Annotated in this window: 44 protein-coding genes and 1 pseudogene (1 of these 45 only partly in view); 15 read left to right on the forward strand and 30 right to left on the reverse strand. The window is 62.3% G+C overall.

What is annotated here, in order from left to right:
* A protein-coding gene (locus tag GHK62_RS08100; RefSeq protein ID WP_153437929.1) for an NAD(P)/FAD-dependent oxidoreductase crosses the window boundary here: on the forward strand, nucleotides 1-269 show its 3' portion. 1,006 nt of this gene lie to the left of the window's left edge; 269 of the gene's 1,275 nt are visible here — the last part of the coding sequence; its start codon lies beyond the left edge, outside the window; the stop codon is at nucleotides 267-269.
* A 272-nt stretch (nucleotides 270-541) separates the two neighbouring features.
* Here the strand turns inward: GHK62_RS08100 and GHK62_RS08105 are convergent, their stop codons facing one another.
* From GHK62_RS08105 to GHK62_RS08115, 3 genes are read right to left on the reverse strand one after another with little or no spacing between them, the layout of a single operon-like run.
* Nucleotides 542-1,993 (reverse strand): NAD-dependent succinate-semialdehyde dehydrogenase, encoded by a 1,452-nt coding sequence (locus GHK62_RS08105; protein WP_153437931.1) that lies wholly within the window; start codon nucleotides 1,991-1,993, stop codon nucleotides 542-544.
* A gap of 13 nt (nucleotides 1,994-2,006) precedes the next feature.
* A complete protein-coding gene (locus GHK62_RS08110; RefSeq protein ID WP_153437933.1) occupies nucleotides 2,007-3,050 on the reverse strand; it encodes a tartrate dehydrogenase in 1,044 nt (347 codons plus the stop codon).
* Between the two features lie 9 nt (nucleotides 3,051-3,059).
* The gene (locus tag GHK62_RS08115; protein WP_153437935.1) at nucleotides 3,060-4,523 is read right to left on the reverse strand and encodes an aldehyde dehydrogenase family protein; all 1,464 of its coding nucleotides are present in this window, start codon (nucleotides 4,521-4,523) and stop codon (nucleotides 3,060-3,062) included.
* A 342-nt stretch (nucleotides 4,524-4,865) separates the two neighbouring features.
* Between GHK62_RS08115 and GHK62_RS08120 the strand changes: the two genes are divergently transcribed.
* Complete coding sequence (locus tag GHK62_RS08120) at nucleotides 4,866-5,456, forward strand: Vgb family protein (RefSeq protein WP_420377794.1); 591 nt, start codon at nucleotides 4,866-4,868, stop codon at nucleotides 5,454-5,456.
* A gap of 86 nt (nucleotides 5,457-5,542) precedes the next feature.
* On the opposite strand, the gene GHK62_RS08125 is transcribed toward GHK62_RS08120, so the two are convergent.
* From GHK62_RS08125 to GHK62_RS08145, 5 genes are all read right to left on the reverse strand, one after another.
* A complete protein-coding gene (locus tag GHK62_RS08125) occupies nucleotides 5,543-6,412 on the reverse strand; it encodes a glycerophosphodiester phosphodiesterase (protein WP_327791046.1) in 870 nt (289 codons plus the stop codon).
* 40 nt (nucleotides 6,413-6,452) lie between these two features.
* A complete protein-coding gene (locus GHK62_RS08130) occupies nucleotides 6,453-7,517 on the reverse strand; it encodes an ABC transporter ATP-binding protein (RefSeq protein ID WP_153437940.1) in 1,065 nt (354 codons plus the stop codon).
* Nucleotides 7,518-7,522: 5 nt separating this feature from the next.
* A complete protein-coding gene (locus GHK62_RS08135; protein WP_153437942.1) occupies nucleotides 7,523-8,590 on the reverse strand; it encodes a carbohydrate ABC transporter permease in 1,068 nt (355 codons plus the stop codon).
* Nucleotide 8,591: 1 nt separating this feature from the next.
* A complete protein-coding gene (locus tag GHK62_RS08140) occupies nucleotides 8,592-9,545 on the reverse strand; it encodes a carbohydrate ABC transporter permease (protein ID WP_153437944.1) in 954 nt (317 codons plus the stop codon).
* Between the two features lie 69 nt (nucleotides 9,546-9,614).
* A complete protein-coding gene (locus GHK62_RS08145) occupies nucleotides 9,615-10,988 on the reverse strand; it encodes an ABC transporter substrate-binding protein (RefSeq protein ID WP_153437946.1) in 1,374 nt (457 codons plus the stop codon).
* A gap of 110 nt (nucleotides 10,989-11,098) precedes the next feature.
* Between GHK62_RS08145 and GHK62_RS08150 the strand changes: the two genes are divergently transcribed.
* From GHK62_RS08150 to GHK62_RS08160, 3 genes are all read left to right on the forward strand, one after another.
* Nucleotides 11,099-12,136, forward strand: a complete 1,038-nt coding sequence (locus tag GHK62_RS08150; RefSeq protein ID WP_184108696.1) for a LacI family DNA-binding transcriptional regulator — start codon at nucleotides 11,099-11,101, stop codon at nucleotides 12,134-12,136.
* Nucleotides 12,137-12,154: 18 nt separating this feature from the next.
* A complete protein-coding gene (locus GHK62_RS08155) occupies nucleotides 12,155-12,964 on the forward strand; it encodes a glycerophosphodiester phosphodiesterase (protein WP_153437950.1) in 810 nt (269 codons plus the stop codon).
* A 289-nt stretch (nucleotides 12,965-13,253) separates the two neighbouring features.
* Nucleotides 13,254-14,771 (forward strand): sulfatase family protein, encoded by a 1,518-nt coding sequence (locus GHK62_RS08160; protein WP_153438034.1) that lies wholly within the window; start codon nucleotides 13,254-13,256, stop codon nucleotides 14,769-14,771.
* A 172-nt stretch (nucleotides 14,772-14,943) separates the two neighbouring features.
* On the opposite strand, the pseudogene GHK62_RS34180 reads toward GHK62_RS08160, so the two are convergent.
* The 17 genes and pseudogenes from GHK62_RS34180 to GHK62_RS08250 form a co-directional block, all read right to left on the reverse strand.
* A pseudogene (locus GHK62_RS34180) lies at nucleotides 14,944-15,570 on the reverse strand (hypothetical protein); the annotation flags it as partial.
* 253 nt (nucleotides 15,571-15,823) lie between these two features.
* Complete coding sequence (locus tag GHK62_RS08175; RefSeq protein ID WP_153437952.1) at nucleotides 15,824-16,903, reverse strand: ABC transporter ATP-binding protein; 1,080 nt, start codon at nucleotides 16,901-16,903, stop codon at nucleotides 15,824-15,826.
* 1 nt (nucleotide 16,904) lies between these two features.
* Nucleotides 16,905-18,101 (reverse strand): glycoside hydrolase family 172 protein, encoded by a 1,197-nt coding sequence (locus GHK62_RS08180; protein ID WP_153437955.1) that lies wholly within the window; start codon nucleotides 18,099-18,101, stop codon nucleotides 16,905-16,907.
* Nucleotides 18,102-18,135: 34 nt separating this feature from the next.
* Nucleotides 18,136-18,984, reverse strand: coding sequence for a carbohydrate ABC transporter permease (locus GHK62_RS08185; RefSeq protein ID WP_153437957.1), 849 nt, complete (start codon nucleotides 18,982-18,984; stop codon nucleotides 18,136-18,138).
* A complete protein-coding gene (locus GHK62_RS08190; protein WP_153437959.1) occupies nucleotides 18,974-19,918 on the reverse strand; it encodes a carbohydrate ABC transporter permease in 945 nt (314 codons plus the stop codon). Before GHK62_RS08190 ends, GHK62_RS08185 begins: the two co-directional genes overlap by 11 nt.
* Nucleotides 19,919-19,975: 57 nt before the next feature.
* Nucleotides 19,976-21,331 (reverse strand): ABC transporter substrate-binding protein, encoded by a 1,356-nt coding sequence (locus GHK62_RS08195; protein WP_153437961.1) that lies wholly within the window; start codon nucleotides 21,329-21,331, stop codon nucleotides 19,976-19,978.
* 63 nt (nucleotides 21,332-21,394) lie between these two features.
* Complete coding sequence (locus GHK62_RS08200; RefSeq protein WP_153437963.1) at nucleotides 21,395-22,399, reverse strand: LacI family DNA-binding transcriptional regulator; 1,005 nt, start codon at nucleotides 22,397-22,399, stop codon at nucleotides 21,395-21,397.
* Nucleotides 22,400-22,737: 338 nt separating this feature from the next.
* Complete coding sequence (locus tag GHK62_RS08205) at nucleotides 22,738-23,781, reverse strand: L-idonate 5-dehydrogenase (protein WP_167528189.1); 1,044 nt, start codon at nucleotides 23,779-23,781, stop codon at nucleotides 22,738-22,740.
* A gap of 14 nt (nucleotides 23,782-23,795) precedes the next feature.
* Nucleotides 23,796-25,202, reverse strand: a complete 1,407-nt coding sequence (locus GHK62_RS08210; RefSeq protein WP_153437967.1) for a TRAP transporter large permease — start codon at nucleotides 25,200-25,202, stop codon at nucleotides 23,796-23,798.
* A gap of 3 nt (nucleotides 25,203-25,205) precedes the next feature.
* The gene (locus tag GHK62_RS08215) at nucleotides 25,206-25,781 is read right to left on the reverse strand and encodes a TRAP transporter small permease (protein ID WP_153437969.1); all 576 of its coding nucleotides are present in this window, start codon (nucleotides 25,779-25,781) and stop codon (nucleotides 25,206-25,208) included.
* 121 nt (nucleotides 25,782-25,902) lie between these two features.
* Nucleotides 25,903-26,877, reverse strand: a complete 975-nt coding sequence (locus GHK62_RS08220; protein WP_153437971.1) for a sialic acid TRAP transporter substrate-binding protein SiaP — start codon at nucleotides 26,875-26,877, stop codon at nucleotides 25,903-25,905.
* Nucleotides 26,878-26,917: 40 nt separating this feature from the next.
* On the reverse strand, nucleotides 26,918-27,661 hold the full coding sequence (locus GHK62_RS08225; protein ID WP_153437973.1) for a FadR/GntR family transcriptional regulator: 744 nt from the start codon (nucleotides 27,659-27,661) through the stop codon (nucleotides 26,918-26,920).
* Between the two features lie 291 nt (nucleotides 27,662-27,952).
* On the reverse strand, nucleotides 27,953-29,227 hold the full coding sequence (locus tag GHK62_RS08230) for a tlde1 domain-containing protein (RefSeq protein WP_234886824.1): 1,275 nt from the start codon (nucleotides 29,225-29,227) through the stop codon (nucleotides 27,953-27,955).
* Between the two features lie 449 nt (nucleotides 29,228-29,676).
* A complete protein-coding gene (locus GHK62_RS08235; protein ID WP_153437976.1) occupies nucleotides 29,677-30,348 on the reverse strand; it encodes a protein-L-isoaspartate(D-aspartate) O-methyltransferase in 672 nt (223 codons plus the stop codon).
* Nucleotides 30,349-30,469: 121 nt separating this feature from the next.
* Nucleotides 30,470-31,180, reverse strand: coding sequence for a metallophosphoesterase family protein (locus GHK62_RS08240; protein WP_153437977.1), 711 nt, complete (start codon nucleotides 31,178-31,180; stop codon nucleotides 30,470-30,472).
* Complete coding sequence (locus GHK62_RS08245) at nucleotides 31,177-31,998, reverse strand: nucleotidyltransferase family protein (protein WP_153437979.1); 822 nt, start codon at nucleotides 31,996-31,998, stop codon at nucleotides 31,177-31,179. Before GHK62_RS08245 ends, GHK62_RS08240 begins: the two co-directional genes overlap by 4 nt.
* A 140-nt stretch (nucleotides 31,999-32,138) precedes the next feature.
* Complete coding sequence (locus GHK62_RS08250; RefSeq protein WP_153437981.1) at nucleotides 32,139-34,124, reverse strand: protein-L-isoaspartate(D-aspartate) O-methyltransferase; 1,986 nt, start codon at nucleotides 34,122-34,124, stop codon at nucleotides 32,139-32,141.
* Between the two features lie 273 nt (nucleotides 34,125-34,397).
* Between GHK62_RS08250 and GHK62_RS08255 the strand changes: the two genes are divergently transcribed.
* The gene (locus GHK62_RS08255) at nucleotides 34,398-35,390 is read left to right on the forward strand and encodes a YihY/virulence factor BrkB family protein (RefSeq protein WP_153437983.1); all 993 of its coding nucleotides are present in this window, start codon (nucleotides 34,398-34,400) and stop codon (nucleotides 35,388-35,390) included.
* Between the two features lie 88 nt (nucleotides 35,391-35,478).
* Here the strand turns inward: GHK62_RS08255 and GHK62_RS08260 are convergent, their stop codons facing one another.
* Nucleotides 35,479-35,907 carry an FKBP-type peptidyl-prolyl cis-trans isomerase gene (locus GHK62_RS08260; RefSeq protein ID WP_153437984.1) on the reverse strand — a complete coding sequence of 143 codons (429 nt, stop codon included), beginning with the start codon at nucleotides 35,905-35,907 and terminating at the stop codon, nucleotides 35,479-35,481.
* A 288-nt stretch (nucleotides 35,908-36,195) separates the two neighbouring features.
* Between GHK62_RS08260 and GHK62_RS08265 the strand changes: the two genes are divergently transcribed.
* From GHK62_RS08265 to GHK62_RS08275, 3 genes are read left to right on the forward strand one after another with little or no spacing between them, the layout of a single operon-like run.
* A complete protein-coding gene (locus GHK62_RS08265) occupies nucleotides 36,196-36,807 on the forward strand; it encodes a nutrient deprivation-induced protein (protein WP_153437986.1) in 612 nt (203 codons plus the stop codon).
* Complete coding sequence (locus GHK62_RS08270; RefSeq protein ID WP_153437988.1) at nucleotides 36,800-37,219, forward strand: phage holin family protein; 420 nt, start codon at nucleotides 36,800-36,802, stop codon at nucleotides 37,217-37,219. The genes GHK62_RS08265 and GHK62_RS08270 overlap by 8 nt, the downstream gene beginning before the upstream one ends.
* Nucleotides 37,216-38,184, forward strand: coding sequence for a DUF3618 domain-containing protein (locus GHK62_RS08275; protein ID WP_153437990.1), 969 nt, complete (start codon nucleotides 37,216-37,218; stop codon nucleotides 38,182-38,184). Before GHK62_RS08270 ends, GHK62_RS08275 begins: the two co-directional genes overlap by 4 nt.
* A 115-nt stretch (nucleotides 38,185-38,299) precedes the next feature.
* On the opposite strand, the gene paoC is transcribed toward GHK62_RS08275, so the two are convergent.
* Genes paoC through paoA form a run of 3 tightly spaced genes read right to left on the reverse strand, consistent with a single transcriptional unit; the run spans nucleotide 38,300 to nucleotide 42,088 of the window.
* On the reverse strand, nucleotides 38,300-40,501 hold the full coding sequence (gene paoC / locus GHK62_RS08280) for an aldehyde oxidoreductase molybdenum-binding subunit PaoC (protein ID WP_153437992.1): 2,202 nt from the start codon (nucleotides 40,499-40,501) through the stop codon (nucleotides 38,300-38,302).
* Nucleotides 40,502-40,505: 4 nt separating this feature from the next.
* On the reverse strand, nucleotides 40,506-41,456 hold the full coding sequence (locus GHK62_RS08285) for an FAD binding domain-containing protein (RefSeq protein ID WP_153437994.1): 951 nt from the start codon (nucleotides 41,454-41,456) through the stop codon (nucleotides 40,506-40,508).
* Complete coding sequence (gene paoA, locus GHK62_RS08290; protein WP_167528191.1) at nucleotides 41,453-42,088, reverse strand: aldehyde dehydrogenase iron-sulfur subunit PaoA; 636 nt, start codon at nucleotides 42,086-42,088, stop codon at nucleotides 41,453-41,455. Before paoA ends, GHK62_RS08285 begins: the two co-directional genes overlap by 4 nt.
* A gap of 453 nt (nucleotides 42,089-42,541) precedes the next feature.
* Here paoA and GHK62_RS08295 point away from each other — a divergent pair, with 453 nt between their 5' ends.
* The 5 genes from GHK62_RS08295 (at nucleotide 42,542) to GHK62_RS08315 (ending at nucleotide 47,882) form a co-directional block, all read left to right on the forward strand.
* Nucleotides 42,542-43,231, forward strand: a complete 690-nt coding sequence (locus GHK62_RS08295; RefSeq protein ID WP_153437997.1) for a response regulator — start codon at nucleotides 42,542-42,544, stop codon at nucleotides 43,229-43,231.
* Between the two features lie 44 nt (nucleotides 43,232-43,275).
* On the forward strand, nucleotides 43,276-44,445 hold the full coding sequence (locus GHK62_RS08300) for an FIST signal transduction protein (protein ID WP_153437999.1): 1,170 nt from the start codon (nucleotides 43,276-43,278) through the stop codon (nucleotides 44,443-44,445).
* On the forward strand, nucleotides 44,442-46,685 hold the full coding sequence (locus tag GHK62_RS08305) for a hybrid sensor histidine kinase/response regulator (protein ID WP_184108694.1): 2,244 nt from the start codon (nucleotides 44,442-44,444) through the stop codon (nucleotides 46,683-46,685). The genes GHK62_RS08300 and GHK62_RS08305 overlap by 4 nt, the downstream gene beginning before the upstream one ends.
* A gap of 169 nt (nucleotides 46,686-46,854) precedes the next feature.
* Nucleotides 46,855-47,532: a hypothetical protein gene (locus tag GHK62_RS08310; protein ID WP_153438001.1), complete on the forward strand. Its 678-nt coding sequence runs from the start codon at nucleotides 46,855-46,857 to the stop codon at nucleotides 47,530-47,532.
* Nucleotides 47,529-47,882 (forward strand): hypothetical protein, encoded by a 354-nt coding sequence (locus GHK62_RS08315; RefSeq protein ID WP_153438003.1) that lies wholly within the window; start codon nucleotides 47,529-47,531, stop codon nucleotides 47,880-47,882. The genes GHK62_RS08310 and GHK62_RS08315 overlap by 4 nt, the downstream gene beginning before the upstream one ends.
* Nucleotides 47,883-47,949: 67 nt before the next feature.
* On the opposite strand, the gene GHK62_RS08320 is transcribed toward GHK62_RS08315, so the two are convergent.
* Complete coding sequence (locus GHK62_RS08320; protein WP_153438005.1) at nucleotides 47,950-48,555, reverse strand: hypothetical protein; 606 nt, start codon at nucleotides 48,553-48,555, stop codon at nucleotides 47,950-47,952.
* A 170-nt stretch (nucleotides 48,556-48,725) separates the two neighbouring features.
* On the opposite strand from GHK62_RS08320, the gene GHK62_RS08325 reads away from it, so the two are divergent.
* The coding region (locus GHK62_RS08325) for an alcohol dehydrogenase catalytic domain-containing protein (protein ID WP_153438007.1) at nucleotides 48,726-49,159 on the forward strand (434 nt) is incomplete at its 3' end.

Genomic DNA, 49,159 nt, shown 5'->3' on the forward strand with positions numbered 1-49,159 from the left:
ATTGCTGGGGCGGTCTCGTCGACATGACCAAGGACCGCTTCCCCCGCGCCGGCTATCACGATGGCGTCTGGTACGCCATGGGCTATTCCGGCCACGGCGCGCAGCTTTCGACGCATCTCGGGATGATCATTGCGGACGCGATCCTCGACCGGCCGGACCGCAATCCGCTAAGAGGTCTCGAATGGCCGGCTGTGCCAGGGCATTTCGGCAAGCCCTGGTTCCTGCCGCTCGTCGGCATCTATTACAAGATGCTGGACAGGATCCAGTAGCTACCGCGAGGGGCATATCCGCATGCGCTTTCCCGGCACATGTTCACGCCTTCTGGATTACCCCTGAAGATGCCTATGCCAGATCACGAAGACTCCTCAGTGAGTTTAAACCATCACCCTTGCTTTACCTACCCGCACAGGCGCTACAACCAGTCTAGAGACGCCCGGCCGACAAACGAATGCCGGGCAGTGTTCGACCGCCCGGCAGGATCATCATGCTGACACTTGTAGATGTCGGCAGACGGGTGAGGCGATGCGCCGAGAACCGACGGCTATCCCAGCCCGCCGATATGAAAGCTCTTCATCTCGAGATATTCCTCAATACCGACCTGGGCGCCCTCGCGGCCGAGGCCGGATTGCTTGACGCCGCCGAAGGGGGCGACTTCGGTGGAGATGGCGCCGGTGTTGAGTCCGATCATGCCGAACTCCAGCGCTTCCCCGACGCGCCAGGCGCGCTTCAGGCTTTCCGTGTAGAAATAGGCAGCTAGGCCGAAGGGCGTGTCGTTGGCGATTGCGATCGCCTCCTCTTCCGCCTCGAAACGGAAGAGCGGAGCAACAGGGCCGAAGGTCTCTTCGCTGGCGAGCAGCATGTCGGTAGTGGCACCCGTCAGCACGATCGGGGCGGCGTATTGCCGACCCTCCGGTGACCTGCCTTTCGCCGCAACCTTAGCCCCCTTGGCAAGCGCGTCCTCGACATGGCGGTTTATCTTTTCGATCGCCGCTTCGTTGATCATCGGGCCGATCGCCATGCCGGGCTCGGTGCCTGGACCGACCTTCATGGCGTTGACGCGGACGCCAAGCTTCTCTGCGAAGGCGTCGTAGACTCCGGCCTGCACCAGGATACGGTTGGCGCAGACGCAGGTCTGGCCGCCATTGCGGAACTTCGAGGCGATCGCGCCTTCAACAGCGAGATCGAGATCGGCGTCATCGAAGACGATAAAGGGGGCATTGCCGCCGAGTTCGAGGGAGAGCCGCTTGACGCTGTCTGCGGCACCACGCATCAGCAGCGAGCCAACGCGCGTCGAGCCGGTAAACGAGATCTTGCGCACCGTCTCGTTCGCCATGAACTCGTTACCAATCGCCGTTGGCATACCGGTGACGATGTTGATGACGCCGGCCGGAATACCGGCACGCTCGGCGAGCACGCCGAGGGCGACCGCAGAAAAGGGTGTGAATTCCGAAGGCTTGATGACAACCGTACAGCCTGCGGCCAATGCGGGTGCCACCTTGCGGGTGATCATCGCGTTCGGGAAATTCCAAGGCGTGACGATGGCGCAGACGCCGACCGCTTCTTTGAGCACGACGATGCGGCGGTCCGGCGTCGGCGAGGGGATGGTGTGTCCGCCGATGCGGCGCGCTTCCTCGGCGAACCATTTGACGAAGGCAGCCCCGTAGCGGATCTCGCTGCGTGCCTCGTCGAGCGGCTTACCCTGCTCCAAGGTCAGCAGCAGCGCCAGGTCCTCGAGTTTTTCGATCATCAGCGCGTACCAGCGCTCCAGTAGCGCGGCGCGCTCGGCATGCGTCTTCTTCTTCCAGGGCCCGAAAGCGGCACTGGCAACGTCGATCGCCGCCCGGGTCTCGGCCGTTCCCATGTCCGGCACGGTACCGAGGACGGCCTGGCTGGCCGGATCTATGACCTCGACGACGTCGCCTGATGCCGCGCCGATCCACTCACCGCCGATCAGGCCCGATTGCCGGAAAAGTTCCTTATCCTTCAACTTCATCTGCTGTTCCTCCTCAGTCGAGCGCGGCAAGTACCGCCGCCGCGATGGTTTCGGTTCTGTCTCTCCCCGGCACCGTGCCGATGCCGCGGGCCGTCGTTCTTTCGAGCGCGGCCATGACCCTTCGCGAGGCATCTTGTTGTCCGAGATGGTCGATCATCATGGCGCCGGACCAAATGGCAGCGATGGGGTTTGCGATGCCAAGATGGGCGATGTCCGGAGCGGAGCCGTGCACCGGCTCGAACATCGAAGGGGCACTCCTGTCGGGATTGATGTTTGCGGAGGCGGCAAAACCCAAGCCGCCCTGAATGGCAGCGCCAAGATCGGTCAGGATGTCGCCGAAGAGGTTCGAGGCGACTACGACATCGAGTGTCTCGGGCGCCATCACCATGCGCGCGGCCATGGCGTCGATGTGATAGCTCGTCACCTCGACATCCGCGTATTCGGCAGCGAGCTCTCGCGTAATCTCATCCCAGAACACCATGGAGAATTTCTGGGCGTTGGATTTGGTCACCGAAGCGAGCTTGCCGCGACGTTGACGCGCCTGCTCGAAGCCGAAGCGCAGGATCCGCTCGACGCCCGCACGGGTGAAGATCGAGGTCTCAACCGCGACCTCGTCGGCCGTTCCCTGATGCACGCGGCCGCCGGCTCCGGAATATTCGCCCTCGGTATTCTCGCGAATGCAGAGTATGTCGAAGGCTTCGGCCTTCAGCGGCCCCTGCACACCCGGCAGAAGCCGGTGCGGGCGAATATTGGCATATTGCACGAAGGCCTTGCGGATCGGCAGCAGCAGCCCGTGCAGCGAAACGGAATCCGGCACTTCGGCGGGCCAGCCCACGGCTCCGAGCAGAATCGCGTCAAAGCGGCGAAGCGTCTCGAGGCCGTCCTCCGGCATCATCGCGCCGGTCTCCTTGTAGAAGGCGCAGGACCACGGAAAGGGCGTACTGGTGAGCGTGAACCCGGAGTGCGTGGCGACGGTGGACAGAACCTGCCAGGCCGCATCGGTCACGTCCTGGCCGATTCCGTCGCCGGGGATGAGTGCGATCGAATAGGATTTCATTGAAGCTCCCTAGAGGCTGATGAGCACGCTCTTGCTCTTGCGGTTGGCATGGTACGCCTCGCGGCCGAGATCCTTACCGATGCCGGAGCGCTTGTAGCCGCCGGTCGGCAGGATGTGGTCGCGCGAGCGGCTGTAGCGGTTGACCCAGACGGTGCCGGCCTCAAGCCGCTGCGTCAGCCGCAGGGCGCGCGACAGGTTGCGGGTGAAGAGGCCGGCGGCAAGACCGTAGGTCGGGTGATCGGCGAGAGCGAGCGCCTCATCCTCGTCGGCGAAAGTCTGCAGGGTGAGGACCGGCCCGAAGATTTCCTCGGTAATCGCTGGCGAGGAGCTGTCGCCCACGGCGATCAGCGTCGGTTGATAGAAATAGCCTGGCGCATCCATTGGGGCGCCTCCGAACAGGCATTCGCCGCCCGCTGCGACGGCCGCCTCGACGATGCCGTGGATGCGGTTTAACTGGCGCTTCGAGATGATCGGCGAGTATTCGCTCGCCTCGTCCCAGGTCGGCCCTGGCCTCGCAGCGTTCATGCGCGTGACGATCGCCTCGGCGAGTGGGGCGGCGATGCTTTCCTCCACGATCAGGCGGGAGCCGGCGACGCAGGCCTGGCCAGCATTCGAAAGCATGCTCTGGGCGATCGCCGCCGCCGCCTTTTCGAGATCCGCATCGGCGAAGACCAGTTGTGGGCTCTTGCCGCCGAGCTCCAGCGTCATCGGCTTGATGCCGGTGCGCGCAATGTTGGCCATGATGACAGAGCCTGCGCCGGTCGAGCCGGTGAAGCTCACCTTGGCGATATCCGGGTGACCGGTGATGGCATTGCCGGTGACTGCTCCGTCGCCGAGCACGATATTTATGAGGCCGGCTGGCAGGCCGGCGCGGTTCGCGAGTTCGGCGAGATAGATGGTCGAAAACGGCGTCATTTCCGAGGGTTTCAGCACCACCGCATTGCCGGCCGCGAGCGCGGGACCGAGCTTCCAGGCGGCCATGGAAACGGGAAAGTTCCAGGGCGTGATGGCACCGACGACGCCATAGGGCTCGGTCATGATCATGCCGAGGCTGGCGTCGTCGGTCGGCACGAGATTGCTTCCTTCTTTGTCGGCGAATTCCGCGAAGAAGCGGATCTGCTCGGCGCTGACAGCAATGTCGCCGGCGACGAGATGACCAACGGGCCGGGTTGAGGAAAGCGCCTCGAGCCTGGCGAGGGTTTCCGCCTCGCTTTCGATCAGGTCTGCCCAGCGCTGCAGCACGACTGTGCGCTCGCGCGGCCGTACGCCGCCCCAGTTGCTCGCCTTGAGCGCCTTCTTGGCAGTTGCGACGGCGCGGTCGACGAGCACCTCATCTGCAAGCGGGCAGCCTGCGTAAGGCTTGCCATCGGAGGGGCGTTGCATGTCGATGACACCTTCGGCCGGCACCAGTCGACCGCCGATGAAGTGCCCGATGGGCAAGGAGAGACTGTCCGGATCAAAGCTGAGTGTCATCGCGCGTCCTCGGCATGGGCTTGAACCCAACGCTAGTGGAGGAACGCGAGCAGCATGCATCGAGTGTTGATGCCGAGGCGGCGGAAAATTATGTTTTTGGCGGCATGACAGCCAAATCTTCGGTGGTCACTCGGACGCCAGCCGTGCGACGGGTCGGCAAAGGTGGAGGCGATCCGAGGAGGGCGCGAGGAAGAGAAAGCTCCGCCGCGCTGGCCGGCAGCAGAGAGACGTCAGATAATCCAGCGGAGACGGCGCGGCCGGCGATGACACGCCCGCAGACCAGAGAGCGTGCCATCTTCATCATAATGTACTGAGAATAGCTCGTGCGCGACCTGGAAGACGATCGGTCGCGGGGCATCGGCGTTCTGGTTCACGGGACAGAACGGAATATACGGGAGGCTCGATCCCGCGACGGGCGACATGAAACTCTTCGAGGCTCCGGAGGGACGCGGTCCGTACGGCATTGCTGCGACCCCGGACGGAGAAGTCTATTTCGTGTCGCTGGCCGGCAGTTATTTGGCAAGGATCGACCGCGATGGCGGCGAAGCCGAAGTGATCGAGCCCCCGACCAAGAACCAGGGCGCGCGCCGCGTCTGGTCAGACAGCCAGGGGCGGCTCTGGATCTCCGAATGGAACTCGGGGCAGGTGTCAATGTGTGATCCGCGCGACAGGAGCTGGAACGCCTGGCGGGTGCCGGGAGACAATCCGCGCGTCTACGCGGTCTATGTGGACGAGCGCGATGTTGTCTGGCTCTCGGATTTTGGCGGGAATGCGATCCACGCCTTCGATCCACGTACAGAGAAATTCACCACCTTTCCCAAGTCTCAGGAAGGCGCCGATGTCCGCCAGATAAACGGCCGGAAGGGAGAGGTCTGGCTACCCGAGTCCGGCGCCGACCGATTGGTCGTGATCCGCACCGATCGGACCGAGTGACGTTTGCGACCACAACTGCAGCACTTCTTGTCTCGGCAGTCGATCGCGACCCCGCGTAAGAGGCACCCAGGCGCGCGGCATCCGCGTCAACACGATCGAATTAGGCGGAAGATTTCGCTCGGAGCATCCGTCGTGATCTGACGCACTTTCGCTTCCACGAGCGTACGCAGCGTGGCGTCGCTGATGGCCGGACCGGGGTTGACCGTCCAGGCATCTGTCTCGATCCCGAGGTCCAACAGGCGCTGAACGAGCGGGAAGCCTTGGGTTTCCGCGGCAACAATGGCGTCGAACCGGAGATAGGCGAGGCTCACGCCGGTCCTGTGCCGTTCCATGTGGCGCAGGAGCCGCTCCGGGTCGCGGAGAGCCGGTTGGCGGGACACCGCCAGCATCGGGTCGTAGCCGAGCCGGGCGCCGGGAATGGCGGCGACGAGGCGACGTGCCTCATCGAGATGATGCGACCCGACGACGATGGCATCCGCCAGCCCGGCGACGGCGGCTGCCGCATCCGCGACCGCCGAATCCGGAACCGCGTGCCGTTCGAGCAGCTTGAGGTCGAGCTGAAGGTTTGCCGACGGCGCTCTCGGCAGCCGTCGCAGCGGAGCCACCAGTTCGGCGAGCGATAGCACCGGCGCATCGGGGTCGGGGTCGCCGTCGGCATCCCGGTGGAAAAGCCCGCTCATCGATGCGATCGGCGTGCGCGAAACATGTCCGCGGCCGGTCGTCGAAGGGCCGAGTGTCGGATCGTGAAGGACGGCGAAGCGGTCATCGGCGGTGGCGAGCATGTCGATCTCGAGGCTCGCGCCGAGCTGCCAGCCGAGGGCGAGATTGGACCGTATGAAGGGCGCTTGGGTGGGCTGCCTGCGCAGCTTGTGCCACTTGAGCCGGATAGGGCCGTGAGGGCCCTCGACCGCCACCGGCGTGGTCGGTGTCCGATTGTTTATATCAAAGGCTGTCACCGTGCGTCCTTCTCCTTCGAGCGGCTGCCGCTCGATTCTGTCAAATGGGTGCACGGACATGCGCGCCGGCGATGAGTTTTTGTCCCTTCGTCTCGAAGACGAGCGAATTCTCGGGCTGAAAACCGATCCGTACCTCTTCGCCTGTCGAGTGCCCGGCCGCGGAACCCTGTTCGAGCACGCGAACGGCGCCCATGCCGGTCTCGACGACATAAAGGATCTCGCGGCCCATCGGCTCGATCTGGGCGATACGGCCGGCAAAACCGGTGTTGCCAAATCTGAGGTGTTCCGGCCGCAGCCCGACAGTCACCGACCCTGATGCGCCCTCGACCGGAAATCTGACGTCATTCACGGTGACCGTTCCGCCATCGGCTTCGCCGGCAATGAGGTTGATGGGCGGGGAGCCGATGAAGCTGGCGACGAACAGGCTCGATGGCTTGAGATAGAGGTCGTCCGGCGTCCCGACTTGCTCGATCCGGCCGGCGCGCATGCAGATGATGCGATCGGCCATCGTCGTCGCCTCGATCTGATCATGCGTAACGAGGACGGTCGTGACGCCGAGCTGCGCATGCAGCGATTTGATCTCGGTCCGCATCGAAAGGCGGAGCGAAGCGTCGAGATTGGAGAGCGGCTCGTCGAGGAGCAGAAGCTTAGGCTCCTTCACCAGGGCGCGCGCAAGGGCGACGCGCTGCTGCTGACCGCCGGAAAGCTCGCTGGGGCGACGGTCCAACAGTTCCTCGACCCGGACAAGGTCCGCGGCGGCCTTCACCCGGGCAAGCGCTTCGTCGCGCGGCGTTTTCTTGAAGCGCAGCGGAAACAGGATGTTGTCGCGTACGCTCATGTGCGGGTAGAGTGCGTAGGATTGAAAGACGATACCGACATTGCGGTCGCGTGCCTCTACCTCGTTAACCACATGCCCGTCGAAGAGGAGCTCGCCGCCGCTTGGACGATAGATGCCCGCGAGCATGAACAGGCTCGTTGACTTGCCGCAGCCGGAGGGGCCGAGAAGCGCGACGAATTCGCCGTCCTCTATGACGAGGTTCATATCGGGGATCACCTCGACCGCGCCGAAGCGCTTCACCACGTTGCGGAACTCAATCTTCGCCATCGTCGTCAGCCCTTCACGCCGCCGATCGACATCTGCATGAGATAGCGCTGCGCGGCCATATAAAGGATTAGACTCGGGACAAGGTAGAAGACGCCGACCGCAGAGACGACGCCATAGTCGACGCCCATGACATCATCGCGCACCCAGTACATGTAAAGGCTCATCGTCCAATTGCTGTTCCTGATCAGGAACGTGAACACGAAGATGTACTCTTCCCACCCGCGGATGAAGGTGAAGACTGCGATAGCAAGGATACCGTTCCTCACCTGCGGCAGCACCACGCTCACAAATGCCTGCCGCCGTGACGCGCCGTCGGTCAGCGCGCTCATCTCGATGTCCCACGGCACGGCGTCGAAGAAGCCCTTCATGATGAAAATCGCAAATGGCAGCTCGAATGCGACAAGCACAATTATGACGCCGGAAAGCGTGTCGAGGAGCCCGATCCAGTAAAGCATCAGGAACATCGGTACGATCAGCGTTAGCACGGGGAATGCGTGGAGCACCAGGAGCGAGCGCAGCATCGAGGAGCGGCCGGGGAACTGAAAGCGCGACAAGTAGTAGGCTGCCAACGAGGCGACAGTAACGACGATTGTCGTCTGCGCGCCGGCGATCAGGATCGAGTTGCCGAAGGCATGCCAGACGTTGGGAAACTGGACCGCTCCTTTGACTTCCCCGATCCGCGACCGCACGACCGAAGCGAAGTCCGGTTCCCACAGGAAGATGAAATTCCCGAGGTGGAGGTCGGGGCCGACCAGCAGGGCGAAGGCGACGATAGCGATTGCCGCGACTGCGGCAAGGCCGACCCACAACTGGCGCCGGCTTTGCGCGAGCGCGGTCGTGAGCCAGAAGGCGACGACGGCGGGAATGACCACGGCCATCGAGCGCCACAGAACCGCCGTGTCGGCGACGCCGGTTTTGGCCGAGAAGGCGATGGTGACGAGCCAGAAATAGGGGAGGATGATCGGCAGGGACACGGCGATCAGGAAGGCATAGAGGACGACCGCCTTGGTGCGTCGGGCGGTCCGCGCCCGCGCGGCCAATGCGTCCCAGTCGACCATTGCCCGCGCGGCCATCTCAATGCACCTCGATGCGCGGGCGCTGCAGCAGGCGCTCCATATCGAAGAAGCGCCAGCCGATGAGCGCGACGACGACGCCAATCACGATGAGGAAAAGTGCCAGCGCGGCTCCATAGCCGTATTGGCCGCTCTCGAAGGCACGACGGTACACGTAGAGCGCATAGACGGTGGTGTCGTAAAATGGACCGCCCTTGGTGAGCAGCAGGATGTATTCGAAGCTGACCAGCAGCGAGAGTGTCTGGTAGATTGTCACGAAGCTGATCGGCCAACGCAGTGCCGGTAGGGTGATGAAGCGGACCTTCGCCAAGGTTCCGGCTCCGTCCACCGCTGCGGCGTGGAACAGGTGCTCGGGAATCCCGCGGATCGCGGCGGTGAAGATGATCATGCCCATCGAAGCGCCGATGAAGCCGTTCGAGATGATGATGAGCGCAATCGGCGCCGAGGTCAGGAGGTCGAGCGGCGCGTCGAGGCCGAACGCCTGCATGAGCACCTGGTTTACGAGGCCGGCTTCGGTGGGGCTCACCGCCCACAGCCAGAGTAGGATGTAGAGGACCGACGGGCTCATCCGCGGCAGCAGCCACACACCTCGGAAGAAACTGCCGGAAACATTCCTGATCGCGGTGGTGGTAATGGCGAGGATCAGGCCAAAGGTCACGTTGAAGATCGCCAGCGTGCCGAAGACATAGACGAACGTTAGTCCGATGACCTGCGACAAGCGGCGATCGGTTCTAAAAACCTTCTCGTACTGCTCCATGGTGAACTCGCTGATTCGGAGCGAGCGGCTGAGGTCGGTGAACGACACAGTGATGTCGATGATCACCGGGACGAGGAAGAAAAGGACTGTGAGGACGATCGCGGGACCGAGAAAGAGCACGAAGTTCGTGCGCCTGCGGACCGCCGATCCCGCACGGCCGCGTCGCTCGATCGTGAGTTCATCTCTTATCGTCGTCATCGTTTGTCCCGCACGGAGGCCGTCTCGCAACCGTCGACCCGTGCGCCGTGCCGACGAGACCGCCCGGACCTATTTGACGGTCACGTCTTCGAGGGTCGCCGATGCCTCTTCGATGACGAAATCGGCCGCTTGCTCAGCCGACAGCCGCCCGGACTCTATGCCTTGAATTCCGGCAAAGATGATGCCGTTAAGCTCGCCAAACTGCGAGTTGTTGGGCAGGAACTTGGTGATCTTGAGCAGTTCCGTTGCCCTGGCGAGCGGCCAGGCCTTGGCATAGCGCGGGTCCTCGAGTTGCTCGGGTTTGATGCCGAGATGCGTCGTTGTGACCGCATGATCGGTGTTGAGATCGACCGCTGAAGCGTGGCCAAGCAGGCGGACGGCGAGTTCCGGCTCCTTTGTGTCGGCCGCGATCGCATAGACGATCGGGTGCGTCAGACTGACCGGCGCGCCGCCCTTCTGGGGTGCCGGCCCGGTGATCCAGCCCCAATCCGCGAAGAATGCCTTCTCGTCCTGCGGCAACCCGTAGGTCGGGAACGCGACGCTGCCGAGGTCCCAGATGCCGTACATCCAGAATGCGGCGTTGCCGGTGTAGAATTCCTTGCGCAGCGCGTCGAACTCCATCGCCGTATTGTTGGCCGGGATGACCTTTTCCTTCACCCCGCGCTCGAACCAGCCGAAGGCGGCAGCAAGCTTGTCGCGCTCGAGGAGCAGCTTGCCGGTTGCCGGATCGACGAAGTCGTTGCCATAGGCGTTGAAGACCATGATGTAGTCCGGCCCCTTGTTCGGCCGGTGAAGCACGCCGTACTGAGCCTTCGTGTTGTCGACGACCTTCTTGGCGATCTCCAGCACCTCGTCCATCGTCAGGTCGCCCGACAGCGCCCGCTCCGGCATGGCGTCGACGAAGGCAGCGTCGTAGCCGGCCTCGCGCAGGAGCTTCTTGTTGTAGAAGAACATTCTCGCCTCGGCGTCCTGCGGAATAGCATAAATGCCGTCGGGACATTTCGCCGATGACCAGAGCGACGGAAAGATCGTGCCGAAGTGCTGAGGGTATTTCGCGATGTAATCATCGAGCTTGAGAACGAAGCCATCCTCCTGGAAGGCACAGATCCATTCGTGCGCTGCGATGAAGATATCGGGGCCCTCGCCGATGCCAAATACCTTGAGAAGCTGCAGTGCATCGTCGTCGAAACCCTTAGCGGGGCTCTCGCGCACGGCAACCTCGACGCGCTTGGGCGAGCCCTCGGCCTCGAGTTCCTTGTTCAACCGCTCGGCAGCCTTGACCACATTGCCTGGGCGCAGTGGCCCCGACGGATCCTGGCGCGACCAGAGCTCAAGCTTCACAGTTTCTTGCGCCAACAGGGGTGTTGCTGCAAGGAAGGCCGCACTGCCGGCCGCCAATGCTGCACTCAGAAGCGCAGCCGTTCCGATCCTCCAGTGAATCATCTGATTTCCTCCCAGCCGCGACACGCTTGCATCGTGCCGTCATTGACTGTTGCAATGCTGTGCAACACGATTATGAATGCGCTTTGGGGAATGTCCAGCGGAGTCGAACGGTGTCGGATACCAGAGACAGCAACCCGGGCCGCTTTGTGAGCGCCCACGCGGTCGCCGAGCTTGCCGGCGTGTCCCGGTCGGCGGTTTCGCGGGCCTTCACCCCTGGCGCAAGCATCGCGCCAGCAACGCTGGCGCGGGTGCGCGAGGCAGCCGCGGCGCTCGGATATCAGGTCAACGATCTCGCACGCGGGCTTCTGGCCAATCGCAGCCGGCTGGTCGGGCTCGTGACCTCGGACGCCGAAACTCCATTCCGGGCCCAGATGATCGCGGCTCTGTCGCACGCATTGATCGAGCGCTCCAACGTACCGGCGATCATCAGCATCGGTCCCACTGCGGACGACATTGCGAATGCAACACGTCAGCTGCTCCGCTATCGGGCGGAGGCTACCGTCTTCCTCTCGGGTTCGCCGCCGACCAGTCTTGTCGAGCTCACGCGGCGAAATGGACAGCCGCTGATCCTGATCAATCGGGCCGAGACCGGCCTCGACAGCGTCCATTGTGATGACAGGGACGGAGCACAGCAGGCCTTCGAGGCCCTGCGCCTGACAGGAGCCTCTCGTTTCGCCGTGATCAACAGGATAAACCCGAGCCCCTCCCTCTTTGCCCGCGAGCACGCCTTCGCCGAGTGTGCTGCGGCTTCCGGATTCGAAGCGACGATCGTTCGGGCGGGCCTTGCCGACTATGATGGCGGGCGGGAGGCGGCGCGACAGCTGCTGGAGAGCGGGCCTGCACCCGACGCGGTCTTCTGTGTGAACGATCTCATGGCATTCGGAACGCTCGACCACTTTCGCGGTGCGGGCTTGCGCGTGCCCGCCGACGTTTCAGTCATCGGCTTTGACGATGTGCCCGTCGCCGCATGGGCTTCCTACCGTCTGACCACTCTGCGGCAGGATCCACGGCGAATTGCCCATGACGTCGTATCGATACTCGACCGGCGCCTCGCCGATCCCGATTCGCCGCCGATTTCGGCCTACGTGCCGGTTGAGCTTGTTGTTCGCGAAACAGTCAGGGCGCACGGTCTGGAAGTCGTGTCATAACGATGTAGGATCTCGAATATGGCCTTCAGCTTCCTTGCCCGCGAAGCGGGACGTGTCCATGTCTGTGGCCACCGCGGCTACAGCCTCCATTACCCGGAGAATACGTTGCCGGCATTCGAAGCGGCAAAGGCTGCAGGGGCGACCACGGTCGAGATCGACGTGGTGCTGACCGCCGACGGTGAGCCGATCATCCTGCACGACCTGACTGTCGACAGGACGACAAACGGACACGGCTTTGTGGCCGACCTCAACCTCGAGCAGATCCGCAGCCTGGATGCGGGGGCCTTGTTTCATCCCGCCTTCGCCGGAACGAAGATACCGACCGTGGCGGAGGCGCTCGATTGGGCGAAGGTGCATGACATGGGTATTGTGCTCGAGATCAAGGAGGCAGAGCGCCCGGACATAGCTGTTGATCAGGTGGCAGCCCTACTGCGATCGACAGGTAGTCTCGACCGGGTCATTGTCATCGGCTTCGACCATGTGATGCTGAAGCGTGCGGTCGAGCGGCATCCGGACCTCAGGACCGAAGCCATCACCCACGCTCGCCATGCCGACCTCGTGGGGGTTTTGAAGGCGTGCAGGGCGAGTTCGGTTTCGATTGAGCTCGACATGCTCCACCCCGACGATGCGAAGGCATTGCATGAAGCAGGCCTCAGCAACCGCGTACACGTGCCTCGCCCTGGTATGCTCGCCGAGTATTGGCGGGGCGGACGCGATCCCCTGCCGGACCTCGTGCAATGGATCGCCGACGGCCTCATCGACACGATCTCGGGCGACGACGTGCCGTTCATCGCCATGCTCGTCAAGCGCGCCGGCCGCACCGGCTGAGACCTCTACTGAATGTTTTCCTTAAATCGAATCCGATTGAAGGATAAAAACATGCAGCAGTTGAGAGTGTTACGGCGACCTTTGCCCGTCTGATAAGACGCACGGCGCGGTCAGAGGCGAGCCGACCATAGCCGATAGCTCGCGCTGATCGCCTGCAGGTGGTGAGGTGGTCCCCGGGGGCCATTACAATCCGGTTGCGGCCGAGCTCTTTTCGGCGAGAATGGCAGGCTGGGACGTTCGCACGACATGCTGCTTTCGGCAGCTCTGAATGAGGGACAGCCGAGACACGATGAACGCCGTGTTCGTACTCTTTGACTCGCTCAACCGTCACGTGCTCGCCCCATACCGGGGGCAGCGGGTCCCGACGCCCAATTTTTCCCGACTGGCCGGGCGTGCCGCGACGTTCGAGCGCCACTACGTCGGCAGCCTGCCCTGCATGCCGGCGCGCCGCGACCTGCAGACTGGACGGCTCAGCTTCCTTCACCGGAGCTGGGGGCCACTCGAGCCGTTCGACAATTCCTTTCCCGAGCTGTTGCGTGAGGCCGGCTGTTACAGCCATCTGGTCACCGACCACTTCCACTATTTCGAGGACGGTGGCGCCACCTATCACACCCGGTATGACAGCTACGATTTCATCCGCGGGCAGGAGGGCGATCCGTGGAAGGCGATGGTGCAGCCACCCTGGGAACGCCTGCGTCAGATGTATCATGAGCGGCAATTCAGCCAGTCGGCACGCGACAAGTTTCGCCGCAACATCGTGAACCGCGAGTTCATCAAGGAGGAGAGCGACTTCCCGTCGATGCAATGCTTCGCCGCCGGCCTGGAGTTTATCGAGCGAAACAGGACAGCGGACAACTGGCTCCTGCAGATCGAGACGTTCGACCCCCATGAGCCCTTCACTGCGCCGGAGCGGTTTCGCGAGGCATTCACGACGGGCTGGAACGGCCCGATTCGCGACTGGCCACGCTACGGCCGCGTCGACGAACTGCCGGAAGAGTGCGAGGAACTGCGCGCCAACTATTACGCCCTCGTTGCGCTTTGCGATTTCCTCATCGGGCAGCTACTCGATTATTTCGATCAGCACGACCTTTGGCGCGACACCGCACTTGTCGTCACGACCGATCACGGCTTTCTGCTCGGCGAGCACGATTTCTGGGCCAAGAACCGGATGAACATGTATGAGGAGATCGTGCATATCCCGCTCTTCGCCTACGATCCGCGCCGCCCGGGAAGCGCGGGCGTTCGGCGTTCGGCTCTGACCCAGACCATCGATCTCGCGCCAACATTCCTCGATCTGTTCGGCGTTCCGGCCGTTGCCGAGATGGAGGGGCATTCCCTGCTGCCACTGTTCGACGCCGATCGCTCGCTGCGGCGCGGCGCCCTCTTCGGCTATTTCGGTGGCGCGATCAACGCGACCGACGGACGATACACCTATCACCGCTTCCCGCCAGACCCTCGCTCGCAGGAGCTCTATCAATACACACTGATGCCGACGCACATCTGGGAGCCGTTCACCCCGGAGGAACTCGCCGGAGCCTCGCTTCAACAGCCGTTGCCGTTCACGAAGGGAGCCCCTGTCCTCAAGGTACCGGTGATAGAGCGGTCGCCGATGTACGACAACTACGGTCCCGGCGCGCTTCTCGAGAGTGAAACCCGGCTCTACGATCTTGCTAATGATCCGGGACAGAATACGCCCCTTGTCTCCCCGGAGATCGAGGGGGCAATGACCCGTCTCATGCAGGATCTCATGCGCGCCAATGATGCTCCGCCAGAAGCTTACGCGCGGGTTGGGATCGAGGCTGAGTAATGTAACACGCTTCCCCGACATCGCTTCGGAGAGCGAAAGTCATCACCGTCCGAACTCAGATTTCCCGTCTGCCTCCCAGGCCCCGACTCGGCTGCAAGTCGAGCAGATACTGGCGGCAACCTTTTTTCATGGTCGGGCTTGCGACGTAGAAGCGTGCTGTAGCCGCCTGCAGTCAACCAGATATCAGCGTTGAAAGCTGCTCGGGAAGTTTCACCCTGGAGGCTCTGTAAGCGGCAATCACGCGGTTGGCCATTAGCATGGCGATGGTCATCGGTCCGACGCCACCCGGAACCGGTGTGATAGTGGACGCGATAGAATGGGCGCTCGAGGTCACATAGCCCTCGTCGTTCTCGAGCGTGGCCGCCGCTCCCTTGGCGAGAATGTGCGAACCGCTGCGGAACGACGGCTTCGGGTCGAGCGGCACGACGCCCACCAGTTGCGGCCGGTCGGGCGCAGCCAACCCCTCGCGCTGCAGCATCGCCTTGCCGATAAAATTGGGCTTGGTCGCCGAGACCATCTTGCCGAAGCCCAGATCGGCCGGGATAACCGTGCCGTTGATCTCGTTATGCGTCACATGGCCTTTTTCAATGCGCAGAACACTGAGCGCCTCGGCACCGTAGGGCATGATGCCGTGGCCCTTTCCGGCTTCCATCAACGCAACGGCGACGCTTTCACCGTAGCCGGCCGGAACCGCAAGCTCATAGGCGAGCTCGCCCGAGAAGGAAATCCGGAAGAGGCAACCGTAAAGCGCGCCGCCGAACAAAGAAACCTCCTTCGCTGCGAGGATGGGGAAGGCTGCGACGATCCGGACCTACTGGGCAATGCACGGAGCCGATCAACTGCTGCACCAGCTTACCTATGCGGCGCTGGTGCTTGGCGCGCTGGTGTAGATGCTTTCATCCCTGGTGCCACGCATGCGATTGGCAGGGACGGGCGTCGGACTTGTCTGCGAGAGCGGAACACAACGAAGCAACAGCCCGTCCGCGAGCAGGCCGGCCCTCAGAGCTTTGCAAAACTGGCAGCTACAGCAACCACACATCAAAAGCACTGCATCAGGGGCTGCACGGTGCCCCTTTTGGGTCGCCCCTGCCAAGTCGGAGCGTGCTCTGATCGTCGAAGAAGTGGACGTCCGCGGAAGCGAAGGCGAGACCGATCTGGTCGCCGGGTGCGAGGCTGACGCGCTCGCGAAGCAGCATTGCCAGTTGTGCTCCGCCAAGCTCCACCAGAAGGTGTGTTTCGTCGCCGGTCGGTTCCACGATCAGCACCTTGGCGGAGGGGCCGGTGGCGCCGATTTGCAGCTTGTTTGGCCTTATTCCCGCGACGGCCGGTCCGCTATGAGCCAGATTGGCGGCAGGAATAACGAAGCCGCCGGGCCCTCGGAACGTGCCGTCGACAACCTCGCCCTTGATGAAATTCATCGCAGGACTGCCGATGAAGCTCGCGACGAAGAGATTGCGAGGATTGTCGAAAAGCTCCAGCGGCGTCCCGATCTGCTCGACATTGCCGTCGCGCATCACGACGATGCGGTCGGCCATCGTCATGGCTTCGATCTGGTCATGCGTCACGTAGATGCTGGTGGTGCGCAGGCGCTGGTGCAGACCTTTGATCTCGGCACGCATCTGCACGCGGAGCTTTGCGTCGAGATTTGAGAGCGGTTCGTCGAACAGGAAGACTTCCGGGCGGCGGACGATGGCCCGGCCCATGGCGACGCGCTGGCGTTGGCCGCCCGAGAGCTGGCCGGGATAACGGTCGAGCAGACCCTCCAGGCCAAGCATGGTAGCCGCTTCGCCGACCTTCTTCTTCTGTTCGTCCTTCGGGAGTCGAGCGAGGCGAAGTGCAAAGGCCATGTTCTCCGCAACGGTCATGTGCGGGTAGAGCGCATAGTTCTGGAAGACCATCGATATGTTGCGGTCCTTCGGAGCGACCTCGTTGACGATGTCCCCTCCGATCACGACCGCTCCGTCGGAGATTTCCTCAAGGCCGGCGATCATGCGCAGAAGCGTGGACTTGCCGCAGCCCGATGGGCCCACCAAAGCGACGAATTCGCCGTCGGCGATCTCTGCCGAGACACCATGAACGACTTCCAGTGAACCATAGCGCTTGACCACATTCCTGATTTCGACGCTGGCCATCTCACCCTCTCGCTTTCTTCATTGCCGCTTCCATGTTGTGGAACGGGCGGCGATAGGTCGGCACCCGCTCCGCGACATCGGGGAACTTGCCGAAGGGCTTGTGCGGCTCTGCCTGGTACCAGAAGGCGACGGAGGAGATATCGTCGGCGCGGCGGTTGGCATGACCATGTTCGATTGTCACCCGAATGCTCTTCTGGAAGATAGCGGGGTCTTCGATATGCCAGCGGTAGAGCGTGACCGGCTCGGTCCAGTTGGGGCCGCCGGCTGCGATGATGCCGTGATAGGGGGCGCTATAGTCCTGGGTCGGGCACCAGGCGGTGTTGAAATAGTCTTCCGTGCCCGTGCCGTGCAGGGTCGGCGGCCAGGCATCATTGTCGCCCGGCTCCGACTCCGGCCGCGGTTCGATCAACGCCGCTTTGGGACCGATGCGCGGATCGGGCTTGCGAACCGTATCGGGCACCGACAATCCCTGCTCGCCGTCGATGAAGATCATGTCGTCGCCTTCGCCGTACCAATCCCAGACATCCGAGCGACGACGCGAATAGACGCTGTAGAGGACGCCGACGTAATGGCCGCGCCCCTCGGCTGCGAGGATCGTGTAATTCTGCCGGCCGTCGACGTTCTCGCCGCCGAAGAGGAACTGTTCGTTGGTCAGGCCGGCTTCGCTCATACCCGCCGGCCGTGCCTGGCGGTAATGGGCGTGGAAGCGGCCCATGTCCTCCTCGAGAACATCGTGAAGCTCGAGATCGATGTAGTAGTAGAAGAGGAGGTCGTGTTCCGCCTCGTTGGTGACGGTGAACTTCATGTGCGAGCCGAAGGGCATGGGGAAGTAGCAGTTGAAAGCCTTGCCGTCCTCCGGGCTCGCCTGCATCGGCAGGCTGGCATAGTTGGCGGTGCGGGCATGGCCCATGCCGAAGAAATCGCCGATGGGCGCCTCGATGCTCGGCTCCGTCTCACCGTCCCAATAGGCCCTGAGCACGATCTTGCGCAGGAAATCCTCGCTCTCGCATGCGAGCGTCGCCCAGATATGGGTGATGATGCCGGCGCCTTCGTGCTCGCCGATCACCACCGTCTTGCCGGGTTCGATATGCAGCCTGTCGTCATTGCCGCCGGTGCGGTCGTAGCTGGAGAAGCGGCGCGTTTTCGCGTTGCGCAGCTTCGCGAGACCGCGAAGGGGCGAGAGGCCGGCATTGGTCATTCGAATTTCTCCTGTGCAATGTGCTGTCGCGGCCTTACTTGAGTCCGCTGGTCTTGAGGGAATCCATGATCTGCCTCTGGAAGATCACGAAGAGGATGAGCGTCGGGATCGCGACGATGGTGGCGGCGGCCATCATGTAGTTCCAGGATGCGGAATACTGGCTCTTGAAATTCGCAATCCCGAGCTGGACGACCCAGAGATTGGGGTCCGAGGTGATGGTGAGCGGCCAGAGGAACGAATTCCAGTTGGCCAGGAAAAACAGGATCGCCAGTGCCGACATGATGGGACGGCTGAGCGGGAGGATGACGCTCCAGTAGATCCGCCAGTAACCCGCGCCGTCGATGCGTGCGGCCTCCTCGATCTCTTTCGGCAGCGACAGATAATACTGCCTGAGCAGGAAGATGCCGAAGGCATTGAAGATCGCCGGGATGATCAACCCCGCGTAGGAGTTGAGCATGCCCATCGCTTTGACGATGACGAAGAGCGGCACAATGATCACCGGCAGCGAGACGAGGAATGTCGAGAAGATCGAGAGAAACAGCACCTCGCGGCCGGGAAATCTCAGCCGCGCCAGCGCATAGCCGGCCATGGTGTGGAAGAACAGCGCCACGATCGTCACCGCGGCCGACACCAGGAAGCTGTTGGTCATGTAGCGGATGAATGGAACGGCGGTCAGCACATAGATGAAATTGTCGAGGGTCGGCGATTGCGGGATGAGGTTCGAAGAGAACGACTCCGCCGCCGGCTTGAAGGCGATCGACACCATCCAGAAGAGCGGAAACAGCGTCATGAAGGCGAGGCTGGCCGTCACCAGCATCCAGACGCCACGCACCAGCGTGACCTGCGACCGGGAGAAATAGGGCTGGGGGCGCTTACTGCTCATGGTTGAAACGTCCTCCTCGCGTCAGGGCAAAGAACACCGCTGTCACGATCATGAGCGCCACGACCAGGATGGAGGCCATGGCCGCCGCATAACCGAAGGCGCCGAAGCCGAAGGCCTGCTGGTAGATGTAGACGATCAGCACCGCCGTGGCGTTGGCAGGCCCGCCCTTGGTCATGACGTAGATGATGTCGAAGGCCTGTGCGCCTGCGACGGCTGCCACCATCGACACCATGATCACGAAGAAGCTCGTGGGTTTGAGAAGCGGCAGCGTGATGAACCAGAAGCGGGCGATGGCGCCGGCCCCGTCGATCATCGCCGCTTCGTAATATTGGCGGGGAATGTCCTGCAGACCGCCCAGGAAGATCAGCATGTAGAACCCCATCAGGAACCAGACGCTGACCAGGACGATGGTGATGAGCGCGAAGTTGGGGTCGCCGAGGAAAGAGAAACCGCCGATGCCGAGTGCGGCCGTCAGTCTGCTGACCACGCCGATCTTGTCGACCACCATGAACTGCCAGACGAGCGCGACGACGACGAGGCTGACCATGTGCGGTGCGAAGAACATCGAACGCATGACGGTGTTGAAGCGGTCGGTGCGCTGGACCAGAAGGGCAAGGCCCAGCCCGCATGCGTAGAGCAGCGGGACCAGCATGACGGCATAGAGGGCGGTCACCTTCGCGCCCTTCCAGAACAACGGGTCGTTCCACATGCGCAGGTAATTCTTCGCACCGACGAAGGAATAGCCGCCGAAACCGTTCACCTCGAAGACGCTGAGCGCGAGGGAGAGTGCCATCGGCACGCCGAGAAAAACGAGCAGTCCCAATGCGTCCGGCAAAACGAACAGATAGCCCGCGATCCACTCGCGGTGCTTGGCGGAAAGGCGAGTCCGGCCGGCGTGCCTGCGCCGCGCGGCCGTTTCGGCAATCGTTGTCATGACGTCATTCCCAGCTTGCTGAGGCGGCCGCATCGAATGCGGCCGCCGGTTTGGCCGTCAAAGGATCGGCGCGCCCTGGTAGCTCGAAAGGAACGCGTCGAGCTGCTGGGAGGCGGCCGTCGCCGTGGCTTGCGGATCGGCGCCGCCCAGTTGCGTCTGCTGGATCGCGTCGGAGATGATCTTGTAGACCTCCGGCGGCACGCGCGGCTCCGCCCGGGTTCCGGGATGGATCTCCTTGGCGAACGTGCCGATCATGCCCGACGAGAAGGCCTCGCCGCCAGCCTTCAGCGCGCTGTTGCGCGGCGGCATGTCGGATTTCCCCTTGGTGCACCAGGTAGCGACCCGATCGATCGAGCCCTGTTCCTTGGAGGCGAGCGCCCAGGCGCAGAATTCGCCCGCCGCGTCGGAATTGCGGCCTTTGGCATTGGCAACGAACGCCCATCCGCCACCCACGGTCACATATTTGCCGTTCGGCGGGGTGGGCAGCCGGAAGACGCCGTACTGGAAGTCCTTGGCATTGCTCTGAAGCTGCGAAATGCCCCAGATGCCGACGTTCTGCATGGCGACATAGCCAGATGCGAGGTTGGCGATGGTGTCATGCCCGCCCGCACCCATGATCTGGCGGGGCGCCACGCCGCTGTTGATCGCATCCTGCCAGAACTTGAGCGCTTGCACGGTGGCCGGTGAATCGAAGCTGCTCTTGCCGTCCGCCGTCTGGAACTCGCCGCCGCCCTGCCAGAGGAAGGGATACCACGTGAAGTTCTGGTAATAGCCCGGCTGGGTCTCGAACATCACCCCGAAGCGCTCGGGTGTCGTCAGCTTCTTGGCGACCTCCAGCAACTCCTCCCACGTCTTGGGAACGTCGTTCTCGTTGAGGCCAGCCTCCTCGAATGCCTTGACCGAATAGTACATGGCCATCGGTTCGACCTCCATCGGGATGCCGAAGACCTTGCCGTCCACCATGCGGTTGGCGATGACGCTTTCCGGAAAATCCGCCCTGGTGGCTTCGTCGATGAAGGGGGTCAGGTCCTTGAGGACGCCGCCATTGTAGTAGCGCAGGAAGTCGCCCGGCGAGATGATGAAGATGTCGGGCCCTTCGCCGGAGGCAAACGCGGTTGCCAGTTTCGGACCGCTGATATACTCGGAGTTCGGAATGAACTCGAGCTCGATCTTCTGCGGGTGGCTGTCGTTCCAGTCCGCGACCGTCTTTTCGAACCATTCGACCTGGCTCGCCACCGGTCCACCGGGCGCATAAAACTGCCAGAACTTCAGCGGCGTTTCCTGTGCCCGCACCGCCAGGCGATTGATATAGGGAAATCCGCCGAGGCCGACGATGCCGCCGGCCACCGCCGCACCGCCCTTGAGCAGGCCGCGTCGCGTCAGTGTCGGAAATGCCTTCTTTTTGTCACTCATTACTTCCTCCCGGGTTTTGCTGGTAAATACCCCCGGGGCTCCTCCTCCGGGGACGGCTTCGCCTTACGCCGTATCGAAGGCGTGAAGGATGCAGGGGATCACCTCCGAGCGAGGCGGCCCTGAATACTCGCCCGACAACCGTTCGAGCAGCATGGCGGCCGCTCGATGGGCAAGCAGCGAAGGGCTGTTGCCGACACGCGCGATGCGCGGCCGCACATATTCGAGCTGTGGCTGGTCGCCGAAAACGGCAATCGCAACGTCGTCGGGAATGCGAATGCCGCGGTCATGGAATTCGGCGATTGCACCCGCCGCCATGAGATAATTGCCGAAAAAGATGACTGAAGGCAGGCGGTCGCCATGGGTCTCCACCAGCCAACCCACGGCCTCCTGTCCCGATGGGCTGAGATAGGTGCCCTCGCGCCGCAGCTCGGCGATCGGTTCGACCCCGTGATCGCGCAGTCCCTGCTCGAAACCCGCCGCTCTTGCCATGGCCTCGGCAAAGAAGGACGGGCCCGTGACCTGCGCGACGCGCTTGTGGCCTTTCCTGGCGAGGTAAGCACCCATCTGGTAGCCGCCGCCGAAATCGTCGATCTTGACGCTGTCGACCGCCGCATTGGGCAGGTCACCGATGAAGACGGTGGGAATGTCTATGCCGATCAATGTGTCGTGCATGCCATGCAGCGCAAAGTCGCCGACGATCAATCCATCGATCCGGCGGTTGCGTATCTGTTTCAGATATTGGTGGCTGTGCTCCTGCGAGTGACCGCCGGGAACGTCGGTGTTGAAGATCAAAAGATCGAGCCCCGTCGCCTCGAGATCCGATTGCGCGGCTTTCACGAGTTCCGGATAGAAAGGGTTGCGGATATCCGGGATCAACATTGCCACCAGGTTGGTCCGCCCCGTGCGCAGGCTCTGTGCCTGGGGGTTCGGTACGTAGCCCAGCTCGGCTATCGCCGCTTCTACCCTCCGACGCATTTCTAGCGAGACGCGGTCTGCATGATTCAACACATGAGAGACCGTGGTCAGAGATACGCCCGCTCGTTTCGCGACTTTGGCAATCGTTGTCATGTCTTGTTGAATAAGCGATTACAAATCGTTTTGCAAATCGTTTTGCAAAACGATTTGCAAAATTCCGGGGATGGAGCGGGTGATAGCCAGAAGCGAGCAAATCTGAAGGGAGGCTTACAGCGCCGCGCGTCCAACCCGGCGCGCCAAGGCCGCTGTAGCACTTTGATTTGCTGCGTGATTTTACCCTTAAATCGATTCCGATTTAAGGAATCATGCAGTAGGTCAGAGCGGTATTATGAGGGCAGGACTTTGTAGGCGTTCGCCGTCCACTGAAAGTTGGTGCCGTGACAGGGGCGGTCCCAAGATCGCTCGAATCCGTTCCAGCGCACAGAGTTCACTTAGCAAAGAAATGTCAGTTGCACCTTGCAGGCAACGGAGCGGTCGCCGGCCTGTTCGAAGGCCGCGACCGCTTGCTCGACCGGAAAGCTGTGTGAAATGATCGGCCGGACATCGATCCGGCGATGGGCGATGAGGTCGACGGCCAACGCGAACTCGCGGTCGAAGCGCTGCGATCCGACGAGGCGCAATTCCTTACCGACGATCGCGTTGAGCGGAAGGGTGATGTCGCCCGTGACGCCGACCTGCACGATCAGACCGCGCGGTCTGACCGCGGCGATCGCGCCGCGCAGGGCCGGTTCGGCCGCGGAGCATTCGAAAACCACGTCGAACTGGCCCTTGTCCACCTCGTAGGCGGCAAGGCCCGCCGGCTCGCGCCGGACGTTGACGGCCCGGGTCGCACCCATCGCCATTGCCCGCTCAAGCGCCGCATCAGCAAGGTCCGTCACGACGACCATCCCGGCTCCCGCATGGCGGGCGGCAGCGACCACGAGCGCGCCGATCGGCCCGGCGCCGGTGACCAGCACCTTTTTGCCGTTGAGGTCCCCGGCCTGCGCCACGGCGTGAAGGCAAACCGCGAGCGGCTCGGCACAGGCCGCCTCGCCGGCACTGATGAGTGCGCCCGCGGCAAAACATTGGCTCACTGGCACGACGAGCCAATCGCGGAACATGCCCTGCGTGTGCGGGAAACGCATGGCGCTGCCCATGAACCGCATGCTGAGGCAATGAATAGCGAGCCCCTCCGCGCAAAAGCGGCACGCGCCGCAGGGCTGGCTCGGATTGACCGCCACCAACTCGCCGACTGCAAGTCGGGACACGTTGGCCCCAAGCGCAGCAACATAGCCGGCAGCCTCGTGGCCGGGGATGATCGGCTCGCGCACCCGGATGGGGCCGAAGCCGCCATCCTGGTAGTAGTGAAGATCGGAACCGCAGATGCCGCCGGCCGCCATCTTCAACAGCACCTCGCCTTCGCCGGGCTCCGCGACGACCTCGGCCTCCAGCCTCAGATCACGTTGGCCGTAGAGCCGGGCGAGACGGGTGCGCATGGGTGCTCCTGCCATCAGCGGATCAGCCCGACGACGCCCGGCAGCCACAATGTGATCGCCGGGACGAAGGTGATCAGGATCAGCGCGATGAAAAGCGGCAAGAGCCAGGGCAGGATCGCCATGGTCGTCTTCTCCACCGAAAGCTTCGCCACGCGCGAGAGCACGAAGAGCACCATGCCAAGCGGCGGGTGCAGCAGGCCGATCATCAGGTTGAGGGTCATGATCAGGCCAAAATGCACCGGGTCGATGCCGAACTGGGTCGAAAGCGGCAGGAGGATCGGAACCAGGATGGTGATCGCGGCGATCGTGTCCAGGAAGCAGCCGACGAAGAGCATCAGGAGGTTGACCAGGATCAGGAAAACCCACTTGTTCTCGGTAATGGTCAGGATCGCGCCGGAGAGCATCTGGGCGGCCTGGCTGACGGTCAGGAGCCAGGCGAAGATCGAGGCGGCCGTGACGATGAAAAGCACCGATGCGGTCGTCTCGATCGTGTCGAAGGTCGCCCGGGTGAGCGTCGACACGGTCATCGTGCGGTAGCGCACGAGCCCCAGGAACAGCGACCAGAGAACGGCGGCAACGGCCGCCTCCGTCGGCGTGAACCAGCCCATCGTCATGCCGCCGATCAGGATCACAGGGGTCATCAGCGCCATGACGGCGGAGAAGTCGAAGTACCAGTCGAGCGCAAGAAGCACGACAAGGGCGATGCCGACGGCGGCGTTCATCGACAGGCCTGCCGCCATCAGGAGATAGACGACGACGGGCACGGCGAGGACAACGACGACCTCGAGCGAGGCCGAGAGCAGCCGTTTCATCTCGAAGGGCGTATCCGAACCCCAGCCGCGCTTGTAGGCATAGATCGCCACCGTCAGCATCATCAGCACCGTCATCACCACGCCGGGAACGATGCCGGCCATGAACAGCGCGCCGATCGAGACATTCGCCATCATGCCGTAGATGACGAAGGGCAGCGACGGCGGAAAGATCGGTCCAAGCGTCGCCGAGGCGGCGGTCACGCCGACGGCCGCCTCGACCGGATAGCCGTGATCCTTCATCGCTTTGATCTCGATCGTGCCGATGCCGGCGGCGTCCGCAAGTGCCGTGCCCGACATGCCGGAGAAGATCACCGAGCCGATGATGTTGACCTGCGCGAGACCGCCTTTCATCCAGCCGACGAGGGCGACGGCGAAGGAATAGATGCGGCCGGTGACGCCGGCGGAATTCATCAGGTTGCCGGCGAGAATGAAGAACGGCACCGCCAGCAGCGGGAAGCTCTCCACGCCGGCGATCATCCGCTGCGCGGCGATGATGTCCGGCGCGACATTGTAGAAGACAAGATAGAGGACCGAGGCCGCGGCCATCGAGATGGCGACCGGAACGCCGACCACCATCAGCACGAGAAACGAACCAACGAGCAGCAGCATGGATCAGTCCTCAATCTTGTGGAATTCTTCCGGCCTTTCGAGAACCGAATAGCCGCGGCGTTGATTGGCGATGAAGACCTGGATCGACCGGATGAGCATCAGCACAAAGCCGGCCATCACGCTGTAGAAGACGATGTTGCGCGGCAGATCGACCGTCACCATGCGCTCGTTGGCGACGACCGCCACATAGCGCCACATCAGCCAGCAGGCATAGGCGAAGAAGCCGATCCGCACGACATCGACGAAGATCGCCATGCCGCGGGCCACGGACCGCGGGAAATAGTGGTAAAGCACGTCGACCTGGATGTGCCGCGAGACGCGCACGCACATGACGGAGCCCAGGAACACGACTCCAATCAGGCAATTGGTGGCGATCTCCTCCGTCCAGGCGTAGGAGTTGTTGAGCACGTAGCGCGTGAAGAACTGCAGGAAGACGCATCCGGTCATCAGCCAGAAGAAGGCGAGCGTGACCCAATCCTCGATGGCATAGTTGGAAACATTTGTGGCCGGCACGGCGGCATCTTCGAAGGAATGGGCAAGCTCCTCCGGCGTCGACTGCAAATGGACTTCTTGGGACATGGTGTTTATCCGGCGTTCGTGGGGACGGAATGCCGGCGACCCTGGCGGCCGCCGGCAGAGCGGAACGAGGAAAAGTGTCAGCGGTTTTCCGCCCGCATCCCGCTCTCGGCTATCAAGACACTCACTTGACGGCGCGGATGGCCTCAAAGTCTTCCTTGTTGTAGCCGAAGTCCTCAAGCTTGACCTTGTCCATCACGGTCGACTCGAAATCGGCCTTGTCGACTTCGGTCACTTCGATGCCGCGTTCCTTGAAGGTCTCGACGAGTTTCTTCTCCCGCTCCTCGATGATCTTGGTGGCGCGCTCCGCGGCCTCCTGCATCACTTCGGTGAAGATCTGCTTGTCGGCATCGGAAAGCTGCGACCACAGGTTCTTCGACACCACCGTGTTCAGGTGATCGACGATATGGCCGGTCAGCACGATGTGCTTCTGCACCTCATAGAACTTCTTCGCCTCGATCGTCGTCAGCGGGTTTTCCTGGGCTTCGACCGTGCCGTTCTGGAGCGCCAGATAGACCTCGGCAAAGGCGATCGGCGTCGTGTTGGCGCCGCAGGCGCGCGGCATGGCGAGATAGGCCGGTACGTCCGGAACCCGCATCTTCAGCCCCTGCATGTCAGCGCATTTGGCAATCGGCCGGTTCGACGTGGTCTGGCGGGTGCCGTAATAGGTGACGGCGGTAATGTGGTTGCCGGATGCGTCCTCATAACCTTGAGCCAGACGCTTGAAGACATCGCTCTTGGTGTAGGCAATCAGATGGGCCGGGTCGCGGAAAATATAGGGGAAATAGGTAACGCCGATCGGCGCATATTCGCGCGCGGCAAAGCTCGACCCGGAAATGATGATATCGACCGTGCCGAGCTTCAGGCCCTGGTTGATATCGGCCTCCTTGCCGAGCTGCGAGGCCGGGAAGACGTCGATCTTGTAACGCCCTTCGGTACGCTTGCCGATCTCCTCGGCAGCCCAGACGGATTCCGTGTGGAACGGCTCCGAGGTCTCGTAGACATGCGCCCATTTGAGCGCGGTCTGGGCCTCGGCGGTCAGCGCCGAAGCCAGAATGGCCGCGGTCGCACCCAGCAGCGTCAACAGTCTGAATTTCATTCTCTTCCTCCTCCGAAGATGAAGTGATTGAGCAAAAGCGCTAATCGCTTCCGACACGCCTCCATGCGGCCGGTATCGTGCTGTCGGACGGCTCCTCCCCGAAGCTCGCCGACAGGCGAATCTGTGACTGGTCGAGATGCGCGCGCATTGCGGCGCGTGCGGCGGCCGGATCGCCGGCGGCGATTGCGTCGCGGATCACGCGATGCTCCTCCATCGCGGCCCGCCAGGTGTCGGTGTTTTCGAAATAGCTGGCGAGCTTCTCGAAGTAAGGCGTCATGCGCATGTCGTGGATGCTGCCGACAAAACGGTTCAACGTCTGATTGGCGATGATGCTCGATACGAGGACATGGAACTCACGGTCGAGCGCGAGCGCCTGACGGCGATCCTCGAGTGCTGACGACATGCGCGTAAGGTTGTCGTCGAGAATGGCGATATGTTCGGGGCGCGCCAGCCGGGCCGCCTCTTCGGCGATGGCGCATTCGACCACCGCCCGCGCCCGCAGCAATTCGAACGGACCTTCGAAATCCTCCGGCGGCACATCCTGCGCCGGCACCCTGCGCGCCGTCACATAGATACCCGAACCCATGCGGATGTCGATAAAGCCTTCGACCTCCAGAACGATCAATGCTTCCCTGATGGTCGGGCGGGAGACGCCCAGTTTCTGCGCCAGCTCCCGCTCGGCCGGAAGCCGCGAACCGGGCCCCAGTTCGCCGCGCTCGATCAGGCTCCGCATCTGGTCCGCCACCTGCCGATACAGGCGGCGCGATTCCACGGCAGAGAACATCGCATCCTCGCTGCAGATCCAGGCCATTATCGGCCTAGTGGCCAAGTGGTCATACCAATTTGCGTTACAATACGCGCCGTTCGGGCGATGTCAATCAAACAATGCTCTGTTCAAAGCAACGGGGAAGCCGCTGGAAAGCATCATTCTGGAAAGATGCTGTGGGCGAGGACGAGGTTGCTGAGGACGGCCACAAGGCCGCGCGTTGGCCCGTGCTCGATTTTGGCAAAGCCTTCATGCCTACCGGGGTACACCGGCACGCCTCGACGCGGATCGCTAGTCGACCGCGGCCTGTCAGGTGTTCCTTCCATTCGATGCCAAACGCAGGCCGGCTGCGCGTCCGCCGCTCGGCACCACGACGATCTGCCTGACCTTGCCCTGTTTGAAGGCGGCGAGGAAACGCGGGTAGTCCTTGAAGGCGACGCAGCCATGCGATTCCGCCCGGCCGCCGCGCAGCAGGTAGCTGTGGGTCAGGAAACCGTCGCGGCCGTGCTTGTTCCTTCCATCGACAGGCAGCATGCGGATCGCCTCTACCCCATGGAAGCGCGCTTCGCGCATCTTCAGATTGTAAGTGTGCGGTGGGGTCGGTCCGGTCATCTTGACATTCACGTAGCGTGGGTCATCGGCCATCTTGCCGATGCCGGAATGGGCTTCGAGTACGCTGCCGTCGGGCATATAGACCTTCGCGGCGGTGATGTCGTAGACGGCGACGCCATTTCCCGGCCTGGCACCGCCGCCGAACATGTTGCGCAGCGCCTGGCCGAAGCCACTGCCGGAACTCGTCTCCGGATCGTCCGGCCGCGCATAGGCGAGCTTCTGCTGTTTTGGCGTTTCGCGTTCGTCGGCCTTTCCGGTCTCTTCGGTCTTCGGCGCCCTTCCGTCTTGGGCCTTTCCGGTCTCGGATTTATCCGTTTCGGCAGCAGGCTTTGCGGCTTGATCGCCGCGGGGGCGGAACTGCGGCATAGGACCGACTGACGGGGTGTCCTCGTGCTCTGGCAGGGCGGCGTCTTCGTCCACGGTTGGATCCTGCGACACGGCGATGTCATCCTCCAACGGCGCCGTCAGCAACGCCGAGAACGCAGCGCCGGTCGCTCCGCTTTGGGAGGGGGTGGCATAGGCCAGTTGGGTCAAGGGCTTATCAGTCGAAGCGGCGGGCCGTGGACCGAAGCGTTCCGGCACAGGTGCCTCGATCTTTGCAGTCGCCTGGGGGGACTTGGCAGCGTGGCCGGCGAGTTCCTCGGATGTCAATGCGGCCAGCTTCACCGCGGCGTCGAAGTGCGCCGCTTTGCCACTTGTGTCGGCATCTGCCGAAACAGCGGGATGGCGGGCGGATTTTGGTGCGGGCAGGAGCTGCGCCGCGGCGGCGACCAGGCTCGGCGCCTGGCCGAACCTGGCGTGCTTTTCCCATGGGCGCTCTCTTGTCCTCTCCGCCAAATGGAGTTGCGGCTTGGGCAGCAGGTGTCCGGAGCCATGAGCGAAGGAGTTGCCCATCGTGACCATGCCAGCCACCGACCACGCAGTCGCGCCGGCAAGGGCGGTGCCGCAGCAGGTGATCAACAATGGACGCAACAGACGGTGCAAAAATTTTGGACGAACGATCTTACTCAACAACGCATATCAAGCCAAAAAATCCCGCAAAGGCCCACGGGCCGACGAGCGACCACCGCTGCGCGACTTCTGGATTGTCCCCTTCTTGACGACGGATTGAGAAAAGATGGACAACTATGGTTAAATTTTGCTTTCCAGAACGCAGATTGATCCAAATCTGCCTGTTGGATGCCCTGCAGGCCTGTTAGCCGGAATATCTGCCAATGAGCTGGAAGGGTGGGCATCGCAGCGCATAGTGTCTGCGGGGGCCTTTCGTGGGGAGGTTGCAAGTCTTCGGGCAGCAGCCCCGAGCTCCGCCGTTCGATTCCGATCCAGCCGAGAGATGAGCAAGCACCAGCCCGAGACAGTCTGTCTAATCAATCAGCCGGGAGCCTGCATGTGTGGGGCAAACGGCCCTGAAATCATCGTGATCAGGCCGCCTCGAGCCGGCTGAATCGAACCGGGATCAGTTGCCGCGCCTCGAATTGTCCTGCCGAATCCTTGTCGATGACGGTCAGAAACTGTTCTTCGGACCCCACGGGAAGAACCATGCGGCCCTTCGGCTTGAGCTGCTCAAGCAATGCTGGCGGTGCCTCCTCAGCCGCCGCCGTGACCAGGATCTTGTCGAACGGAGCGTGCTCAGGCCAGCCGCGAGACCCGTCGCCGATACGGATGCCGATATTTGAGATGCCGAGGCCGTGCAGGAGAGCCTCGGCATGGTTTGCGAATTCCTCGATGATTTCGACGCTCCAAACATGCCCGGCGAGTTCTGCGAGGATCGCGGTTTGGTAGCCAAGGCCGGTGCCGATCTCGAGCACTGCCTCATCCGGTTGGGGAGCAAGGAGATCGGTCATCAGCGCGACCATGAACGGCTGCGACACCGTTTTATCGAAGCCGATCGGCAGCGGCATGTCCTGGTAGGCAAAGGGCGCAGCCGGAGCCGGCACGAAAAGATGCCGGGGCACCCGCAGCATTGCTGCCATTACCCGTTCATCGAGCTCCGCCTTGCCCAGTTCCTCGCTTTCAAGGTCGGCATAGATTGCGATCACCTCGACCATGTGCCTGCGCAGGACTGCGAGGTGCTCTTCCTTCATTGCCTTCATGACCGTAGGCTCTCCTCAGCCAGTTCGCCGCCAGATAGCCCCTCATCATTATGGGTCACGGATATACGATAGCAAGATGGGAGGATTTGCCGCCGTCCGGTGCCGAGACGCGCTCGCGTTGTCAAAGCTCGAGAATGGCGTAGGGGCGGCCCGTCGGCTTTTCGATATGGGCCGCGACATTGAACACCGGAGCGCCGCCCGGCGTTTGTCCTTCATAGGTGCCTTTGTGCGCATGGCCGTGAACGACCGCGCTCACCTGGAAGCGGTCGATGGTCTCGGCCAGACGCGATGATCCGAGAAACGGATATATTTCCTTGGGTTCGCCGGCAACCGTTTCGGCGATCGGGGCATAGTGCAGAATGACAAGGGCGCGCTGTGCCCGGGTGTTCCTCAAGGCATTCTCCAGCCGCATGGCCTCGTCTACGCTCTCCGAAACCATGGTTTTAATGGCAGCCTCGCCGAAGGAACCCAGCATGTGCCGGCCGAAGCCGCCGATGAAGCCCTTGGTTCCGGCGAATCCCACACCGGAGATCTCGACCGCCTGGCCGTTAAGAAGGTGGACGCCAGCCTTGACGAGAATGGAAGAGACTTCCTCCGTCGCATCGCCCTGGTGATCGTGGTTTCCAAGAACGGCAACCACGGGAACCGTGCAGGACTTCAAGTCGTCTGCCAGGAGTTCGGCTTCAACCGGCTTGCCGAGGTCCGTCAAGTCGCCCGCGATGACGAGCACGTCGGCGGCTTTCGACATTTCAGAAAACAACTCCGCGTAGGAGACGGACCTGTCTTCCTTGACGTGAAGGTCAGCGACGGCGGCGACTTTTAGCTTGCTCATGGTGTCTGCTCCTCTACGCCTTCGCGCATCTCACCATCGCCGCCGATATCGGCAAATCCCCATTCCTTGACGTCGATCTCGTAGTCAGGGCGCGAGTACATGCGCCCGCGGCAGATTTTCGTCTGCGGCAGCGGCAGATCCCGTTGCGCCGAAAGCCTGCTCAAGAGTTCGTCCAGCAGCCATTGCGGAACATTGTTGCGCTCGGACGGGTAGATCCATCGGAAATTGAGGAGGTGGATAAGCAGCACCTCCCAGTGAACTTCCATGTATTCCAGCAATCTTGCCCAATCGATCCGGTCGTGCGCCTTCAAGATCACGTGCGCCACGTCGGCACCGTCATAGCGTTCGCGAAGCTGGATGAAGGACTTCGACCAGACCAATTCGGTCGGCGCGGCGATCGAGACGGGACAACCGCTGATTTCCACAGGCAGCGCATGTGTGAACCAGGCATCGTTGACCAGCATGGTTCCATTCGGCGAGGCGAAGATTACGTCGAAGAAAAACCTGCCCTTGAACACCTTCCCGAGCCATCGGTCGTCTTCGATTTCGACGGCATAGCCGCGGGACTTGAAGTGCTTGAGGATGCGGGCGTAGTCGCCCGCCTTGCAAAAGATGTCGAGATCCTTCGTCGGCCTTGATATGCCGGTATAGGCGCTGACGGCAAAGGTACCCGCGACCAGGAAGGAGATTTTCGAGCGAACGAGCTCAGCGAGCGCTTCGGCGACAAACGCCTCGGCTTCCTCATCGACGAGTTGCGGCATCGCGAGAGATCCGGATGCCCGGCGCGAATTCTTTTGCGGCGGTACGGCTGACGCCATGCTGTTCTCCCGGGCCGACAGTATCTTCTACGAGAACACGCCAAATTGGGGGAAGTTCCGCGCCATCGTCCAACGCGGGCGGATGCCCTGTGCAACTGCAGCCGAGGAAGCGCCGAACCCGTCGCGCTTCGTCGCTCACCTCAGAGCCCGAAGGGGAATGTCTCCGGCATGCCTGGGCGTACATGCTCCGGCATCAGAGGGGCTACCGGTGTCGTCAGGTCGAACCAGACAAAAGCATCGAATTGATGCGGCAACGATGCATGGAGGTAGTGGCTCATGCGTTCGGTCTCTGGTCTGTAGATGACACCGATGAATCGTTCGAGTTTCGGCTCGTCCAGGCGCCGGCGCAAGGCGTCGTCGCGCGAGAAATCGAGCAGAAAGCGATCAACATCCGAGTCGTGAAAGACTCTTTCGTAACTGCCGGGTAGGGAAGGCTGGATTTCCTTCATCTTGATTTCACCGTCCCAGGCACTTGCTGCCGCCACTTTGCCGCCGTGCGTTCCGAAACCGATCAATGCTGCCTGCTCCCCAAAACGTTCGCGGCAAAGCTGACCGATGTTCAACTCGTCGCGAGCCGCTCCCATCTCCGTGTGGCGCGCATCGCCGATATGGGAATTATGCGCCCACACGATGGCTTTCGAACCGGAACCGCGCGACTCCAGGAGGTGTTCGAGCGTTTCGAACATGTGTCTGTCGCGCAAGTTCCAGGAATCGGCACCGGCATAATACATGGTCCGGTAGTATTGTTCGGCCGCGGAAATCAGCCGGGCATTCTGTGCCGCGTCGAAAAGCTGGTCCCCGTCGCTGTCGGTCGCTTCCAGGCTGCGCTCAAGGAGCTCGCGGCATTGACGCACCACGGCCTCCTCGCATTTGTTGTAGCTCGCGGTCAGCACGGCCCGACCATAGGTAGATGGATCGTTTTGCCATGGGGTGAGACACCCGTAGCGTTCCCTCGCGACAGTCGCGGCGGCCGGATCGACCTTGTCGAGATAGTCCAGAACGGCGGCAATGGATTCGCGCATGTTGTAGATGTCGAGTCCGTAGAAGCCGGCCCGGTCCTGTTCGGCGACGCTGTCATTGTATTCGCGCATCCAGTCGACGAAGGACATGACCTCGCGGTTCCGCCACATCCACGTAGGAAAGCGCTGGAATGGAGCATTCGAGCCGCGCCGGTGAGGGCGATGCCGAACATATCGATCAACGGCTGCCGCGTCCGGCCAGTCGGCCTCCACTGCGAGGATTGTAAAACCGTGCTCTTCGATCAGCCGACGGGTGATGGCGGCGCGAGCGCGATAGAATTCCGAGGTCCCATGACTGGATTCGCCAAGCAATACCACGCGGCGGTTGCCGAAGCGATCGAAGAGCCGCCCGAAGGCTGGATCGTCGAGGTCGGGCAACGGCTCGGCGACATCGGCGACCATTTCGGGGAGCGTGCGGGAAGGCGGACGGGGGATCGATCGAGCAGGTTGCGACGGCTCATCTCTCCGGGCGTGCTCGCCGATTAGCGGGACAAAGCGGACGCCGCCAAGGTCATGCTCCTCGAAGGTCGTGGCGTTGACGCGGGTCACCTTGAGCAAGCGCTGCTCACCCGCCGGTCCGATCGGTATGACCATGTGACCGCCAAGATCAAGCTGCTCCTTCAGAGCTTGCGGCACGCTGGTGCTGCCAGCGGCAACGAGAATAGCATCGAAGGGGCCCGCTTCCGGCCAGCCCTTCGTTCCATCGCCGATGCGGACGTCGATATTGTCGTATCCGAGCCTGGCAAAACGCTGACTGGCCCCGTTTGCGAGCGGTGCGTGACGTTCGACGGTGTAGACATGTCCGGCGACCCTGCTCAAAACGGCGGCTGCGTAACCGGAGCCGGTCCCGACTTCCAGCACCGTATCGCCGGCCTCGATCTCGGCCTCAGCGATCATCAGCGCGACGATGTAAGGCTGCGAGATCGTCTGTCCTTCGCCGATTGCGAGCGGAGCGTCTTCATAGGCGAACTCCTCAAAGCCTGGATCGACGAAAGCCTCGCGAGGAACAATCCGCATGGCTTCGACGACACGGGGATCATCGATCCCGCGGCGGACGATATGGAGATCCACCATCCGGTCGCGAGCACGGGATAGATCAAGTCTCATCAGGGCGTTCCCTTACATTGACTGCGTCGGCCGATGCCTACCGGTCGCGTCCTGGCGGCGCGCGGCCCATTCCGTGGTTCCGTCGGAACTGGTGAAGAGCGCGAATGTTCCGCGCATCTCATTCCGAGACGGCACGTTTCCTCTACGAATGGCGCATCGAGTGGGGGAGGATGCTCGAAGGATGACGAACCGTCGGAACAAGGCATTTCCCCCGGAGTTGCTAGTGCGTGCGGCGCGAAGAAGTCCATTCGAGAAAATCAGCGGACAGCGGTCATGAGCACGAAGGAAACGGATCTTGCCGAAAAACTGCAGGCCACGGAGCCGGGGCGGGGCCGGGATGCCGCGACACCGAGGGAAATACCCGCGAAAGGGATGCGGGACGTCTTCTGGCGAGTGGTCGCGGAAATCTCCGAAGAGCGAATCGCTCTGATCTCGGCCGGCGTGACTTTCTATCTGCTGTTGGCGCTATTTCCTGCGCTGGCCGCACTGGTCTCGATCTACGGACTTGTCGCTGACCCATCGGCAATCGGCACGCATATGGGCATTCTGGACGTGTTGTTGCCGCCCGGGTCCTACGATCTGATCATGGATCAGTTGAAGGCGCTGACAACGCAAAAGACGTCCACGCTCGGTATCGGCTTCCTGGTGAGCCTGCTCGTTTCCTTGTGGAGCGCGGCTAATGGCATGGCGGCGCTCTTTGACGCGATGAATGTCGCCTACGGAGAACAGGAAAAGAGAGGCTTTCTGCGGAGAATCCTCTTGCGCCTTGCGTTCACCTTTGCAGCCCTGCTGTTCGTAGTCGCGCTGATCGTGGCGGTTGGCGTCGTACCGGCTGTTCTTGCCTATCTGTGGCTCGATCGCTGGGTAGAGATCTTGACCAAGGTTGCGAGGTGGCCGGCCATGCTGCTTCTTGCCACGATCGGTACGGTTCTCATCTATCGTTTCGGTCCAAGTCGGGAACGGGCGAAACTCAGATGGCTAAGCTGGGGCGCGGTCTTTAGCACATTATTGTGGTTCGCCGCCTCCTGGATCTTTTCGTACTATCTGGAGAACTTCGCCAACTACAACGCCACATATGGCGCTCTGGGCGTCCTTGTCGGTCTGATGATGTGGGTCTGGCTCTCGGTGATGATCCTGATCGTCGGCGCGCTCATCAATGCCGAGCTCGAGCACCAGACGGCGGTGGACTCAACGACAGGCAAGCCGCTGCCCATGGGTAAACGCGGTGCCTACGTGGCCGACACGCTCGGTAAATCGGCTGATTGAGGCATGGCGTGGATCAACATTGGGCCGCGATACGAGTCCGCGGCCGCCCGCGCCGGCATTATCTGACCGGCGACGATAGCGCCGCCGCCTATGGGTTGACGATTTCCACGACGGTGACATCGAAGACCAGATCCTGGCCGGCGAGGGGATGATTGCCGTCCACCGTCACTCGTTCATCGTCGATACCGGTCACGGTGAACGCCATATGACGGCCATCCGCGGTGGTTGCCTGGAGTTTGGTCCCGATCTCGACGCCCTCGGGAACCGCTGAGCGCGGTACCGACTGGACCTGGGCGTCATCATGACGGCCGTAAGCCTCCTCAGCCGGAATGGCGACCGTGTTCATCTCGCCGATGGCCATGCCGCTGATCTCGCGGTCGAGCCCCGGAATGATCTGGCCTGCGCCCACCTTGAATTCAAGCGGCTCCCGACCCTGCGAGGACTCTACTGCGGTGCCGTCCGTCAACTTTGCAGTATAGTGCATGCGAACAACGTCGCCGTTTTTGACTTCGGTCATATCTGCCTCTCGATGGATGTTGGAGTGACGATTTGCGGTCTCTGGCAAAAAAGCCGATCGCGTCACGATATGCCGGCCTGTGCCGACGTCGGTACATCTCAGAACTAGCGCGCTAACCTCATTTGTAAACCGCTGCATGCGTGCACGTGTCTCGCCGATATCGGGACACCGGCGTTAGCAACATATGCAATGTTTCAGAATCGGATCCGGCAGGGAACAAGGCTCCAAGTGGCTCGTTTGTTTGCATACATGTGATCGATCCCATTACTCCCTGGGAGGAGCCGAAAAATGAACAATGAACCAAGCGGCCGCAGCCCTGGCGATCCGTTGCGAGTGCCTGTGACGACCTCGCAAGGTGTCGACGACGCCTATGGCGCGCAAACCGGTGGAACTGGCGAGGACACGTCAGATCGCAACCTACAGCAGGCGGTGCGCGAAGACCTGAATGATATGCGAGAGTTCGCGGATCAACAGGCGGAACAAGCCCGAGAGGCTGCAGCCCGCGCCGCCGAACACGAAAAGAACGCCGTAGCGCGCCAATTGAGCTGCGTTGCGATGGCCGTTGAGAAAGTAGGCTCCGAGCTTCAACAATCGGACCAGCAAACCCTCGGCCGCTACGCGCAACAGATCGGCACGTCGCTCCGCGGCCTTGCACGCGATGTGGAGGGTCGCAATCTCGGCGAGATTGCGGGGATGGCCGAAGACTTCGGCCGAAAGCAGCCGCTAGCCTTTCTCGGCATGGCGGCAATCGCAGGCCTGGCCGCCAGTCGGTTTTTGACCGCCTCGGCCGAGCGTCGCACGCACCGGACAGTTTCCCAGCCATCTTCCGCATCGCCGTCAGCCGCTGACCGGGCAAGTGAAGGCGGGTGGAATTTTGAGGAGTTTCAACGCAATGACTGACCATCGGGACGACCGCCCCCTATCGGAATTGATGACCGGCTTGGTGACGGACATATCCGGACTTTTCCGCAAGGAAATCGATCTGGCCAAGACGGAGGTATCCGAGACTTTGGACCGTGCGACAGGGAGCCTCGAGACGCTTCTTGTCGGCTTGATTTTCGCGATTGGCGCCATTGGCGTGCTGTTGGCCGCGGTGGTCCAGGGACTGGCCGCGTTTCTCATGGCACGCGGCGCCACGGAGCCAAACGCTGAAGCGTTGTCCGCCGCCACTGTCGGCGTCGTCGTGGGCCTGCTCGCCTGGGCAATGATTTCGCGTGGCCTGTCGACGCTGAAAGCCAGCAGCCTCAAGCTCGACAGGACGACAGCCTCCCTGCAGCGCGACGTGGACGTGTTTAAGGAGCAGATGCGATGAACGATTCTTCTCACATGCATTCGTCTGCCGAGCTGCAGCGAGAGATCGAGGCCGATCGGCAACGCATTGAAGAAAAGCTCCACGCCATCCAGGAACGGATGTCGCCGGGACAATTGATGGACGAGATGCTCGAATATGCGAAGACGAGCGGCGGAGCCGAATATCTCAGCAATCTCGGCGTCGCGCTCAAGGCAAATCCGATCCCCGTTGCCTTGATGGGGATAAGCCTCGCCTGGCTGCTCGCAAATCCGGGGTCGCGCGCGCCCGGATTAAAGGACGACGGTGCGGACGACTATCCGCTCGCAACCGTGACGGGCTCTGTAAGGCGGGTCGGACCTGTGGAGGCCAGCTTCGGAGAGCGCTATAGCCACTTCACAGATGAAAGCGGCAATCGCTTCAGAGCCCTGACAGACACTGCCGATCGTCGGGCCGGCCACTTCGTCGACCCAAACGGCAACGTCTATCGCGGCTTTGCCGATGCCACGGGAAAGCAGATCGAAGAAATACGCAACGAGGCCGGAGCTTTGTTTGACGAGGCCTCTGGCTGGGCGTCCAGCACGTGGCGGCAGATTGGCGCGACGGCGAGCCGCGTGTCCAGCTCCGTTGCGGATGCCGGCAAATCCCTCGCGGGCCGCACGCAGGATGCGGCCCGATCGCTGCAGGAGGAGGGCGCGCATCTCAATGCGGCTATCCTCAGGCATTTCCGCGACCAGCCTCTGGTCGGCGGCGCACTCGCCTTTGCGGTCGGCGCAGCGATAGGGGCTGCGCTGCCCCACACCGAGGCTGAGGACGAGGCGATGGGTGAGGCCGCTGACGAGGTACGCAGCAACCTCTCGGCGCGGACGAATGCGGCAGTCGGCGAAGCCATGGCAACGGGGCAGGAGATGCTGGACAAGACCGGCGATGTAGCACTTCAAGCGCACGACGCCGCCAAAGAGCGGGTGCGTGAGTGGCCGCGGGAATAGCGTTTCGGCTGTGAGCCCAGCAGTCATCTCGATGCCGCAGAGCGATTATGAATAACGAGATGGAATTCACGCGAGAAAAGCGTGAACTCCATCGGACTCCCGGTACGCCTCCAATTCATGCCACATCCGGCAGCCGGTCAACCAGCTTGTCGAGTGTGATCGGATAGTCGCGCACCCTGATGCCGGTGGCATTGTAGATGGCGTTCGCGACGGCCGCGGCAACACCGCACAGGCCGAGCTCGGCGATCCCCTTGGCCTTCATCGGCGACGACATCGGATCGGTCTCGTCGAGGAAGATGACCTCCTGGTGCGGGATGTCGGCATTAACCGGTACCTCGTAGGAGGCGAGGTCGTGGTTGACGAAGAAACCGCGCTCCTTGTCCACGACCAACTCCTCCGACAAGGCTGCGCCGACGCCCATCGTCATGGCGCCGATGACCTGGCTGCGTGCCGTGATCGGATTGAGAATGCGGCCCGCGGCGCAAACCGCAAGCATCCTCCGGACTCGCGTCTCGCCGGTCGCAACGTCCACCGCGACTTCGACGAAATGCGCCCCGAATGTGGATTGCTGATGCGTCTCGGTGAGCTTGCCGAACTCGATGCGGTCCTCCGCCACGAGCCCTTCATCGCCAGCGGCTTGCGATAGCGGCATCCGGCGGTCGCCGGACCGTACCTCGCCGTCTGCGAAGACCAGGTTGTCGGCGTTGTTGAAGCCGAGCTTCTGCGCCACCGCTTCCCGCAGCTTGACGCAGGCGGCGTAAACCCCGGCCGTGGAACTGTTTCCCCCGAACTGTCCGCCGGAACCTGAGGAAACCGGAAAGCGGGAATCGCCAAGACTGACCGCAACTTTGTCGATCGGTACGCCGAGCATCTCTGCGGCGGTTTGCGCGATGATCGTGTAACTGCCCGTGCCGATGTCGGTCATGTCGGTCTCGACGGTAACGATGCCCTCGCGATCGAGGCGCACGCGGGCTCCGGAGGCCACCACAAGATTATTGCGGAATGCCGCGGCGACCCCCATTCCGATGAGCCAGTTTCCCTCACGCCTGCTGGCGGGCTGCCTAATGCGCCCTTCCCAGCCGAAACGCTCCGCGCCGGTGCGCAGGCAGCCTACGAGGTCGCGGTGCGAGAACGGCCGCTCGGGATTCTCCGGATCGACCTGCGTATCGTTGAGGATCCGGAATCCGACCGGGTCGAGATCGAGCCTCTCGGCCATTTCGTCGATCGCGATCTCCAGCGCCATCATGCCCGGAGCTTCGCCCGGCGCGCGCATCGCGTTTCCCTCGGGAAGATCGAGCGTCGCAAGGCGCATCGCCGTCATGCGGTTGGCGCCGGCATAAAGCAGGCGTGTCTGTTGCACGGCCACTTCGACGCCACCGCCCGGAAGGTCGCCGGACCAACTCTCATGCGCAATCGCAGTGATCTTCCCGTCGCGTCCGGCACCGATCCGTATCCTCTGGATCGTTGCCGGACGGTGCGTCGTGTTGTTCATCAGGAAGGGACGGGGCAGGGCGACCTTCACCGGACGCTTGGCTTCGCGTGCGCCAAGCGCCGCGAGCACCGCGTCTGCGCGCAGAAACAGCTTGCAGCCGAAACCGCCGCCGATGAAGGGCGACATGATGTGAACCTTCTCCTTGTCGATCCCGAGGGTCGTCGCAAGATCGGTCCGCCACCAGTCGACCATCTGGCTTGACGTCCAGACCGTCAGTTCATCGCCGTTCCACGCAGCGATCGAGGCATGAGGCTCCATCATCGCATGCGATTGATCCGGCGTGGTGTAGGTCTGGTCGAACTTGACGGCTGCGGTGTCAAAGGCCGCATCGAAGTCTCCTGCCGCGGAGTCCGGCTCGCCTTCCTTCGGCTTGACGGCGGTGTCCTTCGCCGCCGCCAGATCGAAGACGCCCTTCTCCTCGGCATAATCGATCTTCACGAGCGCGGCCGCCGCGCGCGCCTGCTCGAAGCTTTCAGCGACCACCACCGCGATCGCCTGGTGGTAATGCTGGATCTCCGTGCCGCCGAAGAGCTTGGCGGTGTTGTATTTGCCCTTCTTCAGCTCGCCTGTGCCGTCGGAGGTGACGACCGCGATCACGCCGGGAGCACTTTTTGCGGCCGTGGCATCGATAGATCGGATCCGGCCCTTGGCGATCGGCGACCCGACGATATAGCCATAAGCATAACGCGTGCCGTGATCATGCCATTCGTAGGCGTAGACCGCCTTGCCGGTTGTCTTGAGCGGACCGTCTATGCGGTGGATCGGCTGACCCACCGCCTTTAACTGATCGATCGGGTTCGTCGTTGCAGGTGTGTCGAATTTCATTGTCTCATTCCCTCGCTTCGGAAAGGACCGCGCTCAGCGTGCGTTCGACGAGCGCCACCTTGAAGGTGTTCTGTTCCGTAGGGCGGGCCTTTGCGAGTAGCTTGGCGGTGACCGCCTTTGCCCCGCCAGCAAGCTCTGCCTCGGCTGCCTCGTCGCGCCAGGGTTTGGGCGCAATGCCACCGACCGCGATGCGGCCGGTCCCGTCCGGTTGCACCACCGCAGCGACGGAAACCAGCGCGAAGGCATAGGACGCCCGATCACGAACCTTGCGGTAGACCTGCTTGCCGCCAGCGGGCTTCGGCAGGACGACCGCCGTGATCAGCTCGCCGCGGTCGAGGACATGCTCGATATGCGGCGTATCACCGGGCAGGCGATGAAGATCGGCAATGGGAATGCTGCGCATCTTGCCGTCCGGCCGCACGGTCTCGATGACGGCATCGAGCGCACGCATCGCCACAGCCATGTCGCTCGGATGTGTCGCGATGCAGTGATCGCTGGCACCGACCACCGCGAGCTGGCGGCTGAAGCCGGCAAGCGCTGCGCAGCCGCTGCCGGGTTGCCGTTTGTTGCAGGGTTGGTTGGTGTCGTAGAAATATGGACAGCGCGTGCGCTGCAGCAGGTTGCCGGCGGTCGTCGCCCTGTTGCGCAACTGTCCCGATGCCCCGGCAACCAGCGCCCGTGACAGGAGGGCATAGTCGCGACGAATGCCGTCATCGGCGGCAAGATCCGTGTTGCGGACAAGGGCGCCAATCCTGAGACCGCCTTCCGGCGTCGGCTCGATCTTGTCCAGCCCCAGTCCGTTGACATCAATCAGATGCGTGGGCGTCTCGATCTCGAGCTTCATCAAGTCCAGGAGATTGGTGCCGCCTGCGATGAATTTCGCTCCATTCATGTCGGCCGCCGCCTTAGCGGCCGCCTCGATCGAGGAAGCGCGTTCGTAAGTGAAAGCTCTCATGCCTTCCTCCCCGCGACTTCGGTGATGGCTTCGACGATGTTCGAATAGGCGCCGCATCGACAGATATTGCCGCTCATGCGTTCCCGGATCTCCGCGGCCGTCACCTCGGAAGGAGCGAGCAGATCGGCCGTCACATGGCTCGGAATATTGGCCGTGATCTCTTCGAGCATCGCGATCGAGGAACAGATCTGGCCGGGCGTGCAGTAGCCGCACTGGAAACCGTCATGCTTGGCGAAGGCGGCCTGCATCGGATGGAGGCTGTCGGGCTGGCCCAGGCCCTCGATCGTCGTGATGCTGTCGCCCTCATGCATGACCGCAAGCGTCAGGCAGGAGTTGACGCGGCGTCCGTCGATGAGGACCGTACAAGCGCCGCACTGTCCGTGGTCGCATCCCTTCTTTGTGCCGGTGAGATGCAGGTGCTCCCGGAGTGCATCGAGCAGCGTTGTCCGGTTGTCGAGCTCAAGCTCGCGGCGCTCGCCGTTCACCGTGAACGAGACGTTCGTGCTTTGCGATGCGGCGGGGGCATTTGTCTGTGCGTGGCTGAGCGAGGCTGTGCTTGCCACTGTGACGGTGGCGGCCGACGCGACGAGCAGGTCGCGCCGGGAAATTTCAAGTGCGCCAGGGCTTTGCATATCCAGCTCCATCTCTTGATGATGAAAGGTCTAGGGCGGGACGGCTGCACGGTAGCCGTTACTCGAAACAACGAAAACCGCAAAACGATCCGTCTGCGCGCCAAAAAAGTAAGCTGGAGTCTGGCAGTGCGGAGGCCGGTGGGGCCTCAAGGTTGCGATCGTCCAGTTGTCATCACCATCGGTGCGGCAGCCGGTGGCCTTGTGTTCCACTGGGCAGGATGGTGAGTTCATTCGCATTCGCCGCCGTCCTGTTACTTGGATTCGACAGCCGATGGTGCAGCATTGCGGGGCCCCTGCACTCGGCAATTGCCGGACCTCGAAAACTATGCGACAAATTTCTCGCTGTTGTGCTGGAGGAGAGCATGACGGCAACGGGAGCATAGATATTTCCAGTGCAATTTGGAGCTGTCTGACGCCACTCCAGAGACCAGGAAGTATTTTGGGAGGAGTGCCATGTCGCAGACTGCGTTGCCCGTCCACTCGCTTTCAATAAAATCGGCCTTGGTGATCGATGACCATCCGCTTTATTGCGATGCCCTGGCCGCGACGATGGAAAGCACCTTCAAGACGCGTCGAATTCGAACGGCGACGTCGCTCAGCGAAGCGATGCAGCAACTGCGAATGCGGTTTTCACCCGATCTGATCATGCTTGATCTCAATCTGCCGGACGCGTCGGGTCTGAGCGGTTTTCTGAAGATCAAGGAGAAGATGCCGGACATCCCGGTGATCGTCATCTCGGCGATCACGTCGAAGGACGTCGTCCAGTCGGTTATTGCAGCCGGGGCCGCGGGTTTCATTCCCAAGGATATGGACCGGCAGAATTTCCAGGAGGCGATGCAGGATATCTGGAACGGCAAGACCTATGTGCCGCCAGGCTACACGATCCCGACACGCAGCACAGCCACGGACCTGTCGGTGGAAACGATTTCGCGCAAGATCGCGCATTTGTCGCAGCAGCAGACCCGTATCCTGGGGCTGATCTGTGAAGGGATGCCGAACAAGCTGATCGCCTACGAGATGCAACTGGCCGAGGCGACCGTCAAGGCCCATATCACGGCGCTTCTGCGCCGGCTGGGCGTCCATAACCGCACGCAGGCGGCGATGCTGGTGCGCGAAGTCTCGATCCGCCATAGCCTGCAGTGAGGATGCCGGAACGCACAGCGCTCTAGAAGGGAGGACGGCGGCGCATGACGGCTGTCGACGATCTTGACCGCAAACCGGCGGAGGCAGTGCGGCTCGCCGCATCGCGTGCCGATGACGCAGCGGTTGCGCTTGCCGAAATCAGACGGCAGCTTGCCACCGCAAGGCCGAGCTTCGTCCTCCTGTTCGTGCCGAACAGGCTTCAACCCGATGACGTTGCCAAGGCTCTGCGGGTGTCGCTACCGAACACCGTGGTCTTCGGCTGCACGACGGCCGGCCAGATCACGTCGCGGGGCTATGAAGACGACGCGTTGCTGGCGATCGCGTTCCAGCGGCATCACTTCCGGGTTGCCTCGATCCTGTTCGAACCGATCTCGCCGGTTTCGATTGCCGATGTCGTGTCGCAGACGGAGCGGCTCGCCGCGCAATTCCGTGCGACGCCGGGCCGTAAGCGGCTCGCCCTGATTTTTGCCGATGGACTGTCCAAACAGGAGGATATCCTGATGGCGGCCCTGGAGGCGGGCCTGAAGGACATTCCCGTCTTTGGCGGGTCGGCCGGTGACGGGTTGCGGTTCGAGCGCACCCAGGTCCTGCGCAATGGCGAATTTCACAGCAACGCCGCACTTCTTCTCCTGCTTGAAACCGATCTGGACTTTAGCGGCCTCGGCTTCGATCATTTCCAGCCCACGGAAACACGCATGGTGGTTACCCGTGCCGTCCCGGAGGAAAGGCTGGTTCTGGAAATCAACGGCTCACCGGCGGCCGAGGAGTATGCCCGGCTCGTCAAGGTGCCGGTCAGCGAGTTGTCACCGATGGTTTTCGCCGAGAACCCCGTGCTGGTGCGCAACGGCAATCTCTATCATGTGCGGGCGATCCAGCAGATCCACGGCGAACATGGCCTCACCTTCCTGTCGGCCATCGACGACGGTCTGCTGCTGAGGCTCGGTCGTGGCAAGGAAATCATTCGCACCCTCGAAACGGGGCTCGCCGTCAGCGACAAGGACGGTGAGGCACCCGATTTCGTCCTGGGTTTCGACTGCTATCTGCGCAAACTCGAGATCAAGCGCAAGGGCCTGGACGGCAAGGCGTCCGAGCAGTTCCGCCAGCATCGGGTCGTCGGTTTCAACACCTATGGCGAACAGCATCTCGGCGTGCATGTGAACCAGACCTTCGTCGGCGTCGCATTCTTCCGGCCAAAGGAAGGCGTGCCGCTGTGATCGATCCGGACGAACCCTATAAGATCCAGATCGCCAAGCAGGCCAAGATCATCGAGGCCCTGATCAATCGGGCCGAGCGCGGTCATGAGGTCGGCGGCTCCGCCTATTCGCTCTTCGAATCCGCCATCGCCCTGCAGACGGAGGTCTGGGAAAAGACCAAGGACCTGGAAAAGGCTCTCGATACACTCGGCAGGGCGTCGACCGAGCTGGAGATCGCCTATCAGACGCAGGAGCGTATCCAGAGAAACCTCGCCGATGCCATGGTGGCCATGGAAGACGGCCTTGCCCTCTTCTCCGAAGAGCGGTTGCAGGTCTGCAATGCCCAGTTCCGGAACCTGCTTCCCGACGTCGAGCCGCTGATCAAGCCCGGTCTCGGTTTCGACGACTATCTCGCGGCCGTCAATGCCAGCAAGTATCTGAGCCGGGACGAAAACGGGGAGACCGGCCGTCGCCAGCCTCTGGTGAAGGAGCATGGGTCCGGCCAACGCTTTTCGTCCTTCGTCATGGAGTTGAGAAACGACCGCTGGTTTCAGATTTCCTACCGGCAGACCGGTTCCGGCAACATCACCGTGCTGCAGACCGAAATCACCGACATCGTGCGGGAGAACCGGCGCGAGAAGAACCGCCTGATCGACCAGCAGGCTCATTTCCTGCAGGCCGCATTCGATCACATGTCTCTCGGCATCTGCACGTTTTCGTCGCGCGGCGAGTTGCTGGTTCGCAACGAGCGTTTCGGCGAGCTTCTCGGCATACCGCTTTCGCTTCTGAAGAAGGGAAGTCCGTTCCAGCGCATCATCGAACATCTGGAACGTCACGAGATCCTCGAGCGCAAGGGCCGACGGTCTAAATTCGCCAGCTGGTTCAAGGCCATGCGCCGCGGCGAGACGATGCAGGAACGGTGTCGGCGACGCGACGGCATGAGTCTCGACATTCGCATCCACTCCTTGCCCGGCGACGGTTTCATCGTGTCGATCATGGACGTGACCGCAGAGACCCAAGCGGCAGCGCTTTTGGAACAACGTGTACAGGAGCGGACCGCCGAACTGACAGAGGCCAATCGCCTGCTGCAGATCCACGCGATTGAGCAAATCAAAATCGAGGCCGCGCTTCGGCAGGCCAAGGAGGCGGCCGAAACGGCCCATACATCGAAGACCCGCTTCCTGGCGGCGGCCAGCCATGACCTTCTTCAGCCGATCAATGCCGCGAAACTTTATCTCTCGATGTTGACGGAGACGGCGGGGCAGCCTGGGGCGGAAGACGTGGTCGGCCGGCTCAAGCGGTCCTTCACCTCGATCGAATCGCTTCTGCAGGCGCTCCTCGATATTTCGCGCCTCGACAGCCCGGCGGCCGAGTTCAACATCGCGTCGTTCGAACTCGGAAGCCTGCTGCAGGGTCTCGCCGGGGATCTGGCGCCCCTGGCGACAGAAAAGGGGATAGAGCTTCGGATCGTCCCATCCACGCGCTGGGTCACGAGCGATCAGCGCTATCTGATGCGCTGCATCCAGAACCTGGTCGTGAACGCGATCCAGTACACGGAGCGTGGCCGTGTGCTGGTCGGTTGCCGGCTCAGCGGCAATCGGCTGCGGATCGAAGTGTGGGACACCGGTATCGGCATTTCCGAGGAGGATCAGACGCGCATTTTCAACGAGTTCACCCGGGCCGGTGGCGCCGGAAAAGGCACGGGCATGGGGCTCGGGCTGTCGATCGTCGAGCGTGCCTGCCGGCATCTCGATCATCCTGTCCGGCTGGTGTCGCAGCCCGGCCGTGGTTCCGTCTTCTCGATCGAAGTGCCGCTTGCCGCGTCCGGCCGTGCCAGTTCCCGCGAAAACCCGATCATGGAGCAGGCGCTCGATGGCAGCCTCGATCTCATCGTCATGGTCGTCGAGAACGATCCCGACGAGCTTCACGCGATGACGCAGGTGCTGGAAAGCTGGGGAGCAAGCGTTCTGGCGGCCGCCTCGACCGTCGATGCAGCGGCGCTGATGCAGGAAATCGGCACGGCGCCCGACATTCTGCTGGTCGACTATCAGCTGGACAATGGCGACAATGGGATAGAAACCATTCGTACGCTGCGCGCGCTTGCGGGGATTGAAATCCCCGCGATCATCATTTCTGCCAACCGGCAGCGCGAATTCCTGCAGCTTTGCAACGAAATGTCGTTCGCCTTGCTCACCAAGCCGGTGCAACTGGTGCGGCTGCGGGCACTGATCGACTGGAAAACCCGGGCGCGCGTGGCGTGAAACAAACACCGACAAAGGTCTCCGGTGATTTTGCCGCAGGCCTTGCTAGGCTCATGCAGAAACTCATACTCTACAGCGCCCTTTGCGCGTCTGATTAGACGCGTGGCGCTGTAGCGCCACAGCGTCGCGTCTCCGGCAAGGCGCGACGCTGTAGGACGGGAGGTCTGTGATGCGTCTTCTTCTCCTTTTCGCTCTGTTCCTGCTTGGAATGGGCCATGGGCCGGCCGCGGCTGCCGAAACTTATGAGCTTCTCTTCCGCTCGACGGCACTGAAGGGGCTTGAGGCGGTGCCGGGTGAGAGCGAAACCGGGCAGGGCACCATTGTCTACGACAAGGTCATCTCCGGTACCGATGTCGGGCAGGCCGCCGGCAGCTTCGGCATCGGCCTGAAGATCAAGCCCGACGGCAATGTCGCCATGACGCTCCATCAGGGTACCCGGTCCCGCGCGCTCGGCAATTATCCGGCCTCGGTCGGCAATCCCCTGATCATGTACTTCCTTGAAAGCGTGCTTGCCGACATCGCCGCGCAATCGGGCGGCAGCCCCTTCTATATGCGCAACCGGATCAAGGAGGCCCTGCTGCGGGATGCAGACGTCGTGCCCGTATCGGTCCACTACCAGAACCGCGAGGTCGCCGCGCGGGAGGTGACGATCCGGCCGTTCACGAATGACAAGGCGCGCGAGAAGATGGGCCGATTTGCCGAACTGGCGCTTGCGGTCACCGTCTCGGAAGACATTCCTGGCTGGTACTATTCGCTGGTTGCCACCGTGCCGGCGGCCGCTGGCGGGGCAGAGGCCGGATATACCAACGCGATTACCCTGAAACAGGCGGGGGAGGAACAGCCATGATACGGGGGACTCTATCCGCGCTGGCAATTGTAGCAGCCGCGGTGCCGGCAAGCGGACAAAGCATTTCGGAGCGCCTGAACGACTATCCGACCGAGGCGCGCGCCGACTATGTGTTCGGTTGCATGGCGACCAACGGCCAGAGCCGGGCGGCATTGGGCAAATGTGCCTGCTCGATCGATGTGATCGCTTCCATTTTGCCCTATGACAAGTACGTCCAGGCCGAGACCGTGCTGTCTCTCCAGCAGGTGGGCGGTGAACAGACGGCCATGTTCAAGTCGGCGGCTGTGCCGCGCACGATGGTGGCCGACCTGAGACGCGCCCAGGCAGAGGCGGAGATGCTGTGTTTCTGATTCCGATGGCGTCTGTTCGATCGCTTCAAGCCGCACGAGCCGGCGTGTCTATGTAAAGAGATGTGGTTCAATCCGGCATCTGCTTGAGCAGGATCTGGGCAATGGCATAGGCGCGCTTCTCCAGAAGCACCGGCGTTTCGCAGACATAGGTGAGCGCCTGCGCGCGTTCGCGGTAGATGCGCTCGTCCCAGTCGATCTGTTCCTCCAGCTTGTCGATACGGTCGAAATTGGGATTTTTCTCGTGCGTAAGCTTGGCCATCTCGACGCGGCTGCCGTCGATCCGGGAGGAGAGCGCGATCTGGCTGCGGGAATAGCGGGCAATCCCGGCGATCAGCCGCTGTCGCGTGTCGGCGATTTTATCGAATACCGCGAGGAAGATATTGCCGAGCAGTTGGCCGTCGACGGGGGCGTTCTTCTCGACGAAGGCCCGGACATGGGCCTCTGCCTCTTCGAGCGTAACCCGGCGAAGCGACACGACCTCCACGAGTTCCTTTGCCGCGGGAGCAAGCGCCATGGGCGCTATCGGCTCGGGCCACATCAGGCTCGGCGAAAGGTTCTCGACCTTGCGCTGGATACATGGCCAGTCGGGATCGGAAAAGTCGGCAGCAACTGCAAAACCGGGAGCTTGCGTCAGGCAAAGTGCCAGACCGAACGCATAACTGGCGGCTCTCATCTTCGGTCCCCCTTCTCGAACGAGCGTCAGTATAGGCTGACCAAGAGAGAAGCCAAAGGTCGCGTTTTACACACTAAGGTCGCAATTGTCTTTGCGCCGTGGCGCGTCTGTAATCTCTGTACAAGGCCACATAAGGCCATCCTTACAGAACGCAGTTATCGGAGGCATCGATGCGCACTCGCGCTGCTCTGGCTGTTGAAGCCGGAAAACCCCTTGTTGTGACCGAAGTCGAGCTCGAAGGCCCCCGCGCCGGCGAGGTGCTGGTCGAGGTCAAGGCGACCGGCATCTGCCACACCGATGATTTCACCCTCTCCGGTGCCGACCCGGAAGGGCTGTTCCCGGCGATCCTCGGCCACGAGGGCGCCGGTATCGTCGTCGACGTCGGCCCCGGCGTCACCAGCGTGAAGAAGGGCGACCACGTCATTCCGCTCTACACCCCGGAATGCCGCGCCTGCCCGTCCTGCCTCAGCCGCAAGACCAATCTGTGCACCGCCATCCGCGCCACCCAGGGCCAGGGCGTCATGCCGGACGGCACCTCGCGGTTTTCGCTCAACGGGGAGAAGCTGCACCACTATATGGGCTGCTCGACCTTTGCGAACTTCAC

This window comes from Sinorhizobium terangae, from assembly GCF_009601505.1.
Classification (GTDB): domain Bacteria; phylum Pseudomonadota; class Alphaproteobacteria; order Rhizobiales; family Rhizobiaceae; genus Sinorhizobium; species Sinorhizobium terangae.

Bases quoted from the DNA above. Each gene is read 5' to 3' on its own strand.
- GHK62_RS08145 (WP_153437946.1), bottom strand. From the start codon at position 10,988: ATGATTCACTGGAGGATCGGAACGGCTGCGCTTCTGAGTGCAGCATTG.
- GHK62_RS08300 (WP_153437999.1), top strand. From the start codon at position 43,276: ATGACGGCTGTCGACGATCTTGACCGCAAACCGGCGGAGGCAGTGCGG.
- GHK62_RS08270 (WP_153437988.1), top strand. From the start codon at position 36,800: ATGACTGACCATCGGGACGACCGCCCCCTATCGGAATTGATGACCGGC.
- paoC (WP_153437992.1), bottom strand. From the start codon at position 40,501: ATGAAATTCGACACACCTGCAACGACGAACCCGATCGATCAGTTAAAG.
- GHK62_RS08135 (WP_153437942.1), bottom strand. From the start codon at position 8,590: ATGGCCGCGCGGGCAATGGTCGACTGGGACGCATTGGCCGCGCGGGCG.
- GHK62_RS08245 (WP_153437979.1), bottom strand. From the start codon at position 31,998: ATGGCGTCAGCCGTACCGCCGCAAAAGAATTCGCGCCGGGCATCCGGA.
- GHK62_RS08265 (WP_153437986.1), top strand. From the start codon at position 36,196: ATGAACAATGAACCAAGCGGCCGCAGCCCTGGCGATCCGTTGCGAGTG.
- GHK62_RS08275 (WP_153437990.1), top strand. From the start codon at position 37,216: ATGAACGATTCTTCTCACATGCATTCGTCTGCCGAGCTGCAGCGAGAG.
- GHK62_RS08205 (WP_167528189.1), bottom strand. From the start codon at position 23,781: ATGCGCACCCGTCTCGCCCGGCTCTACGGCCAACGTGATCTGAGGCTG.
- GHK62_RS08285 (WP_153437994.1), bottom strand. From the start codon at position 41,456: ATGAGAGCTTTCACTTACGAACGCGCTTCCTCGATCGAGGCGGCCGCT.
- GHK62_RS08240 (WP_153437977.1), bottom strand. From the start codon at position 31,180: ATGAGCAAGCTAAAAGTCGCCGCCGTCGCTGACCTTCACGTCAAGGAA.
- GHK62_RS08200 (WP_153437963.1), bottom strand. From the start codon at position 22,399: ATGACAACGATTGCCAAAGTCGCGAAACGAGCGGGCGTATCTCTGACC.
- GHK62_RS08215 (WP_153437969.1), bottom strand. From the start codon at position 25,781: ATGTCCCAAGAAGTCCATTTGCAGTCGACGCCGGAGGAGCTTGCCCAT.
- GHK62_RS08225 (WP_153437973.1), bottom strand. From the start codon at position 27,661: ATGTTCTCTGCCGTGGAATCGCGCCGCCTGTATCGGCAGGTGGCGGAC.
- GHK62_RS08220 (WP_153437971.1), bottom strand. From the start codon at position 26,877: ATGAAATTCAGACTGTTGACGCTGCTGGGTGCGACCGCGGCCATTCTG.
- GHK62_RS08210 (WP_153437967.1), bottom strand. From the start codon at position 25,202: ATGCTGCTGCTCGTTGGTTCGTTTCTCGTGCTGATGGTGGTCGGCGTT.
- GHK62_RS08260 (WP_153437984.1), bottom strand. From the start codon at position 35,907: ATGACCGAAGTCAAAAACGGCGACGTTGTTCGCATGCACTATACTGCA.
- GHK62_RS08190 (WP_153437959.1), bottom strand. From the start codon at position 19,918: ATGACAACGATTGCCGAAACGGCCGCGCGGCGCAGGCACGCCGGCCGG.
- GHK62_RS08130 (WP_153437940.1), bottom strand. From the start codon at position 7,517: ATGGCGAAGATTGAGTTCCGCAACGTGGTGAAGCGCTTCGGCGCGGTC.
- GHK62_RS08105 (WP_153437931.1), bottom strand. From the start codon at position 1,993: ATGAAGTTGAAGGATAAGGAACTTTTCCGGCAATCGGGCCTGATCGGC.
- GHK62_RS08235 (WP_153437976.1), bottom strand. From the start codon at position 30,348: ATGAAGGCAATGAAGGAAGAGCACCTCGCAGTCCTGCGCAGGCACATG.
- GHK62_RS08295 (WP_153437997.1), top strand. From the start codon at position 42,542: ATGTCGCAGACTGCGTTGCCCGTCCACTCGCTTTCAATAAAATCGGCC.
- GHK62_RS08180 (WP_153437955.1), bottom strand. From the start codon at position 18,101: ATGACCAATGCCGGCCTCTCGCCCCTTCGCGGTCTCGCGAAGCTGCGC.
- paoA (WP_167528191.1), bottom strand. From the start codon at position 42,088: ATGCAAAGCCCTGGCGCACTTGAAATTTCCCGGCGCGACCTGCTCGTC.
- GHK62_RS08315 (WP_153438003.1), top strand. From the start codon at position 47,529: ATGATACGGGGGACTCTATCCGCGCTGGCAATTGTAGCAGCCGCGGTG.
- GHK62_RS08185 (WP_153437957.1), bottom strand. From the start codon at position 18,984: ATGAGCAGTAAGCGCCCCCAGCCCTATTTCTCCCGGTCGCAGGTCACG.
- GHK62_RS08140 (WP_153437944.1), bottom strand. From the start codon at position 9,545: ATGACGACGATAAGAGATGAACTCACGATCGAGCGACGCGGCCGTGCG.
- GHK62_RS08320 (WP_153438005.1), bottom strand. From the start codon at position 48,555: ATGAGAGCCGCCAGTTATGCGTTCGGTCTGGCACTTTGCCTGACGCAA.
- GHK62_RS08250 (WP_153437981.1), bottom strand. From the start codon at position 34,124: ATGAGACTTGATCTATCCCGTGCTCGCGACCGGATGGTGGATCTCCAT.
- GHK62_RS08115 (WP_153437935.1), bottom strand. From the start codon at position 4,523: ATGACACTCAGCTTTGATCCGGACAGTCTCTCCTTGCCCATCGGGCAC.
- GHK62_RS08195 (WP_153437961.1), bottom strand. From the start codon at position 21,331: ATGAGTGACAAAAAGAAGGCATTTCCGACACTGACGCGACGCGGCCTG.
- GHK62_RS08160 (WP_153438034.1), top strand. From the start codon at position 13,254: ATGAACGCCGTGTTCGTACTCTTTGACTCGCTCAACCGTCACGTGCTC.
- GHK62_RS08175 (WP_153437952.1), bottom strand. From the start codon at position 16,903: ATGGCCAGCGTCGAAATCAGGAATGTGGTCAAGCGCTATGGTTCACTG.
- GHK62_RS08110 (WP_153437933.1), bottom strand. From the start codon at position 3,050: ATGAAATCCTATTCGATCGCACTCATCCCCGGCGACGGAATCGGCCAG.
- GHK62_RS08255 (WP_153437983.1), top strand. From the start codon at position 34,398: ATGAGCACGAAGGAAACGGATCTTGCCGAAAAACTGCAGGCCACGGAG.
- GHK62_RS08310 (WP_153438001.1), top strand. From the start codon at position 46,855: ATGCGTCTTCTTCTCCTTTTCGCTCTGTTCCTGCTTGGAATGGGCCAT.
- GHK62_RS08155 (WP_153437950.1), top strand. From the start codon at position 12,155: ATGGCCTTCAGCTTCCTTGCCCGCGAAGCGGGACGTGTCCATGTCTGT.